Here is a 41109-nt window from a genome sequence, read left to right as displayed (position 1 = left end):
GCGCAGGATATCTCTCATAACATTCATTCATTTATGCGTCGGCTCCAGCATAATCCCTCTCGGGTTATTCGTTTTTTCCTCCATCCGCTTCTTTCCTATCTTTCGGCGGAGGAGTAATACCTTACGAGGGAGCAAAAGAAATGTTGTTGGTAGATGAAGTTGATAATAAAGAGTTTTTGACAGGATTGTTTAATGCTATGTATGAGGAATTGCCTACCCCTAAATCGAAAAAGAAGAAATAATAAAATAATAATTTGAGAGGAAGTGTTACTGATGGAAAAGTTTAAGCCGTTTATTATACCTGTGGCATTATTGGTTTTAATTGACCAGACGGTTAAAATAGTAATTTCAAAAGTATTTATGAAATGCGAATTTGATATAATAGCCAAAGTTTTAAGATTTAATCCAGAACTAAATACTCGTTTATCTTATGCTGGAAATTTCTTCGAATTATTATCAAGTCCGTTTGTTACCATTTTATTGAATGTGTTTGTTTTGTTCCTCTTTTTTTCAGGATATATGCTATATCAGGCAAAAAGAGCACATATAAGTTTTTGGGTAAAAATAATAATGATTTGTGGCATATCGGGATGTTTATGTAGCTTGATTGATAAGCTGTTTTGGGGTGGAAGTTTAGATTTTTTGCAGATACCTACCCTTTTTATTTTTGATTTGAAAGACTGCTATCTTACAGTTGCAGAAGTTATATTTATTGCTATTGGAATTTTGAATAGCAAAGAAATATCGGTTAAAGAGTATTTACATTTTTGTTGTAACAAATTTAGCTTGTAAACTTCTGGTTTATTATTTCTTATACATCGGGTCAACTTGCCCCGAACTTTTACAACTAAATACCCGCCGCCCACACAGCGGCACACCGAGCAGGAAATCTGAAAAGGTCTCCTGCTTTTTTTCTGCCCCAAATGAGGTGGTAAAACGCCACCCCATCCACCAATTACCGAAAGGAGGGACACGAAATGCCCTGTCCACACAACGAAATCACGATTGTTCAGCGCAGCCAGCGGCAGTCTGCGGTTGCCGCCGCTGCTTACCAAAGCGGCGAAAAGCTGTTCTGTGAATACGACCAGCAAGTGAAGCACTACCCGGAAAAGCGTGGTATCGTCCACAATGAAATCCTGCTCCCGGCAAATGCCCCACGGTCGTATGCAGACCGCAATACCCTATGGAATGCCGCCGAAGCGGTGGAAAAACAATGGAACTCCCAGCTTGCAAGGCGGTGGGTGCTTACCATCCCAAGAGAGATACCGCCCGACCAGTACGCTGTCCTTGTCCGGGAGTTCTGCCAGAAGCAGTTTGTTTCCAAAGGCATGATTGCTGATTTTGCCATCCATGACCCCCATCCGCCGGGACATAATCCCCACGCCCATGTCCTGCTCACTATGAGGGCAATGGACGAACATGGGAAATGGCTTCCCAAGAGCCGCAAGGTTTATGACCTTGATGAGAATGGGGAACGGATAAAGCTGCCATCCGGCAGATGGAAAAGCCACAAGGAGGATACGGTGGACTGGAACGACCAGAAGTATTGTGAAATCTGGCGGCATGAATGGGAGGTCATCCAGAACCGCTATCTGGAAGCCAATGACCGCCCGGAGCGTGTGGACTTGCGTTCCTATGCCAGACAGGGGCTTGATATTGTCCCTACTGTCCATGAGGGGGCTGCTGTCCGGCAGATGGAAAAGCGTGGTATCCAGACGAATATCGGCAACCTGAACCGGGAAATCAGAGCCGCCAACCGCCTGATGAAATCCATCCGGCAGCTTATCCAAAACCTCAAAGGCTGGATTACCGAGCTGGGAGAAAAACGGAAAGAGCTGCTTGCACAAAAAGCGGCGGAGGAAGCAACACTTCTTCCCAATCTGTTGATGAAGTATATGGAGATACGAAAGGAAGAACGGAAGGACTGGACAAGGGCTGGACAGAACCGGGGGACTTCACAGGACTTAAAGGCAGTCAGCGAAGCCCTGTCCTATCTCCGGCAAAAGGGGCTTTCCACTGTGGAGGACTTAGAAGCATTTCTGGAATCTTCCGGGAAATCAGCCGCAGATTACCGCAATCAGATGAAGCCAAAGGAAACCCGCAGCAAAGTGATTGACGGAATTCTCGCCAGCCGGATAGACTGCAAGGAATGTAAGCCTGTCTATGAGAAGTACCAGAAGATATTTTTTAAGAAAACAAAGGAGAAATTCAAACAGGAACACCCGGAGGTTGTCCGGTATGAGAAAGCCGCCGCCTATCTTGCCAAACATCCGGACGATAAGGATAAAACGAAAAATGAGCTGCAACAGGAGCAGGAAATGCTTCTTAGCGAAATCGCAGAGCTGAAAGTACCGCTGACCGAGGTACAGGAGGATTTGAGGAAACTGCGGGACATCCGCTACTGGGTACGGAAAGCAACACCCGGCACAGAAGAAAGCAAAGAGCCGCCCAAGAAACAGCCTATCAAAGAAGTCTTGCAGGATAAGGCTGACGAGAAAAAAGCACAAAGAACCGCCCCGGCACAGAAGAAACACAAACAACAGGATATGGAACTTTAACAGGCACTTGCCATTTTCAATCAGAGAATGTCAGGTGCTTTTCTTATTTTCAAGGAGGGATAGATTTGAATGTATTTGAAGCTGTGAAGCAGTCCGTCACAACAAGACAGGCTGCGGAGCATTATGGAATCCATGTAGGTCGGAACGGGATGGCTTGCTGCCCGTTCCATAACGATAAGACCCCAAGCATGAAGCTGGATCGGCGTTACCACTGCTTCGGCTGCGGTGCGGATGGAGATGTGATTGATTTTGCCGCTGCCCTGTATGGACTGGGAAAGAAAGAAGCCGCCGTACAACTGGCACAGGACTTCGGGCTTTCCTATGAGGACTGGAAGCCGCCGGGAAAGGCAAAAAAGCCCAAGCCCCGGCAGAAATCCCCGGAGGAACAGTTTCAGGAAGCAAAGAACCGCTGCTTCCGTATTCTTGCCGATTATCTCCACCTGCTCCGGGCATGGAGAAAGGATTATGTCCCGCACTCCCCGGAGGAAGCCTTACAGAAGCAAGACCATGTGGAATATCTGCTGGATGTGCTGCTGTTCGGGGAGACAGAGGAAAAAGCGGCTTTGATTACGGACTACGGAAAGGATGTGATACAGCTTGAACAGCGAATGGCAGAGCTTGCAGCCGCAGACGCAGCAAGAACTAAAAAACACCATGAACGCCATGCAGCCGCCCCAGAGCATTGAGGAAATCAAGGCGGGGCTGGAAACCACCGAGAAAGGCGGTGTCCGTCAGAGCATACGGAACTGCCTGACCGTATTCCAACGTGACCCGCTGCTTTCCGGGGCTATCGCATACAACATCCTGACTGACCGCAAGGACATCATAAAGCCCATCGGTTTTCACAGGGAAAGCACCGCCCTGAACGATACGGACATGAAGTATCTGCTTCTTTATCTGGAAGAAACCTACGGGCTTACCAATGAGAAAAAGATTGATAACGCCATCGGGATTGTGGCGAATGAAAACAAGTACCATCCCATTCGGGACTATCTCAATTCCCTTATGTGGGACGGTACAGAACGAATCCGTTTCTGCCTGCGGCACTTTCTGGGGGCTGACGCAGACGATTACACCTATGAAGCGTTGAAGCTATTCCTGCTGGGTGCAATCTCACGAGCCTTTCAGCCCGGATGCAAGTTTGAAATCATGCTCTGTCTGGTAGGCGGTCAGGGGGCTGGCAAGTCCACCTTCTTCCGTCTGCTGGCAGTCCGGGACGAGTGGTTCTCCGATGATTTGCGGAAGTTGGACGATGACAATGTGTACCGCAAGCTGCAAGGTCACTGGATTATCGAAATGTCGGAAATGATGGCAACCGCCAACGCCAAGAGCATTGAGGAAATCAAGTCATTTTTAAGCCGGCAGAAAGAGGTTTACAAGATACCCTATGAAACCCACCCGGCAGACCGCCCCCGTCAGTGCGTGTTTGGCGGCACTTCCAATGCCCTTGACTTCCTGCCCCTTGACCGTTCCGGCAACCGCCGCTTTATCCCGGTCATGGTGTACCCAGAGCAAGCCGAGGTTCACATTTTGGAGGATGAAGCCGCTTCCAGAGACTATATCGAGCAGATGTGGGCGGAAGCGATGGAGATTTACCGAAGCGGCAGGTTCAAGTTGGCTTTCAGCCCCGCCATGCAGCGGTATCTCAAAGAACACCAGCGGGATTTTATGCCGGAGGACACCAAAGCCGGGATGATACAGGCGTATCTTGATAAGTACACCGGGAGCATGGTCTGTTCCAAGCAGCTCTACAAGGAAGCCTTGAACCATGCCTTTGACGAGCCGAAGCAATGGGAAATCCGGGAAATCAACGAGATTATGAACCAGTGCATTGACCGCTGGCGGTACTTCCCGAACCCAAGAATGTTTTCCGAATATGGCAGACAAAAGGGCTGGGAGCGTGAAAACCCGGCAACGGACTCCGGCAACCCGTCTGAAAAAACGATGGACGGTTTTGTGGAGGTCACAGAACAGATGGAGCTTCCATTCTGAAAATGACAGCCCGTTGCATCCCCTGTTGCTATCCCGTTGCCGAGCCGGTTGCCGGGGAAAACCCCATAATTGCGGGCTTTTCTCCCTTATAACAACCAAAACAACAGAAAAATAAAAGAAAAGTATAAATAGTAACCATCGCCAGATTGAGATTGTTTGCAAGGTCTTTTGAAGCCCGTTGCCGGACTTCGTTGCCGACACCCTCTGTCTGGCTATTTTCATGTATGGAGGATAACTGCCTATGGCAAAAAACAAAACAGAGATTCATGTTACAACAGTGTTTGACGGGGAGCTGGACGCAACTGATGTGTTCGTCAGCCTGATTTCCCAGAAATACGGAAAGACAAATACGAAAGAATATCTTGCTAAAAAGAAAGATTTGAAGTATAATGAAGATGAGGTGCAAAAGAGCCAGATACCGTCTGGATTGTGTGGGTAAATGGCTATGATGAACGAAATGGAATACAGAACAATCGGTTCGGCACTTACCGGAGGGTATCGTGCAGCGGTCTATTGCAGGCTGTCAAAGGACGATGACCTGCAAGGCGAAAGTGCCAGTATCGCAAACCAGCGTGATATGCTGGAAAAATACTGCGAAAAGCAGGGATGGGAGGTTGTGGCAGTCTATCAGGACGATGGCTTCACAGGTCTTAACATGGAGCGTCCTGATTTACAGAGAATGTTGAGAGCCATTGAGCGCAGGCAAATCAACCTTGTCATCACGAAAGACCTCAGCCGACTGGGGCGTAACTATCTGCAAACCGGGCATTTGATTGAGGACTTTTTCCCAAGAAACGGTGTCCGCTATATCGCCATGAATGACGGTATCGACACCCTGCGGGATAACAACGACATTGCCCCGTTCAAGAATATCCTGAACGAGATGTACAGCAAGGATATTTCCAAGAAAGTCCATTCCTCTTATCTTCTGAAAGCGCAGAAAGGACAGTTTACCGGGTGTCTTGCCCCGTTTGGGTATCGGAAAGACCCGGAGGACAAAAACCATTTGCTCATTGACGAGGAAACCGCCCCGATTGTGCGGCTGATTTTCGGATATGCCCTGAACGGTCATGGTCCGAACTATATCCGCAGACGGCTGGAGGAAGAAAAAATCCCCTGCCCCACATGGTGGAATCGGGAACGGGGGCTTCGCAATACCCGCACCAAATGGGAAAAGAAAGACCCGGAAAACGGGCGGTATATGTGGGACTTCTCCGTTATCAAAGACCTTTTGATGAATCCCGTCTACACCGGGGCGATTGCTTCCCAGAAAAAAGACTACCGCTTCAAAATCGGCACGATTGGGGAAAAGAAGCCGGAGGACTGGATTGTGGTGGAGGGACAGCATGAACCGCTGATTGACCGCATGAGTTTTGACATTGTGCAGAACAAGCTGAAATCCCGCCAGCGTCCGGGGCAGACCAATGAAATCAGCCTGTTTGCCGGACTGCTAAAATGCGGCGAGTGTGGGAAGTCGCTGACGATACGCTACACAAACGCAAAACATCCCCAGCGGATATACTCCTGCAAGACCTACAATGCCTTTGGAAAGAACCACTGCACCCAGCACCGGATTGATTATGACACCCTTTACAGCCATGTGCTGCGGAAAATACGGGAATGTGCCAGAGCTGCCCTGATGGACGGGGAAGCGGTTGCCGACCGCCTGACCAATACCTGTGAAGCCGAGCAGCGGGAACAGCGGGAAGCAATGGAACGCTCCCTTACAAGGGACGAGGAACGGATTGAGGTTCTGGACAAAATGGTAATGCGGCTTTATGAGGATATGATTGCAGGGCGTATCAGTGAGCAGAACTTCAACACCATGCTGGAAAGGACACAGACCGAGCAGACGGAGCTTAAAACAAAAGTGTCCGAGGGCAGGAAGCGGCTGTCCGATGAAGTCCAGCTTGCCAATGACGCAAAACAATGGGTGGAAGCCATTCAGGAATACGCCAACATCACAGAGCTGGACGCAGCCACCCTCAACCGCTTAATCAAAGAAATCGTCGTGCATGAGCGCATTGACGAAAATAAAACAAGACACATTTCTATCGAAATTCATTTTAATCTCAAACCCATCCCGGAGGTGGAACAGGTCACTGCCTGACCTGTCCCGCCGGGACGGTTCTCTTAACAACACCATATAGATTTTTTGTACGCCGCCGCCCGCCATCGAGCAGAGTTTTTACACCTAATTGGGGATAAAACAGCTTATGGCGGGCGGCGGCGTTGCCCTTATCGGCATGACCCTTGTACCGCTGCTTTCCGGGCTGTTCGGTTAAGAAGCGCGGGTAAAGGCTTATGCAGAGCATACTTGACGCGATTAACGAATGGATAAAGGAAATCCTCATAGGAGCCATAAACGGTAATCTGTCAACTATGTTCGGGGACGTAAACGAAAAAGTCGGCACTATCGCCGCAGAGGTAGGGCAGACCCCGCAAGGGTGGAACGCAAATATATTCTCCATGATACAGACCCTTAGTGAGAATGTAATCGTACCCATTGCGGGGCTTGTCATTACCTACGTCCTATGCTATGAGCTTATCAGCATGGTAACGGAAAAGAACAATATGCACGACGTTGACACTTCCATGTTCTTCAAATGGGTGTTCAAGGCGTTTGTGGCAGTCTACCTTGTGACGCACACCTTTGACATCACTATGGCGGTGTTCGATATGGCGCAGCACGTTGTTTCCGGCGCGGCGGGGGTAATCGGCGGCAGCACAGAGATTGATGTTGCCGCCGCCCTTGCTTCCATGCAGAGCGGGCTTGACGCTATGGAAATCCCCGAACTGCTCTTACTTGTCATGGAAACAAGCCTTGTGAGCTTGTGCATGAAGATAATGTCCGTACTGATAACCGTTATCCTCTACGGGCGCATGATAGAAATTTACCTTTACTGTTCGGTATCGCCTATCCCGTTTGCAACTATGACTAACCGGGAATGGGGGCAGATAGGAAACAACTACCTAAAATCCCTGTTCGCTATCGGTTTTCAAGGCTTCCTCATTATGATATGCGTCGGCATTTACGCCGTACTGGTAAACAACATGATAATAGCGGACAATCTGCACAGCGCGATATTCTCCCTTGCAGCCTATACCGTTATCCTCTGTTTCTCCCTGTTCAAATCCGGCGCACTGGCGAAGTCGATATTCTCCGCGCATTAGCGGCGTGTCAAGGGCAGGGTGGAGATTTTCAGAGCGAAGCGGCGAAAATACGACCCGACCTTGATGCGGATAACCCCCATATAATACGGGCGGGCAAAGGGCATAGATTGACCTTTGCCTTGATTACCCTTATGGAAAATTACAGCAACACCAAACCCAGAGAAAGGAGGTTTTCACTTGGCGTATGTACCCGTACCCAAAGACTTATCCAAAGTCAAGACAAAAGTAGCTTTCAACCTTACCAAACGGCAGATTGTATGTTTTGCGGCGGCTCTCCTGTTCGGCTTGCCGTTTTTCTTTCTGCTCAAAGACAGCACAGGCACCAGCCTTGCGTCTATGGCTATGATTGCCGTCATGCTGCCCTGTTTCCTCTTTGCCATGTATGAGAAGCATGGACAGCCCCTTGAAGTGGTGGTGAAGAACATTATTCAGACGAAATTCATAGCCCCCAAAGAACGACCATACAGGACAGACAACTTTTATTCCGTCTTAGAACGGCAGAGAAAACTTGAAAAGGAGGTATCAGCGATTGCAAAAGGAAACACGAAGAAACAGCGCGGCGGGAAGCGCAAAGCCTAACCCGCCCCGCAAGCTCACCCGCGCCGAGAAAAAGCAGATTGCGGAAATCATCAGACAGGCAAAGGGCGACGGGAAAGCGCACACCGCGCAGCAGACAATCCCCTATATCCAGATGTACCCGGACGGTATCTGCAAGGTTACGGGACGCAAATACTCAAAGACCGTCGCCTTTGAAGATATTAACTATCAGCTTGCACAGGCAGACGACAAGACCGCCATTTTTGAAAACTGGTGCGACTTCCTCAACTACTTTGACGCTTCCGTTTCGGTGCAGCTCTCTTTCATCAATCAGGGGACGCAGCGGGGCGAAGCGGAAAAAGCGGTCAATATCCCGGTACAGGAGGACGCTTTCAATTCTATCCGCACAGAATACCGGGATATGCTGAAAAACCAGCTTGCAAAGGGCAACAACGGGCTTGTCAAAGCAAAATATATCACCTTTGCCATTGAAGCCGACAGTCTGGGCGCGGCGAAATCCCGCCTTGCCCGTATCGAAACGGACGTACTCAACAACTTTAAGCTCTTGGGCGTGTCTGCCCGCCCCATGACAGGCTATGAACGCCTTAAAATGCTGCATGGCATTTTCCACCCGGAGGGCGGGCAGTTTGCCTTTGATTTTTCATGGCTTGCCCCGTCCGGGCTTTCCACAAAGGACTTTATCGCCCCGTCCTCTTTCCGTTTTGGCGAGGGGCGTTATTTCCGCATGGGGCGCAAAATCGGCGCGGTTTCATTCCTTGAAATCCTTGCGCCGGAATTAAACGACCGTATCTTGTCGGACATTCTGGACTTGGAAACGGGCGTTATCGTCAATCTGCATATCCACAGTATCGACCAGACCGAAGCCATAAAGACAATCAAGCGGAAAATCACCGACCTTGACAAAATGAAAATCGAGGAACAGAAAAAAGCGGTACGCAGCGGCTACGACATGGATATAATCCCGTCCGACCTTGCCACGTTCGGCAGCGAAGCGAAGAACCTCTTACAGGACTTGCAGAGCCGGAATGAAAGAATGTTCCTCTTGACGTTCCTTGTGGTGAACATGGCGGACACGAAGCGGAAACTGGAAAATGACGTATTCGCGGCGGCGGGCATTGCACAGAAGAACAACTGCGCCTTAACCCGCCTTGACTACCAACAGGAAGCGGGGCTTATGTCCTCTGTACCGCTTGGGGAGAACCTTATCCCCATTCAAAGAGGGCTTACCACGTCAAGCACCGCTATCTTTATCCCCTTTATCACACAGGAGCTTTTCCAGACGGGCGCGGCTTTGTACTACGGCTTAAACGCCCTGTCTAACAACATGATACTCTGCGACCGCAAGCAGCTAAAGAACCCCAACGGCTTAATCTTGGGTACGCCGGGAAGCGGGAAATCCTTTGCCGCCAAACGGGAAATGACAAACGCTTTCCTCATTACAGACGACGACATTATTATCTGCGACCCAGAAGCAGAGTATTTTTCCCTTGTGCAGCGGCTTGACGGGCAAGTGATACGGTTATCGCCTACGGGCAAGGGCATTGACGGGAAGCCCCAGTATGTGAACCCTATGGATATTAACCTCAATTACAGCGAGGACGACAGCCCCCTTGCGCTGAAATCCGACTTTATCCTCTCCCTCTGCGAGCTTGTCATAGGCGGCAAGGAGGGCTTGCAGCCCGTCGATAAGACCGTCATTGACCGCGCTGTTAGGAACGTGTACCGCCTTTTCCTTGCAGACCCCGACCCGGAGAAAATGCCTATCTTGGGCGACCTCTACAACGAGCTTTTGAAGCAGCCGGAGCCGGAAGCGGCGCGTATTGCGGCGGCGTTGGAGCTGTATGTTTCCGGGAGCCTTAACGTATTCAACCACCGTACCAACGTGGAGCTGAACAACCGCCTTGTCTGCTTTGACATCAAGCAGCTTGGGAAGCAGCTCAAAAAGTTAGGTATGCTCATTGTGCAGGACCAGGTATGGAACCGCGTCACCGTCAACCGGGCAGAAAGGAAATCCACCCGGTATTTTATGGACGAATTTCATCTTCTCTTGAAAGAGGAACAGACCGCCGCCTATTCCGTTGAAATCTGGAAGCGTTTCAGAAAATGGGGCGGCATACCCACAGCCATTACGCAGAATGTCAAGGATTTGCTTGCTTCCCGCGAAGTGGAGAATATCTTTGAAAACTCTGATTTTGTCCTCATGCTCAATCAGGCGGCGGGCGACCGGGCTATCCTTGCAAAGCAGCTCAACATCTCCCCGCAGCAGATGAAATATGTCACCCACACCGAAGCGGGCGAGGGGCTTATCTTCTACGGGAACGTGGTGCTGCCCTTTGTAGACCGCTTCCCGAAAGACACCGAGCTTTACCGGGTAATGACGACGAAGCCGGAGGAAGTGGGCGAAGCATGATAAAAAACGAAAAAAATATAAAACCACTGACACATTTAAGCCTGTTTACCGGGATAGGCGGCATAGACATAGCCGCCGAAGCCGCAGGCTTCACAACCGTCTGCCAGTGCGAATGGGCGGATTACCCAACCGCAGTATTGGAAAAGCACTGGCCGGACGTTCCACGTTTCAGAGATATACACACTCTGACAAAGGAGGCTTTCTATGAACGGACAGGAAAAAAAGAACTCACGCTGCTCTCCGGCGGCTTCCCATGCCAGCCCTTTTCCAGTATCGGGCCAAAAAAGGGGTTTGAGGACACCCGTTACCTCTGGCCGGAAATGTGCCGCGTCATTAACGAACTCCGGCCCCATTATGTGCTTGGCGAAAATGTTGCTAACTTCATCAATATGGGGTTCCACAAAACGCTCATTGACCTGGCAAAAGCGGGATATGCTGTTTGGACATTCGTACTTCCTGCTTGTGCCGTCGGCGCATGGCATGAACGCAAGCGAACTTTTATCGTGGGGATTGATGTTTCCTACTCCCCTTGCCGCCGACACAGGCTCAAGGACAAGGACGGAACGGATAAGCATATCCCCAAACGGGGCGTTCCGCCGGAAGAAACGGGACGGGAGGTACTGGTCGGCGGGGCTTTCGGAAACAATCTATTTTCTGACGCCGGTAACAGACCCGTCCCTGCGCTTCAACCCGGAATGGGTGGAATGGCTGATGGGCTTCCCACAGGGGTGGACGGAAATATCCTCTGGTGCATAGAGCCTACGGATATTCCCCGGCTGTCCCCGAACACAAAGGACAGGTCAAAACGCCTAAAAACGCTTGGGAACGCCGTAGTGCCGGCACAGGTTTACCCAATCTTAAAATATATCGCGGACATGGAAACCGGGAAATGTTCGGAATGGTGCGTCTGGGAAAAGGAGGTGGCAGACCATGAAACAGTATAAATCCAGTGACAAGACCATGCTGAAAATGACCCGCGAGGGGGCTGTCGAGGTAAACGCCGCCACCGGGAAAAAGAAACGTATCAGCAAGCGGATAAGGGACGCGGACTTTGCAAAGACCGAAGCCCCGCAGCAGCCGGAACAGGCAGCGCAGCCCCTACCGGGCGGCGCAGCTCCCGCGCCCACAGCCGACGCGCCGCCGCTTCCCCATGCGCCGGGGGCAGAACGGGAACAGGACACCGCCGCAGCCGAGCGCGTCTTGGAGCGTATCGACGGGGCGCGTACCAGAAAGGCGAGTAAAAAAGCGGTGAGGAAAGCACAGGCAGAAGCCACAGCAAAAGAAAAATCTTCCCGCTTGCAGTTTACCGACGAGGAACGGGCAACGCCGGAGCTTGAAAGGTATATCCGAAAATCGGACAAAGCAGCCGACCGTCTGGATGCGGCAAAGGCGGCTATCCCCAAAGAAAAGAAACTTGTACGGGAGCGCACCTTTGATGAAGCCACCGGGAAAGGCAAGACCCGCCTACATTTTGAGGAACAGGAAAAGCCCATAGGAAAGAATAAGCCCCACAATAACCCACTATCCCGCCCCGCACAGGAAGCGGGTATTTTCGTCCACAACAAGATACATTCCGTTGAAAAGGACAATTCCGGCGTTGAGGGGGCGCACAAATCCGAAGAACTGGCAGAGCGCGGCGTAAAGTACGGGGCGCGGAAAGTCAAGGAGGGCTACCACAGCCACAAGCTGAAACCTTACCGGGCGGCGGCAAAGGCAGAGAAAGCGGCGTTCAAGGCGAATGTGGATTTCCAGTACCACAAAGCCCTGCATGACAATCCGCAGATTGCGGGCAATCCCCTTTCCCGCTTTATGCAGAAGCAGCAAATCAAGCGGCAGTATGCAAAGGCGGCAAGGAAAGGCGGCGTAAAAACGGCGCAGAAAGCCGCAGAGAACACCCGCAAGGCGGCAAAAAAGACCGCCGAGGAAACAAAAAAGGCAATCGCTTTTGTAGGGCGGCACCCGGCGGGCGTATGTATCGCCATTGCCGCGCTGCTCTTATTCATCATGGTATCGGCGGGGCTTTCCTCTTGCGGCTCCATGTTCTCCGGCTTGATGAACGGCATACTTGGGACTTCCTACACGTCGGAGGACAGCGACCTTGTGGCGACGGAAAATAATTATGCCGCAAAGGAAAACGAGCTTCAGCAGCAGATTGACAATATCGAAAGCACCCACCCCGGCTATGACGAATACCGCTATGACCTTGACAGTATCGGGCATAACCCCCATGAGTTAGCGTCCTACCTCACCGCCCTTTTACAGACCTACACCCCGCAGAGCGCACAGGCAGAGCTAAACCGCGTCTTTGCCATGCAGTACACCTTGACGCTGACGGAAGAAACGGAAATCCGCTACCGCACAGAAACAAGCACAGACCCGGAAACCGGGGAAACGACCACCGAGGAAGTACCCTACGAGTACCATATCCTCAACGTGAAGCTGACGAACAAGCCCATTTCCGAGATTGCGGAGGAACTTCTAACGCCACAGCAGCTTGAAATGTACCGCGTCTATCTGGAAACAAGCGGCAACAAACCGCTGATTTTCGGCGGCGGCTCCCCCGATATGGGCGCGTCCGAGGATTTAAGCGGCGTACAGCTTGTAAACGGCACACGCCCCGGCAACACCGCCGTTGTAGACCTTGCGAAGCGGCAAGTCGGCAACGTAGGCGGGCGACCCTTTTGGAGCTGGTACGGATTTAACAGCCGCGTGGAATGGTGCGCCTGTTTCGTTTCATGGTGCTACAATCAAGCCGGGAAAAGCGAGCCGCGCTTTGCCGGGTGCCAGTCACAGGGCGTACCCTGGTTCCAGTCACGCGGGCAATGGGGCGCGAGGGGCTATGAGAATATCGCCCCCGGCGACGCTATCTTTTTCGACTGGGACGGGGACGGGAGCGCAGACCATGTGGGGCTTGTTATCGGAACGGACGGGGAGCGCGTCTATACCGTCGAGGGCAATTCCGGCGACGCCTGCAAGATAAAGAGCTACCCCGTCAATTACTCCTGTATCAAAGGCTATGGGCTGATGAACTGGAATTAACATATTTTTGAGCAAAGAAAGGAGAAATTTATTGATGGCTATGAACAAAATTGAACGTATCGACAAAGAGATTGCAAAGACCCGCGAGAAAATCACCGAGTACCAGAACAGATTAAGGGGGCTTGAAGCGCAGAAAACCGAAGCGGAAAACCTGCAAATCGTACAGCTTGTGCGCTCCATGCGCCTTTCCCCGCATGAGCTTTCCGCTATGCTTTCCGGGGGCGGTATTCCGGGTATGGAAGCCGCGCCGGGCTACCCCGCAGAACCCGCAGACCATGACACCGAAGAAATGGAGGACACCGAGAATGAATAAGAAAATCCTTAGAACCTTGACCGCACTTTGCGCCGCCCTCATGCTGACGGGCGGCTTTTCCGTCACCGCCTTTGCACAGACCCCGGAGGGACAGGACGCTACTGACGACAGCGGCGTTGTCTACGAGGAACCCCAAAAGGAAGAACCCCTTACCCCGGACGGGAACGCGACCCTTGTAGACGATTTCGGCGGCAACAAGCAGCTTATCACCGTAACGACCAAAAACGGCAATTACTTTTATATCCTCATTGACCGGGACGACGAGGGCGAGGATACCGTACATTTCCTTAATCAAGTGGACGAAGCCGACCTTATGGCACTTATGGAGGACGGAAGCACCGAAGCAGCCCCGCCCGTCGTTTGCAGTTGCACCGATAAATGCGAAGCCGGAAAGGTAAATGTGAGCTGCCCCGTCTGCAAGGACAACATAACCGCTTGCAGCGGCAAGGAAGCGGAGCCGGAAACCGAGGAACCGACGGAGCCGCCCAAAGAAAAAGGCAATGCGGGCGGGCTTGTGCTTTTCCTTGTCGTGGCACTTCTTGGCGGCGGGGGCGCGTTCTATTATTTTAAGTTTATGAAGCCGAAGCAGAGCGTCAAGGGCGGCACCGACCTTGAAGATTTCGATTTTGACGACTACGACGAGGACGAGCCGGAGCCGGACGAGGGGGACGGGCTTTGTGATGAAGAACAGGAGGACGAGGAAGCATGACCCTGTTTACCGACAATCCCTTTGAAAAGATGATGATACAAAGACCGGGCGGGCGGCGTGACAATGCGCCGCCCGTTCCCCATTCCCCGGCTTGCGCTTCCTGTCCGTACAAAGGGCAGCTCCCTTGTGTGGGCTACTGTCTGAAACAGGTACAGGAGAAAAAGGCAAGCGAGCCGGAACGCTGAAAGGAAATGTGGAAAAATTCCTTTTTGTATGGTAGAATGTTTACCATATAGCAAAGGAGATGATGAAATGGGAAATAAATTAACAGACGCTTTAATTGCAACAGGAAAGGGAGCTGTATCATTATTCCCCGGAGGTGGTTTTTTAGCCGAATATATAAGTTTGGCACAAGGATATATTGCTGACAAGCGAATGAATGAGTGGAAGTTAAAAGTTGAGGAAGTATTAGAAAAAATACCACGTTCAATAGATGAATTAGCACAAGATGAGGCTTTCTATTCTTGTATTCAAGTTGCTACTATGGGAGCAATGAGAGCATATCAGAAAGAAAAGCAAGAACTTTTTGCTAATGCACTTTATTCTTCTGCAAATAACATAGACATATCAACGGATAAAAAACTTTTTTACTTGTCATTGCTTGACAGCTACACATTAAGCCATATCATGTTACTAAAATACTTTTCACAAAATAATTACAATGAGAATGACAATGTTATTAGGAGAGGTATGGTAACAACTCGTGTAATTGGCGGAACAGAACACCCTATAAAGGGAATTGTTGAGAAAATGCCCTGTTTTGCAGATGATACTATATTTGTAAAGCATATTACAGGACAACTTTGTTCAGACAGTTTAATAAGCATAATAGATTTTGACACACCCGTTTCAAAAGAACGTGCAAGAGCAAAAAGAACTACAAAATATGGAGATGAATTTTTAGTATTTATTCAAGACTATCAATAGACAATCCATTTAAAGAGTAGCCGAAAATGGCTACTCTTTTATTTTACCCCAAAGGAGGATTTTTATTTGATTTTAATTATCGCAGAAAAGCCGAGCGTGGCGCAGACTATCGCCGCCGCGCTTGGCGTTAAGGAAAAGAAAGACGGATATATCGAGGGCGGCGGCTACCTCATTTCATGGTGCGTCGGGCATTTGGTACAACTTGCGGAAGCTGCCGCCTACGGGGAGCAATATAAAAAATGGAGTTTTGAGAGCTTACCCATTCTGCCGGAGGAATGGCAGTACACCGTTGACCCGGACAAGGGGAAGCAATTCAAAACCCTAAAAGAGCTTATGCACCGCGCCGACGTTTCCGAAGTGGTAAATGCGTGTGACGCGGGGCGCGAGGGAGAATTGATTTTCCGCTTTGTCTACGAAGCGGCGGGCTGCAAGAAGCCCATGTGCCGCTTGTGGATTTCCTCAATGGAGGACGGGGCAATCAAGGCGGGCTTTGCTTCCCTCAAAGACGGGCGGGACTATGACGCGCTCTTTGCGTCTGCCCTCTGCCGCGCAAAGGCTGACTGGCTTATCGGCATTAACGCCACCCGGCTTTTCTCCTGCCTGTATGGAAAGACTTTGAACGTGGGGCGCGTCCAGACCCCGACCTTAAAAATGCTTACCGACCGGGACGCGGCTATCTCCCATTTCCAGAAAGAAAAATATTATCATGTGCGCCTTGATTTATCCGGCGCGGAAGCGGCAAGCGAAAGGATTTCAGACAAGGCAGAAGCCGCCGCGCTGAAAGGGGCTTGCGAAACACAAACGGCGGTATGCGTTTCCCTCACCAGAGAGAAGAAAACCGCAGCCCCGCCGAAGCTCTTTGACCTTACCTCTTTGCAGCGGGAAGCGAACCGCATTTTCGGCTACACCGCGAAGCAGACCCTTGACCTTGCACAAGCCCTTTATGAAAAAAGACTGCTTACCTATCCGAGGACGGACAGCAGCTTTCTTACTGACGACATGGGCGGCACCGCAGCGGACATTATCGCGCTGCTCTGCGAAAAGCTCCCCTTTATGGCGGGCGCGGACTTCACGCCGGAGGTTGCAAAGGTATTAGACAGTAAAAAAGTATCAGACCACCACGCAATCATTCCCACTATGGAGCTTGCAAAGGCTGACCCGGACGCGCTGCCGGAAAGCGAGAAGAATATCCTTACCCTTGCGGGGGCGCGTCTGCTTTTTGCCACCGCCGAGCCGCATATCTTTGAAGCGGTTACGGCGGTTTTCTCATGCGCCGGGACAGACTTCACCGCAAGGGGAAAGACCGTACTTGCGGAGGGTTGGAAAGAGCTTCAACGCAGATACCGGGCGACGCTGAAAGATAAGCCCGAAGCGGAGGACGGGGAAAATGCAGACGTGACGCTGCCGGAGCTTTCCGAGGGACAGGGCTTTCCTAACCCCGCCGCAAAAGTAACGGAGCATACCACAACGCCGCCGAAGCCCCACAGCGAAGCAAGCCTTTTGTCGGCTATGGAACGCGCCGGGAACGGGGACACCGACCCGGACGCGGAACGCCGGGGGCTTGGCACTCCCGCCACCCGCGCCGCCGTCATTGAAAAACTGGTAAAGGGCGGCTTTGCGGAGCGCAAGGGGAAGCAGCTTATCCCTACCAAAAACGGGAACAGCCTTATCTGTATTCTGCCGGATATGCTCACTTCCCCACAGCTTACCGCAGAATGGGAAAACAATCTGACGCAGATAGCAAAGGGAGCCGCAGACCCCGGCGAATTTCTGTCCGGCATTGAAGCTATGGCGCGGGAGCTTGTGCAGACACACGCTGCAGCACTGGACGGGAAAAAGGATTTGTTCCGGGAGGAAAAGCCCTCTGTCGGCAAATGTCCCCGGTGCGGTTCCCCTGTCTATGAGGGGAAGAAAAACTATTATTGCAGCAATAAGGAATGTATCTTTACCATGTGGAAGAATGACCGCTTTTTCGAGGAACGCAAGACCGCCTTTACCCCGAAGATTGCCGCCGCGCTCCTTAAATCCGGCAAGGCGAATGTGAAGAAGCTCTACTCCCCGAAAACAGGCAAGACCTACGACGGAACTATCGTTTTAGCCGATACTGGCGGGAAATACGTCAACTACCGTATCGAAGTGCAGAAGAACTAAAAACTTGAATAGCAAGCATAGGAAGCGGGTACCCACTTCCGTAAATCCCTGTCCTGCCGCTGACGCGCCGGACGGGGATTTTGCTTGTTGGGAAGTTTCCCAAACCCTCTAAAAAAATGAAAAAATTGTTGGCATAACGCACAGCCCACCGTAGTACGGGGCGAACCCCAAAAGCGCGGCGGTGCGCCGCCATTTCAGAAAGGAGCGAATGAATGGAAAAGAAAAAAGGTTACTCCATGTTTGAGCGTGACAAGTTAGACCCGGCTGACAGTATGCGGATAGAGCGAAATATTTATTTTGAGGAACAGACCGCTGACCTTTCCGGGCTTACCGCCCTGCCCTTAGAACAGTTACAGGCATTGCGGGAAGAATACGCGGCGGCTGAACAGGCAGCTTTTGAAGCCTTGCAAGAACAGGCGGCGGCATGGGACGAACAGGCGGGAAAGACCCTTGCCATTGACAAAGCCATTGAGTATGTGAGGACACCCGAAGCTACGCATACCGCGAACCAGTGGGAAGCTACGGACTACGGGAAGCACATCAGCAACCGCGTCTACCAAATGCGCTACCACATATCCGAGAATACCCGGTATGACAGGGAAAAAGAGAAATCCATTCCCTATTCGTGGACGCTTTCATGGAGTATTTACACCAACAGCCCCCACAATTACGGACAGGCAAAAATCGCCGGACAGGAAAGGAAAGTCTTTGCAGACAAGGCAGCTATGGAAAAATATCTGAATGGGCGTATCAAAGCCTATCAGCATTTATTCACCGAGGTATCGCCGCCTATCCCGCCAGAGTATGCAGAGCATTTCAAAGTAAACGGGCAGCTTTTACCGGGCTATGCTATCGAGGGCGAGGAACGGGCGCAGCCTACCGCTGAAAAAGCAGCCCCCACCACAGCAGAGCCGCCACAGGACACCGAACAGAGAAAGGAGCGTGAAACCATAAACGAGCAGTTTTCAATTCTTATCGACAGCCGCAGCCGCTTTGAAACAGGCAAACCGGGCGGCGTGTGGCTTCCCATGCCGACCACAACAGAGCAGCTTCATGCGGCTATGGAAAGCGTCGGCATTACCGCAGACAATCCGCAGGATTTTTTCATCAACGGGTATTCTTCTACGGAGGACTGCCCCTTTGACTTGCCGCTTTCCGTTATCCAAAGCGCAAGCATGGACGAGCTGAATTATTTTGGAAAACTTCTGGAAATGCAGAGTGACGGGGACAAGGATAAATTTGCGGCGGCGGTTACACATGGCGAGTATGCCGGAAGCATGAAAGACCTTATCAACCTTGCACAAAACCTTGACTGTTACTGGCTCTATCCCACTGTCCGCAGCGAAGAAGATTACGGTTATTATCTTATCGACGAACTGGACGAGCTGGAGCTTCCCGAAGAAGCAAAGAAATATTTCAAGTATGAAGAATACGGGCGGGACGCAGTTAGCAAGGATAAGGGGCAGTTTACCGAACAGGGCTATATCTATAACAATCAGAACACCTTTACCGAATGGTATCGGGGAACGGAAAACGAGATACCCAAAGAATACCGTGTTATGAGCTTCCCACAGCCGGAACGCGGCGGACAGGACAAGACCTTTATGGACGCAGCCGCCACAGAGCAGACCGCCCGAACCGCCGCAGAGCAGCCACAGGAGCCGCACCCGGTTATCCCTATCGTGCTGACAGCCGGGAAGCCCGCCGAGAAATTAAAAGAGATTACCGACCGTCTGGAACAGGGCATTACGGAACTCTTTGACAGCGAGCGTTACAAGGAATATCTGAAAGTCATGTCAAAATTCCATAATTACAGCTTCCGAAACACCGTCCTTATCGCCATGCAGAAGCCGGACGCTTCCCTTTTGGCGGGCTTTTCCGCTTGGAAGAACAACTTTGAGCGAAATGTGATGAGAGGGGAAAAGGGAATTAAAATCATTGCCCCGTCGCCCTATAAAATCAAACAGGAAATGCAGAAAATTGACCCGCACACACAGAAGCCCATAATCGGCAAGGACGGAAAGCCCGTCACCGAGGAAAAGGAAATCACCATACCCGCCTACAAGGTGGTATCAGTCTTTGACGTTTCCCAGACCGAGGGAAAGGAGCTGCCGGATATTGCCGTTGACGAGCTGACGGGCGACGTTGACCGCTACAAGGATTTTTTCGCAGCCCTTGAAAAGACTTCCCCCGTTCCTATCGCCTTTGAGAATATCGAGGGCGGCTCTCATGGCTACTACCACTTGGAGGACAAGCGCATTGCTATCAACGAGGGCATGAGCGAATTGCAGACCTTAAAGACCGCCATTCACGAAATCGCCCATGCGAAGCTGCACGACATTGACCTCAACGCGCCAAAGGACGAGCAGCCCCGCGTTGACCGCCGCACCCGCGAAGTCGAAGCGGAAAGCGTCGCCTATACCGTCTGCCAACATTACGGGCTTGACACGTCGGACTACTCTTTCGGCTACGTCGCCGGGTGGAGCAGCGGTCGGGAGCTTTCCGAGCTGAAAAGCTCCCTTGAAACGATACGCAGCGCAGCCGCCGAGATTATCAATTCCATAGATGGGAATTTAGCGGAGCTGCAAAAGGCACAGGACAAGGAGCAGACCGCCGGACAGGAGCAGCCCACCAGAGAGGAACAGGCAGCCCCGCCGGAGAAGCCGGAGCCGGAAGCAGCCGCACCGGGAAAATCCGGCGCACAGGAAAAAGCGGGCGCAGCCCCGAAAGAAGCCTTTACCCCGGAAACGATTTACAGAGTGCGCCGGAACCCTTACAGCGACAGCCGGGAAAACAGCTACCTCTTGCAAGCCTATGTGACACAGGAGAACGGGCGGGCGAAAATGGGCGACGTGCTTTATACGGGAACGCCGGAGAAATGCCGCAAGCTTATGGGGCAGCTCAAAAGCGGCGAGCTGACCGAGGGCGACGTAAAGCAGCTTTACGCAAAGGCACAGGAAACGGCGCAGACCGCCGGACAGGACAAAGACACCTTTTCCATTTACCAGATAAAAGGCGGGGACGAAACAAGGGATTTCCGCTTTGAGCCTTACGACCGCCTGCAGGCGGCGGGGAATGTGGTTGACAGGGCGAACTATGAGCTTGTCTATTCCGCGCCCCTTGCGCCGGAAACTTCCCTTGAAGATATTTATACCCGCTTCAATATCGACCACCCCAAAGATTTTAGGGGACACAGCCTTTCCGTTTCGGACGTGGTAGTGCTTCATCAGGACGGACAGGACGCGGCGCATTTCGTTGACAGCGTAGGCTTCCGGCAAGTGCCGGAGTTTTTACAGGAGCAGAAACAGCTTACCCCGGACGACTTGGAAACGGGCGAAACTGTCAAAACACCGAGAGGGACTTTCCATGTAACCGCCATGAGCCGGGAGCAGATAGAAGCCGCCGGATATGGCTTTCACCACCAGTCGGACGACGGAAAGTATCTGATTATGGGGAATGGGACGCGGGCGTTTGCCGTTGCCGCAGAACAGGCGCAGCGGGACAATCCCTTGAAAACCGCCGAGCAGACCACAGAGCAGAACGGGAACATGATTGACGGTATCATCAACAACACCCCCACCGTTGACGAACTGGAAGCAAAGGTAAAGGCGGGCGAGCAGATTTCCCTTGTTGACCTGGCTAACGCTGTCAAAGCCGACAAGGAGCGCGGCAAAGGGGCGAAGCCGGAAAAGAAGCCCTCTATCCGGGCGCAGCTTAGAGCCGACAAGGAAAAGGCGCAGAAGAAAAACGCAAAGCAGAAGTCACAGGACTTGGAAAGGAGCTGACCCATGCCGGAACAGAGTAAATTTGAAAACGTGGATTTGTTCGCTTCCCTTGAAGCGATTATGAAGCAGAACACAGGCTTTTACCAGAGCGACTTAGACATTGACAAAGAGATTATCGCAAAGGCGGCGGCAAGCCCCAACAGGGAGGACAAGACCCTTTTGTGGTTCTGCCGCCCGTCCGGGACGCACTGTTTCCGGGAGCGCGACGTTTTCCTCAAAGACACCGCGCCCCACAACACATGGCGTTTCTACATGGAGCAGACAAGCGACCGCGTCCTTGCCTATGCAATCGAGCTGACGGGAAAGGAGCGCGGGAAAATTAAGGGCAATCTGTACGAACTGGACTACGCTAAACATTATGAGCGCGTCAAGGAAAAGGAGCTGCCCGCCGATACGGTGAAGCTGATTTATGAGCGAGGGGAAAGGGAGATACCCGCCGGACGGTTCTTCAACGGCAACCCAGACCCGCAGCTTGGGAAGTTTGAACGCTTTGAAGCCGTACCCAACGACCCGGACGCGCTGCAAGCTCTTTTACAGGAAGAACGGCGCAGCCGGGAGCAGCTTTCGCCGGGGGACTTCAAGGCGCATATCGCAGCCTTGCGGGACGGGCTGATTGAAACGGAAGCGCGGCGCATTGTGCGGGAAATGAAGCGGCATTACGAGCCGAACAGCCCGAACAAGACCCATTTCATGGCAGAGCTTTCCCCGGCGTTCATGCGGCTTGCAGCCACAAAGGACACTGACCGCCTTTTCTCCATGCTGCCCTACAAGACCCTTTCCTTTTCCAAAATCGAGGGCAGACATGGGACGTATGCGCTGATTGACAAGGGGGAGAACCGGGACAGGGAGATAAGGAAGCCCCGCCCCTCTATCCGGGCGCAGCTTAAAGCGGACAAGGCAAAGACCGCCCCGAAAAAGGCGGCGGCGAAAACAAAAAATCACGATTTGGAGGTGTGAACATGACAAAACTGACCGTAGAGGAAACAAACCTTTTGAGCATTTACAAGACCGGGAGCCGACAGGGGCTTATCGTCGCCATGAACGCCGCGCTGCCCTTTATGGACGGGGAAATGCGGGACTTTGCAGCCCGTACCCTTGCCAAAGTGGAGCGCATGGGCGAAGCGGAGTTTGCGGTGCTTCCCATTTACGCCGCTGATGAAGTATGAACGGGGTTAAGCGGCTGACGCCGCCCCAGAGCCGGAAAGTCAACGCCCTTGTGCGCCGGACGTGCTGCAACTATGATAACGGGAACTGTATCTTACTGGACGACGGGGACGAGTGCGTTTGTCCGCAGCTCATTTCCTATTCGCTTCTCTGCAAGTGGTTCCGGGCTGCGGTGCTTCCCGCCGACAGGCTACTCTATGCGGAGCTTTACCAGACAGGGGACAAGAAGAAGTGTACCGAGTGCGGCGCGTTCTTTGCGTCAACCTCTAACAGTGTCAAATACTGCCCCGTCTGCCGGAAGCGTATCACCCGCAGACAAGCCGCCGAGCGCATGAGGAAAAGACGCGCCCCTGTTACGCAGTAGGTGCGGAAAATCCCTTGATTTACAGGGCTTTCCGGGCGTGAAAATCGGATAGGCGATACTTTATACCTTTACCCCCGAAAATGGCGTTCTACTGCGTAACATTCACGAAAGCAGCACCCATAAAAAGACAGGGCGCGGAAGTCATATACTGGCTTCCGCGCCCTGTTCTTTTTTTGCCTATCTGACATTTCCCTTTTCCATTTCTTCAAGCGGGAACTGCGGGAGGGCTTCTATCAGCTTCTTTGTGATGGACTGGCGCATATCTTCGTTGATTTCCTGTTTCGTGCTTCCGTCCGGCTGTCTGACCGCTACCGTCGATAGCCTGTCGATTTCGTCCTTGTAGCACTCCACGACTTTCTCCACCGCCCATTTTTCCCCGGCGACGGCGGCGCGTATGGTTTCATATTCCGGCATTTTCTGGTTTTCCATGCTCAACGCTCCTCTGCATTTTGATAGCCCTATCATAGCACAGCGGCGGGGATTTTGCTATCCTTATCCGCGCTCTGTTCCCTTTTCCCGTTCCGGCTGCCTGTCTGCCTGTAAAATGCTGTCAATGTTCTGCTTGATAATGTCATATTCCCGGACTTTCTTTTTCAGCTTCCCATAGTCGGCGTAAAGGGCTTCTTTCTGCGCTTGGAGGGCTTCATACTCCGATTGCAGCGCGGCAAGGTTCGGGAGCTTTGCAATGCCCGCCGCTTTCAGCGACCTTGCGGCGGCTTCATGTAGGATAATCGCCTGTTCCTGTCCGGCGCGGTATTTCTCCCTGTTCCTTGCCTTGCGGTATGCGTCATAGACGGGCTTTGTCTTTTGGTAGGTGGAAACATTCTTGATAAGCACCGCCATGTCCGCAAGCCGCTTTTCCGCGTTCTTCAATGCGTCTGCCGCCTGTCCGCTTTCCGCTGCCATTTCTGCAATCCGGCTGACTAAATCCGCGTACTGTTCAATCTTATGTTCCGTCAAGAAATTCATGGTCTTTGCCGCCTGTTTCAGATTGTGGATTTTCGCCCATTGTTCATAGCCCTTACTCTGCGCCGCCTTGATACTGTTCTCAATGTCGATAAGCAGCGAAACGCCGCGCTGTTCTCTGGGGGCTTTCGCCGCCTTTGCCCGTCTGCCCGCTATCCGTTCCCTTATGGCTTCCTCTGTATAGTCCGCGCCGAGGGTTTTTAGGCGGGTGAAGCGTTCCTGTCCAGGGGCGCGGCATGATACATATTTCCCCGGCTTTATCTCATAGCCCGCCGCCTGTAACCGCCGCAACAATTCCTCAAAACTGGAAACTTGAGGGATAAGCGCGTCAACGGCAATCTTTAGCTTGCCTTTCCAACTTGTACCCGTCTTTTCTGCTTGGTATTCCGCATAGCTCTTTCCCTTGCTGCCCTTGCCGGGGACGACGACGGACAAGCCATTTTCCCGGCACAGCTTGTCGCTCATGTTCCGTATGCCGTAATAGCTCCTTTTGTTGGAATTGTACTTGTGGTGGTCTACAAAATTCACCGCGCAAAAAATGATGTGGTTATGGACGTGTCCTTTGTCAATGTGCGTCGTCACAACATACTCATGCTGCCCCTTTGTTACCGCGTCGGCAAGCTGCTTTCCGATTTCATGGGCTTTCTGATAATCAACTTCCCCCGGCTCAAAGGACTGTATCAGATGAAAGGCTAAATTGTTCCCCTTTTGGAGTGCTTGGGACAATGTATATTCAAACTCAATATCTGCCGTTTCATAGGAGCAGCCGAAAGAGGACACAAGCATTTTTCCGTCCGTCTTGTCCGGGTTTTCGATATAGTCAAGGGCTTTGCTTAGAGTGCTTTTAATAGGCTTAATCTTTGTAACCGCCATATCTCCGCAAGCACCCCCTTTATTTCCTCTATATCCTCTTGGTATGCGTTTCCTGTCGCGTTTACGCGGCGTGCTATCTGGTTGACGTTGACACCGATTTTCTGTATCTCTGCGGTCATTGCCTTAATGTCGCTGTGGTCTATCTGAATGATATACCCGTCAATGGCAATCTTCCGCAGATATGCCGCCATGTTCCGGGTGGGTACGAGCTTCATTTTTTCCAGTATTAAATCCCGTTCCGCTTCCGTCACTCTGAATTTGATTTGCACCGTCCTTTTGCGTCCGTCCATGTGTTCGCTCCTTTCCTTTCCGTTCCGAGGGTTTGGGACACTTCCCAACAAGCCATTTTCAACCGACGCGCCGCAGCGCGGGAGGGGGAAAATACGGAAGTGGGTACCCGCTTCCTATGCTTGCTACGAATGTTTTTATCCTTTATGCCCTTATCCCCTACTACGGAGAAAAAGCTATTTTGCCAAACTTACGCAAAAGAAAAACGCTGCAATCCTCAAAAAAGATTACAACGCTTTCTAAATCCTGTTCAGTTTTAAGCCGGACATTCCTATTCGCCCTCTTTTTCGACTTCGGAAATCTCTTTTGCCGTTGCGGTCACAATCCGTATGCCTGTATCGCTCATACCGTCAAGGAGCGCGTCAAGCTGCCGCCGCTGCGTGTTCTTCTCCGGCGGCGTTTCCAAAAGGAACTGGTCTACGGATATATTGTAGCGGAGCATAAGCTCAAAGAAAATCTGTAAACTTGGGTGCTGCCCCTTGTTCTCAATGTTCGCAAGGTAGCGCGGCGAGATAAACATTTCGTCGCTTACTTTCTTGCGGCTCTCCTTGCGCCCTGTCCGCGCCGCCTTTATCGCTGCCCCAAAAGCCTTGAAGTCGTATTTCGGTACTGGTCTTTTTGCCATAGTTATTCACCCTATTACATTTTACTGTTCACCTTTTCCTTTGAATATGTCTACACTGTTCTATTAGTTAGCCAAAATAAATCATATTTTTCCGCCTTGCAATTAAATACCGGCTGAATGTATCTTGACAAGCAGACACAAAAAGAATATAATACATACCAAACGAATGAAATGAAAGGTGGTAGATACATGGCGCGTAATAAATATCCAGAAATAACCGTTGAGAAGATATTAGAAGTGTCACAGCGGTTATTCATGGAAAAGGGGTACGACAATACAACTATTCAAGATATTGTAAATGAACTTGGCGGATTGACGAAAGGAGCAATTTATCATCATTTCAAATCAAAAGAGGAAATTATCGACGCATTAGGGGGAAAACTCTTTTTTGACAACAATCCATTTGTTACCGTACAAAATCAGAAGAACCTAAATGGTTTAGAAAAAATGCGTGAAGTCATTAAGTTAAACCACGCAGATAATGATAGAACTGAACTTGGAAAACAGAGTATACCTCTTTTGAAAAATCCCCGCTTGTTGGCTGAACTGGCTGATACAAACAGGAAATTGATTGCCCCTCTTTGGTTGCAGCTTATTCAAGAGGGAATAGCGGACGGCTCTATCCAAACCGGGTATGCAAAAGAACTATCTGAACTTTTGCCATTACTTACAAATTTTTGGTTAATTCCCTCTGTCTATCCTGCAACCCCGGAAGAACTACTTTCAAAGTTTGCATTTATCAAATATTTGTTAGATAGTATGAACTTGCCGATTATTGATGATGAAATTTTCGGTATGGCACAAAATTACTTTGAACACTTAAACGTAGGCGAATAGATAAAATTGCCTTGCAAAAGGCAGTTTTATTTTCAAACCTTACATTCATTCGTAAGGTATTATTTTTAAGCGCATACATACCGTCTTAATGTATGAAAGGAGAATACTATGTCAAAATTAGACCAAAAAATCGAAAATGCTGCAAACAAAATTGAAGTTGTCGCAAATGAAGCATGGAAAAAGCGGTCATTCCGCATTGTATCTAAGTCTATATCTGCTACGGCAGAAATCGGACTGATGATAGGGGCTGCACATTTATCCGAAAAAGGCTATAAATCAGCCGCCACCTGCCTGTTTGGTTTAGGGGCAGTAGGGCTTGTCTGCGATTTACTTTTTAACAGAAAATAGGAGGACACCGCTATATGATACGATACTTAAAACAATACAAATTCTTGCTTTTCCTTACCGCATTATTTACTGCAATCAGTTCTCTATCTTATGTATTTATTGCTATCTTATTGCAACAAGTTATGGATATTGTAGATATGGGCGATATGGACGGCTTTATCAGAATACTACTCTTTTCTTTAGCCTACTTTGCACTTATGGGAGTATTCATGTACTTACAATCTTTGTTTAGCAAAAAATTTGTCTGTAAAATTATGAAAGCTGTCCGTTCTAAAACCTTTATAGGAATTGAACGGCACACGATTGAGGACTACTCTAAAAATAATACTGCTGATTATTTATCCGCAATTACGAATGATGTAAAAATGATTGAAGATAACTATTTGCTTCCCCTGTTACAAGTTATCCAGTATACGATTATTTTTATAGCTTCCCTTGCTGTAATGATTTACTTTGACATTATCGTTACAGTCTGCGTGATTATCGCAATCGCTATCATGCTTGTTGTACCCAGTCTATTCGGAGGACTACTCTCCAAACGACAGGATAAATATTCTGATATGCTATCCGATTTTACAAACCATGTAAAAGACCTGTTATCCGGTTTTGAGGTTATCAAGTCTTATCGAATGAAAAAATATGTCCTCTCACGATTTGAAATAAGTAACGAGGACACTATAAAAGCAAAATATTCTGTTGACAAGGCGATTGCGGCAAATGAAGCGGTTTCTATGGTGCTTGCGCTTCTTGTTCAAGTGGTTGTTGTTTTTCTTTCTGCATACTTCATTATCATTGATCGTATCAGTGCAGGAGCCTTGTTAGGCATGGTACAGGTAAGCAGTAACCTTGCAAATCCATTATTGATTATTTTTAGCAATATTCCCAAAATCAAGAGTATAAAACCAATTATACAGAAGCTAAATAACCTTTCAGATTACAAGGAACAGAACACAAATACAAAAAAATCACCCTCTTTCAAAAAAATGATTTATGTAGATGATTTGCATTTTTCCTATGATAAGGAAAACGAAGTCTTAAACGGTATTTCACTATCCATTGATAAAGGGAAAAAATATGCTTTTGTCGGCAAGAGTGGGTGTGGAAAGTCTACATTTATTAAGCTGATTGCCGGATATTACTCTGATTTCAAAGGTGATGTACTATATGACGCAGACAGTCTTTCCGTTTTGGATATTGATAAAATAACTGCGCTATCGTCGGTCATTCATCAGAATGTTTATATGTTTGATGAGAGCATTTTTGACAATATTTGCCTACACGAAGATTTCAGTAAAGAAGAATTGCAATCCGTATTGTCTGATAGTGGTTTATCACAGTTTATTGAGCAAGTACCAAACGGACTTAAATATCACGTTGGAGAAAATGGAGATAACCTTTCCGGCGGACAGAAACAAAGAATTGCCGTAGCAAGAGCTTTAATTCGTAAGAAGCCACTGTTGATTTTAGACGAGGGTACGTCTGCTATTGATATGCAAACTGCATATGATATTGAAAGTAGGCTATTGGCAATATCTGATTTAACGCTACTTACTGTCACTCATAATATGAGTAGCGATATTCTTACACTCTATGACGAAATTGTATTTATGGCAGACGGAAAAATAATTGAACATGGCACATTTGAAGAACTTATTACTAAACACGCTGCATTTTATGACTTCTACCAACTAAAGAAGTAGGTATCTTTAGAGGAAAGTTTTTTTGAACTGTACACAATCCTTAAATAATATTATCTGCTCCCTTAACGGGGAAAGAAAAAAACCGTTAGAGGAGCAGATGTTTTTGTATGCCTTTTTACGCAATATCTAATCTATCGGCGGTTTTGAAATATCAAATCCGCCGTTTCTTTTTTATCTTCTCAAGGAATGACGCGGTATCACTGTTGAAATCGGCGGCTAAAGGAGGTAGCCGCCATGAAGCAAAAAGCATATCGACAAAATCCGACAGTTATTGACTTATCAAAAAAAGCCCGCCCACCACCGGGGGAAACTACGCTTATATATATGAACTGTCTAATCATCTGGATACTGCTTACAATGCCTATGCGCCCGTCCGGGCTTTTCGGACGGGCGCATTTTGTACGTTCAAAAAATTTTTGAAGAAATTTCAAAAAATCTTCGGCGTTTTTGAAAAACGCCGTATTGCCCCGCGAAAAGGGGGGAAGCACCACCAACTTTCCAACGAGAAAGGAGGTGAGAATGTGGAACCTAATAGCAGGGAGTTTTACAAACAGTGTGCTTTTCAGAAGTTTTGTAATACGGTATTGCACAATGAAGCTTGCGACACCCATAGAGAACTTCGCAGACACAAGGCAAAGGAAGTGACCTTTTCCGACATGACCTTAGACGAAGCGCGGCAGCTTCATACGTTTGATGAATATTTCAAACGTGAAGCCGCCGAAACAGTCTTTGAGAAAGCCGGGAAGAAGATCACGCCAAAGCTGCTTCTTGAAGCAATCCGTACTTTGCCGGAAGAAAAGCGCAAAGCCATATTGCTGTATTACTTCGAGGGAATGAACGATACCGAGATTGCGGAGCTGTTCAACACGTCGAGAAGCACGATACAGTACAGGCGGACAAGCTCTTTTGAGAAATTAAGAAAATATCTGGAGGAAAATGCTGATGAATGGGACGAATGGTAACGAACCCGGCTACCCGGAAAAAGCCCTTGTTCCCTATCCTGTCATTTTGGCAGCGACAAAGGGCGACCCGGACGCTATGAAGATTGTCTTGCAGCATTTCAGCGGCTACATAGCCCGCCTCTCCATGCGGAAGCTGTACGACGAGCGTGGGAACGTCTATTTTGGCGTAGACCACGACATTCGGGAACGGCTGCAAGCAAAACTGATGATGGCTGTCCTCACCTTTAAGGCAGAGGAATAACCGCAACGGCGGCGGGACGCTTTCTCTCTCCCCCTTTTCCGTTCCGCTGCTGACGCGGACAGCACAGCCATTTTGAACCTTGAAAAAGAAAGCGGCGCAATGATAACGAGAGTTGCAGCATAGCTGCAACTCTTGCGCAGAACATAGGGCAAATCGGATACGTTCCTTTTGCGCCGAGCCATACGGCGGGTGCGCCATGACGCTATCCGGGTGAGGTTATCCCCGCCCGGACAGCCGAGCGACCAACACCGCGCCGGAAAGCAAGTGTAGCGGCTTGCGGGCGACGACACGCAGAATATACAATGATACTTCCTTACAGCCACAGTCCGAGCGTTAAGAGCGTCGCAGGCAATGGGTAGGGCTGCATGAGAACCATGCGGGGGTGCAATTCCCATGAGGTTATGCTAATGACCGTCCGATTAAAGCCTTTGTTTTCTTGAATAGTGGACTTGCTGCTATTCATAGACTGTATTATATGTTTGCGAAAGAAAGGGGGATTTTCTTTGACGCAAAACCAAACGCCCGTTACCACAACGGAGCATAAAATCGGAAAAGTTACTTACCTTGTATGTTCGTCCGCAAGTGAACACGCGACGGACACACTGGATAAAAAGATAAAGAAGCTCATTCGCAAAGACATGGAGCTGAACCCCGCAAACGCCCGAAAATAGGGCGTTTCTTCACATTTTATACATGACACAGGCAGCGGTATGTGGTATAATATAGACAGTACAAATACCATGCTTGTCTGTCGTCGGAAAGGAGGACAAAATGTTACAGACAGACAAGATTACCGCTTTATATTGCAGATTGAGCCAGGAAGATATGCAAGCCGGGGAAAGCGAAAGCATACAGAACCAAAAGCTGATTTTACAAAAGTATGCTGACGAACACCACTTTTTCAACACGCGCTTTTTCGTAGACGACGGATTTTCCGGCGTGAGCTTTGAGCGTGAGGGGCTTCAAGCCATGCTGCATGAAGTTGAAGCCGGGAACGTGGCGACCGTCATAACAAAAGACCTTTCTCGTCTGGGACGTAATTATCTGAAAACCGGGGAGCTGATAGAGATTGTCTTTCCCGAATATGAAGTGCGCTACATTGCCATTAACGACGGTGTAGACACCGCAAGGGAAGATAACGAGTTTACCCCTCTGCGGAACTGGTTCAACGAGTTTTACGCCCGCGACACTTCAAAGAAAATCCGGGCTGTCAAACAGGCAAAGGCGCAGAAAGGCGAGCGCGTCAACGGCGAAGCCCCTTACGGCTACCTTATCGACCCAGATAACCGCAATCATCTGATACCCGACCCGGAAACGGCGCACGTCGTAAAACAGATTTTTGCAATGTATGTACGGGGCGACCGTATGTGTGAAATCCAGAACTGGCTGCGGGACAATGAGATATTGACCGTCGGGGAACTGCGCTACCGCAGGACAGGAAGCAAACGCCACCCCCGCCCACAGCTCAACGCATGGTACAACTGGCCCGACAAGACGCTGTACGACATTCTGACAAGGAAAGAGTATTTAGGGCATACCATAACCGGGAAAACCTACAAGGTATCTTATAAGTCGAAAAAGACGAAAAAGAACCCGGAGGAAAAAAGGTATTTCTTCCCCAACACTCACGAACCTTTGATTGATGAAGAAACCTTTGAACTTGCACAGAAGCGGATTGCCACCCGGCACCGCCCGACAAAGGTTGATGAAATCGACCTGTTTTCCGGGCTGCTCTTTTGCGGGGACTGCGGCTACAAAATGTATGCAGTACGCGGAGCCGGGACGCTTGAACGGAAACACGCCTATACTTGCGGCAACTACCGCAACCGGGCAAGAAATGATATGCTCTGCACTACGCATTATATCCGCAAAAGCGTATTGAAAGAACTTGTCCTTGCAGACTTGCAGCGCGTAACGTCTTATGTGAAAGAGCACGAACAGGAGTTTATCGAAACCGCCAACGAGTGCAGCGCAAAGGCAGTACAAAAGACGCTGACGCAGCAGCGGAAAGAGCTTGACAAGGCACAGAACCGGATTAGCGAGCTGAATATCTTATTCCGCAAGCTCTACGAGGACAACGCTTTAGGGAAACTTTCAGATGAACAGTTTGCTTTTCTGACTTCCGGCTATGATGAAGAAAAAAAGACGTTGACCCGGAGGATTGCGGAACTGACACAGGAAATCGACAACGCTACCGAGCGCAGCGCAGACGTGAAAAGGTTTGTCGCACTGGTACGCAGATACACCACCATTACCGAACTGACCTACGAAAACGTCCATGAATTTATTGACCGTATTCTTATCCACGAACTGGATAAGGAAACGAACACCCGCAAAATCGAAATCTTTTATAGCTTTGTCGGCAGAGTTGATACAGGCGACAAGCCTACCGAAAGTATCTCCTATTTCAGACAGATAGGAGCCGACGTAAAGAGTTATGCTATCTAACATACATCAAAAAGAGGTAAGATAACACCCTCTGCAAAAAAGGTTACGTTATCTTACCTCAACAAAGTTCGTCCCGGTGCGTCCGTTGTCGCAGTAGAGACCGCAGAACTGCATATCTGGTTGGGCGGCGATGTAGCTTTCGATCAGCTCCTTTTGGGCCTCGATGGTGTCGGCCCCTGGCTTGCCGCTGTCCTCAACAGATAACCGGGCATAGCCGCCCACCTTGTATATTCGCTGCTGTGGAGCGGCCTGCTCTGCCGCCGGAGCCAGTGGGTTGACCTTGCGTTTCGTCCTTGCCATCAGACAGCCCTCCTCTCGGGGAGTGCCTGACGGACCAGATCACTTTGCGCCTGGAACTCATCCTGCCAGCGGTATACCAGCTCCACCCGGCGGTCGCGATAGATCATCACCCGCTCGATCAGCGACACCACCAGGCGGCGCTCAAGGCAAGAAATTTTTTGGTGCTTGCGGAACTGCTCTATCCAGCTGTGGTTGGGCAGCTCCATCTCCCGGCCCATCTCTTGCCGGAGGCGGTCGATCTGCACCTCGGCCTCGTCCCGCTGGCGCAGGTAGGTGGCTTTTAATTCCTGATATTCTTTTTCCTCAATGATGCCGTCATTCAGGCTCTCATACAGCGAGCGGAGCAGGGTGTGGCAGCGGTCGAGCTCCTTTTGCTTCATGTCCAGGCGGGCTTGGAGCTTGCGCATATTTGCCTGCTGGAGCTTTGCCACGTCGGTCAGCTCCAACAGTGCGGACAGGTCGATGACCTCTCGGATGTGCTGCCGCAGGGATTCCAGCACTATTTTTTCCAGGGCCTCCGTGCGCAGGCTGTGGGAATGGCAGGTTTTCTCATTCTTATGGGCGGCGCAAACATAGTAGGCGTACCGTTTGCCGCCCGCCGACACGATTTTCCGCACCATCGCCCCGCCGCACTCGCCGCAGTACGCCATGCCGGAAAAGAGCTCCACTGGCTGTCCGGCCTTCGCCGTGCGGGTGTCCAGAGTCAGGATGCGTTGGGTTATCTCAAAGTCAAATGGGTCAATGATGGCCTCGTGACAGTTCTCCACCACAGCCCAATCTACGCGGGGCTTATGCACCAAACGCTTGACTTTATAGCTGGGAGTGGTGACCTTGCCCTGCTCCAAAACGCCGGTATAGACCGGGTTCTTGAGGATTCGCAGCACCATCCCGGCGCTCCACACCGAGCGTTCTTTCACGCGGAAAGCCGTGGTGTAGCGCATACCATGGGACAGCTTATAGTCCATGGGGGTAGGGATTCCGCTGACAGTTAGCCGGGAGGCAATATCAATGGCACTTACGCCCTCCAGTTTCCAGTCAAAGATGTCCCGCACCACATCGGCGGCAAATTCGTCAATCATCAGCTTGTGATGGTCAGCGGGGTCCTTTTTGTAGCCGAAAACGGCAAAGGAGCCGATGAAATCTCCGCGCTGGCGTTTGATTTCAAGCTGGCTCCGAATTTTGACTGACGTATCCCGGCAATATGCCTCATTGATAAGATTCTTGAAGGGGACAAGCAGCTCATCGGATTCCACATGGCTATTCATGCTGTCGAAATGGTCGTTGATAGCAATGAACCGAACACCGAGAAACGGAAACAGGTGCTCAATGTACTCCCCGGTTTCCAGATAGTTTCTGCCGAGCCGGGAGAGGTCCTTGACCACAATGCAGTTGTATTTTCCAGCCTTGGCCTCGGCAATCATCTCCTGAAAGGCCGGCCGCTGAAAATTCGAGCCTGTGAATCCGTCATCCACCTTCATGCCACATTCCCGCAGTTCCGGGTTGCGTGACAAATAGTCCCGGATCAAATCTTTCTGACCCGTGACGCTGTTGCTTTCTTCCTTGTCGCCGTCCTCTTTGGACAAGCGAACATAGCCGCAGGCGTTCCACACCTGGGCAGTCATTTCTTCCATGATACTCTCTCCTAACTGTTCAGTGTAAATCAAGAAAACACTTCACAGCCATCGGAGAGCGCTGATTTTGTCCTGGGGACAGCTTACCACAGACTTTCGATGACGTCAAGTGTTTTTTCAAAGGCGCTTAGCATTTGGAGCGCAGGTAGGAGAGCAGGCAGTCCTCCAAGGTTTTGTCAGTATTGGCAAAGCTGACCTTTACCACATATTTGCCGTGGCGGTAGCAGTAGGGATTGCCGATCTGCTCTATGTAGCTTTTCAGCCGCTCCGCTTTTGGCTGGTTGGTATCAATTGTCACATCTTCGATATCCCGCAGAGTGGCGGGGTTTACGGTGCGGATGTCGATGTTTTGCATATCTCCAAAATTGGCGTGAATAGATTCCATAAAACTCCCTCCTGTGATGAAATCTATGTAAGGGCGGTTTGTCTCTATTCGGAAAATTATTCCTCATAGCTTCAACGATAAAGCGTGCGTCCGGCTGCTGCCGTTGTAAATCTTCCAGACCTCAAAGACGTATTTCTGCGGCACAGGGAGCGCATCCCCGGCGGCATTCGCGCTGCGAGTGATGTGCATGGGGTCAAATTTGCGGCAGCGGCTGGCCAGGCGCTTGGGATCGTACTCGTCGTGGTACATACCCACAAAGCCGGTCACACCCTGGATGCTTTCTGTACGCAACGAGTCTTTGTGCCCCTTCCAGGCAGAAGCAATCACAGCCAGCGCTTCCGCGTAAATCTCTCCGCCAAGGCTCTGGAACTGCCTGTACGCGGCGGAGACACAGCCGATCCGGTTCTTTCCTCTGGTCTGGTTAAAGGAAAGCCGCAGGCCCGCGCTCTCGGTGGCCTTTACAAAAGCAGTGGCGGTCTCTTCCCCGGCGAACACCAGGGCCCGGATTTTCGCGCCAGGGTAAACCTTTGACGCAAAGCCGGTCTGCTGGGCGAACAGGAGCGCCTCTTCCTTTTCATTCAGGCCCGTGTAAACCTTACAGAGGATTGGCAGGTCCCCGCCGCCGTTCAGCAGCTTCCTCGCGGCCACGGTATGCTGGCCGTCGAACACGAAATACCCGCCGTCCCTCGCGCTTACTTTCGGCTCGTTGGCGACCCGCTCGTCAAAGTTCGCGGCGATCTGCCGGACACGGCCATTGTTCAGGCTCCGCTGGTACAGGTCGCGGGGGATCAGCAGCTCAGAGCTGTCGATGTACATCTCACGATATAATTTTTCTTGCGTCACGGTCCCATTCATATCGTTTCCCTCCTTCAATCTGTAAAATGTAGTTCTTCAAATCCTGTAAAGTGGCCGTCACCTGGTTCCGGTAGATTTCATCGGAGATAAGCTGGGGCCACTGGTCAAAGGTATCGTCAAAGTCCTGCAGGACCCTGGTGATCTTCCACTCAAACTGCTTTACCGCCTTTTGCGGCGTCATGCCGGGTTTCTCCTTCGCCATATCCTCTGAGATTTTCTTTATCAGGGCAGAGGATTCTTTATCGGCCTTTACCGTTCCGGGACAGAAAATTTTGTCCATAATGGACCTGCGTTCTTCCGGCTCCGCTTTGGCGATCATCTGCATTTCTCGCTGGGTCGGTTTGACTTTCCCGGAGAGGACCTCCTGACGGAAACCGGGGGACACCTCCTCGGCGGCGGTGGCCCCCTGGGAAAATTGCCCCGCTCTTTTCACATAGCTCTCGCTGGTGCCTGTTTCCGCAGCGATCCTTTTCCGCGTTTTTCCCGATTCGGGTGTGTGGTCATTTTGGCCACATACCAGCTTGATGTGTTGATTACCTTGAAAACCTTCGCTTGCACCGTGGGCCATCTTCTCGGCCTCATACCGGTCGCCGATGAGCATTTTCTTTTGGATCGAGGTCAGGTTTCTGCGGCCAAGCTGATTACGGCATATCCAGCTGAGGGCCTCATAGCGGTTCTCAAAGACCTTTTCGTGTACAGTAAAGGGAATATGGGGATTCTCCCGCACAATCTTGTATCGGTTATGGCCATCCACGATAATGCCATTCCACACAATGAGAGGCATGAGGACCGCACCCTCGGAAAGAATATTGTCCTCCAGCTGCCGGTATTCATCCTCCGTCAACGGAGGTATTTTGCTCTCGAACTCTGGGTCAATCTGTAATAGCTGGGATGTGCTTGTCACGGCGCTCCCACCTCCAAAGGCAGATTGTCCTCATCTCCCAGGTAAAAGCCCGCCCGCAGCGCGGCATCAATCATCTCCATCTGTCTATCGCTCAATCTCCCAGCCCGCTCTCTCAGGCGGCGCTTGTCAATGGGGTGAGAGGTTTCAAGCTGAAACATCACATTGCCGGGCAGACCGCCGATATCGCTCAGCTCCACATGGGTGGGCTGGGAGGACTCCCCAACGGCATAGCTTGCTTCCACGGCAACAACGGTTGGCGTATCGTAAAGCCCCTGGTCGGTCAGAAGGACAAGGACGGGCTGCATAGTTGCCAGTCTGCACCTGGACATGCCGCTCACATCGGTGTAGTAGATTTCGCCGCGATAAAACTCTTGGTATTTCTGTTCCATTGCGTACACTCCTTCGCGTTCATATCTGTGCAACGGCCCGTCGTACCGGCCGTTGAATATAGCCTGTTCGCGATTCCAATTTGCCCCTGGCCCCCCGGAATCGGGGAAATCATCAGGCGGCGGTTTGCGAATCCGCTCCATAAGCGCTTGGCTTCCCCGCCTTCTTTGTGGCCGGGCCGCGAGTTACGGAAGTATCATTATCCCCCTATGCTGTCATCGCCCGAGCGGGAGCAGCCTGCCCTTTGCAGGAGGATGTATCGCTCACCCTTTCGGGATCATGGCGCTCCAACCTGTTTGGCTCTGCATTTTTGTACATATGGGAATGTGCCTGATGAAATGCGTATTCTGTTCTCAAGGTTCCCATCAGAAAAGCTATATCTTCTGATAGGTAAATTCTAGCAGATATCCCGAGATTTTCAGACGTCCTTGTCGGGGTAGTTTTGCCGCATTTACTACCCCTCTTTCGGGGAGTTACTGTGTTAAGGCCATTTGTTTAAGCGTATCCGCAATCTTTAGAAGTTGAGACCGCATCTCAACATTCAGCAATTTGCCGGAAATAATATAGTCAAGGCTCACATGGAAAAAGGTCGAAATTTCCTCTAATGCTTCGATGGAACCACCGCGTTCCCCTGACTCGAGTTTTTGCAGGTAACGCAAGCTAATATGTAACTGTTCGGCCAGCCCCACCTGTGTCAGCCCTCTTTCCTTGCGAAGTCCCTGGATTCTCTTTCCTGTTTCAATAGCATCGTAATTCATGATTCTCCTTTCCCGAACACAGCATGGAAGGTCTTTTATCACCATACAAGGCAAAATCAGGCAAGCAAAAAGCGCCGTACACATCGGAACAGTTATGGAATAGTAAGCCCGTTACTATTACCACAACCGCTCCAACCTTGTACGGCGCTTGGCAGTCTCCACCAGCTTATACCGGTTTCTCTCCGCTTGCTCGATTAGAAGTTGTAGGGTTTATATTCTTAGTTATCTGTGCTGGCGATGGTAATGAAAACCATCGTACTTCTTTTGGCGTTTGGCTTGTCGGAAATACCCAAGATTGACAGGATATTCCTCTTTGCATTTCCTGCAATGGACCATCTTGTGGCCGGTAACATCTGAAAACACCCGTTCCACAAGAAAACCACAGTAGGGACAGCGGATATCCCGCAGGGAAAGTCCCTCTGTTTCCGAACGGGAGAGCCGGAGCTTGTGGACGGTTTCCGGGCTTACCTGGGTCTGACAGGCTGATTTCATAGTACCGCCACCTCACTTCCAAGCCCAATTTCATGGGCGATGTACTCAGAAATGTCATGTCGCTCCAAAAGGTCCAGCTCTTTCAGCCGGATGCAAAAAGCGGTGTAGGAAACTCCCATCACACCCGCCATTTTCTGGACCAGCAGTTTGTCCTCCAGGCGCAGAAGATTGTTTCCGTAAATGGCGATCCGCTCAGAGACATCAAACCTTTTCAGCACTTCATGTACCATGAATCTTGGCATAAGCAGCGCTGCCGCAAGCCTGTCCACTCTGTTCTCCCGGAAACTCAGCAGTTCCTTTAGCTCCTGGGAACTGTAAGCGCGCTCACTATCGTATTCCCGATGGAAGGACGCCATTGTGACCGTCCTGTCCATGATGTAGTGTCCGGCCTCATGGGCAACGGTGAATCTTTTGCGGCCCTCCTCGCCCCGTTTTTGCAGGCACTTTTCCAACACAACGGTCCCCTTCGGAAAGACCTCTCGAATTGGGCGGTGCCGGTCCATGATCCGGAGCGGCGTGATGCCGTCTGAGATAAAGCCGATCTTACTGAAATCATCCTCCGCGAAGCTGCGGTATTTCAGAGGAAGGCCCAGGTAGCCGGTGAGGAAACCCTCTATGTCTACCCGGAGCGGAATATCCCGCTGCTGTCCGAGATACTGGCGCATCAACCCTTCTGCCAGTTCCTCAATTTCCATGTCAGAAAAAAATGAACTCACAAGAAACACCTCCTGGGGGGCTGGCCCTGCTTGCACGCACAACCGGTCCCTGTGTATAATAATAACCGCACGAGCTGTTTTGTACGCTCTGCGAAATTCCTTCCGTCATAAATCTGCCTCCATCATAGCGCCTTGATGATGTGCCTGGCCACTCCCTGGACACGCAAGCTGCTTACATAAATATCCTTGTAATCTGTATTCTCCGGATGCAGATAGTAACACCTGTTCCGATCATCATAGCAAAGACGTTTCAACGTATTGAGCCGGTCATCCGTCAGGGCCACAACGATATCTCCCACATGGGCAACGTCTGTTTTTTCAATCACAACCAGATCGCCGGAGTTGATCTGAGCGTCTGTCATGGAATCGCCGGAGGCCCGCAGGACATAGAAATCACCGTTGCCGAACACGGAAACCGGAAGGGGAATGTATTCCTCCACCATAGCCTCCCGCTCGTCCGGTTCACCGCAGGGGATCGAACCTACCAGCGCCGCATGGTTGACCTCCGGCGTCAGCTTACGGATGTTCTCCGAAGAAATCTCTCCGTTCTCATAGGAGATCATGCCGCGCTTCGCCATTTCCACCAGGTAATAGTACACCGTAGACCTGCCAATGCCCATAGCCTCGGCTAGGACCTTATTGGATGGCGTTTTGCCATGTTCCTGGTAATAGCTTTCCGCAAAAGCCTTGATCTTCTTCATCAGTTCAGGATTCTTGCTTCGCATCATTATCCCCCCCTATCGTGAGCTTCTGCTCACGATAGGGCAATTATAGCATATGCTGGAAGGGAAGTCAATGGGGCAAAAAGTTAGTGCGGCGAAATCACCGCACTATCCGCGAATTTTTTTTATTTCCCCGTTTAGCGCGTCATGTCACCTGGTCGGAGCCTGGTGCGAGAGATGAACGCAGCATCTCTTGATATTGCTCCTTAACCGCAGCTGGTCCAACAATCTGGACCTCTCCGGCAAATTGGAATACCCACGCAAAAAACGTCTGGCTTACAGAAACCTGCGCCCTCACCGTAAAATGCCCGCTGTCCGCCGCCTCTGTGTCCGCATCTTCACCAAAGCGGTCCACGATGGAATCCATCACGCTGTTTTCGCAAAGCAGCTCCACGGTTTCCAGACTGCCCTCATACATACTGAAAACATTGACTGCATAATCAACCGGGTCGAAACCTTCCGGCTTTGGATGGGCTGGCTCATCCAGAACCTCCGGAACACCCATACGGTCCACGCGGAATGTTGTGATCTTTTCAAAGAACTCATAGTACCCCAGGACATAGTATTTATCCTCATTGTAGAGCATGGCGTAAGGGGAGAGGACAAATGGCTCCCCTCCGTGCCGGGGGACCCGCTCCCGATGCACGTCATATCGAAAATACTGGAACGCGATTTTCCGCTCCCATTGATGGCCCGAAAGATGGCGTCGATCACATAATAGACGTTTTCATTTTCCGGCTTGATTCTGCCGACTGTGTACAGGTGCCGGTTCAATTCCGATCCATGATCTGCGCTGGCCATAGAAATGATTTTTTTCACCAGTTCATCGCTCTTTCTCGCGGTGATGAACTTGGAAGCCTCCACTGCATCGACCAGTAGCTTCAGCTCCGGGAGTTGGAACTTGCGGTCAGCAAAATAGTAGCGGTTGGGACGGCCTTCCAGTATAATGATCTCTATCCCGCAGGCGTTTAATGTGTCCACATCGTCACGGATGGTTTCCCGGTCGATAACCGCCCCAAGTCTACTGAAATAGTCGATGATTTCAAAGGTCGAAATGGGATGGTCCTCATCTGTTTGCGTTTGAAAAAGCCGTATCAAGCGAACAATCCGCTCTTTGTTGGTCATATTGCGCTCCTTCCAGGCTGAAACCACCTTTTCCGTATCGATCAAAACAAGTAGTGCGAGTTTATCTAAATAATACCAGAAAAGGTTCCGGGGTGCAATACAGAGTGAACCCAAATAGGAACATGACTGCCATCCTTATATAGAAGCATTTATGCTATTTCTTATGCCGGATATCGTTATGACTTCATTAGTACAAACCATTTACCGCAATCTTCATATAGAAATGTTTCCTTTCCCTTGACCACCACGGCATAGCGGTTGGCTATCTCAAAGGTCGAAGTTGTCTTAGAACCTGTTTAGTATCTAGCCAACCATCCGGTCCAGTGATAAAATAGAGGGGATGAGGGGGGAAGACAGGTGAGGAAAAGCTATCCAAGTGACATCAGTCGGAAACAATTTGAA

General features: G+C 50.4%; 43 protein-coding genes and 3 pseudogenes. 30 read left to right on the top strand and 16 right to left on the bottom strand.

Annotated elements, in window-relative coordinates; all coding sequences use genetic code 11:
- Positions 1-116: 116 nt before the first annotated feature.
- The 22 genes and pseudogenes from U8U68_RS17240 to U8U68_RS17135 form a co-directional block, all read left to right on the top strand.
- Positions 117-242, top strand: a pseudogene (locus tag U8U68_RS17240) (TfoX/Sxy family protein); the annotation flags it as partial.
- Positions 243-273: 31 nt separating this feature from the next.
- Positions 274-792, top strand: a complete 519-nt coding sequence (locus U8U68_RS17235) for a signal peptidase II (RefSeq protein ID WP_322203018.1) — start codon at positions 274-276, stop codon at positions 790-792.
- Between the two features lie 185 nt (positions 793-977).
- A complete protein-coding gene (gene mobQ / locus U8U68_RS17230) occupies positions 978-2558 on the top strand; it encodes a MobQ family relaxase (RefSeq protein ID WP_322203016.1) in 1581 nt (526 codons plus the stop codon).
- A gap of 65 nt (positions 2559-2623) precedes the next feature.
- Positions 2624-3244 carry a CHC2 zinc finger domain-containing protein gene (locus U8U68_RS17225; protein ID WP_322203014.1) on the top strand — a complete coding sequence of 207 codons (621 nt, stop codon included), beginning with the start codon at positions 2624-2626 and terminating at the stop codon, positions 3242-3244.
- Positions 3213-4550: a virulence-associated E family protein gene (locus U8U68_RS17220; RefSeq protein ID WP_322203023.1), complete on the top strand. Its 1338-nt coding sequence runs from the start codon at positions 3213-3215 to the stop codon at positions 4548-4550. The genes U8U68_RS17225 and U8U68_RS17220 overlap by 32 nt, the downstream gene beginning before the upstream one ends.
- Positions 4551-4791: 241 nt before the next feature.
- Positions 4792-4989, top strand: coding sequence for a hypothetical protein (locus U8U68_RS17215; RefSeq protein ID WP_004612761.1), 198 nt, complete (start codon positions 4792-4794; stop codon positions 4987-4989).
- Positions 4990-6660, top strand: a complete 1671-nt coding sequence (locus U8U68_RS17210) for a recombinase family protein (protein WP_322202995.1) — start codon at positions 4990-4992, stop codon at positions 6658-6660. It abuts the gene before it with no gap.
- A gap of 91 nt (positions 6661-6751) precedes the next feature.
- Positions 6752-6835: pseudogene (locus U8U68_RS17205) on the top strand (Maff2 family mobile element protein); the annotation flags it as partial.
- Between the two features lie 19 nt (positions 6836-6854).
- Complete coding sequence (locus tag U8U68_RS17200) at positions 6855-7724, top strand: VirB6/TrbL-like conjugal transfer protein, CD1112 family (RefSeq protein WP_002584320.1); 870 nt, start codon at positions 6855-6857, stop codon at positions 7722-7724.
- Positions 7725-7901: 177 nt separating this feature from the next.
- Positions 7902-8303 (top strand): PrgI family protein, encoded by a 402-nt coding sequence (locus tag U8U68_RS17195; RefSeq protein ID WP_322202990.1) that lies wholly within the window; start codon positions 7902-7904, stop codon positions 8301-8303.
- The gene (locus U8U68_RS17190; protein WP_322202988.1) at positions 8254-10692 is read left to right on the top strand and encodes a VirB4-like conjugal transfer ATPase, CD1110 family; all 2439 of its coding nucleotides are present in this window, start codon (positions 8254-8256) and stop codon (positions 10690-10692) included. The genes U8U68_RS17195 and U8U68_RS17190 overlap by 50 nt, the downstream gene beginning before the upstream one ends.
- Complete coding sequence (gene dcm, locus U8U68_RS17185; protein ID WP_154277754.1) at positions 10689-11636, top strand: DNA (cytosine-5-)-methyltransferase; 948 nt, start codon at positions 10689-10691, stop codon at positions 11634-11636. Before U8U68_RS17190 ends, dcm begins: the two co-directional genes overlap by 4 nt.
- Before the next feature lie 25 nt (positions 11637-11661).
- A complete protein-coding gene (locus U8U68_RS17180; protein WP_322203020.1) occupies positions 11662-13731 on the top strand; it encodes a C40 family peptidase in 2070 nt (689 codons plus the stop codon).
- 34 nt (positions 13732-13765) lie between these two features.
- Positions 13766-14044: a DUF4315 family protein gene (locus tag U8U68_RS17175; protein WP_002569175.1), complete on the top strand. Its 279-nt coding sequence runs from the start codon at positions 13766-13768 to the stop codon at positions 14042-14044.
- On the top strand, positions 14037-14753 hold the full coding sequence (locus U8U68_RS17170; protein ID WP_135990371.1) for a DUF4366 domain-containing protein: 717 nt from the start codon (positions 14037-14039) through the stop codon (positions 14751-14753). The genes U8U68_RS17175 and U8U68_RS17170 overlap by 8 nt, the downstream gene beginning before the upstream one ends.
- Positions 14750-14938, top strand: coding sequence for a hypothetical protein (locus tag U8U68_RS17165; RefSeq protein WP_004607959.1), 189 nt, complete (start codon positions 14750-14752; stop codon positions 14936-14938). The genes U8U68_RS17170 and U8U68_RS17165 overlap by 4 nt, the downstream gene beginning before the upstream one ends.
- Before the next feature lie 67 nt (positions 14939-15005).
- Positions 15006-15680, top strand: a complete 675-nt coding sequence (locus U8U68_RS17160) for a hypothetical protein (protein WP_135990372.1) — start codon at positions 15006-15008, stop codon at positions 15678-15680.
- A 66-nt stretch (positions 15681-15746) separates the two neighbouring features.
- A complete protein-coding gene (locus U8U68_RS17155) occupies positions 15747-17831 on the top strand; it encodes a DNA topoisomerase 3 (RefSeq protein ID WP_322202981.1) in 2085 nt (694 codons plus the stop codon).
- 212 nt (positions 17832-18043) lie between these two features.
- Positions 18044-21616, top strand: coding sequence for a YodL domain-containing protein (locus U8U68_RS17150; RefSeq protein ID WP_322202979.1), 3573 nt, complete (start codon positions 18044-18046; stop codon positions 21614-21616).
- Positions 21617-21619: 3 nt separating this feature from the next.
- Entirely contained in the window at positions 21620-22573 is a 954-nt protein-coding gene (locus U8U68_RS17145) for a hypothetical protein (RefSeq protein ID WP_322202977.1), read from the top strand.
- 2 nt (positions 22574-22575) lie between these two features.
- Positions 22576-22782, top strand: coding sequence for a transposon-transfer assisting family protein (locus tag U8U68_RS17140; RefSeq protein ID WP_257333956.1), 207 nt, complete (start codon positions 22576-22578; stop codon positions 22780-22782).
- The gene (locus U8U68_RS17135; RefSeq protein WP_120438416.1) at positions 22779-23144 is read left to right on the top strand and encodes a cysteine-rich VLP domain-containing protein; all 366 of its coding nucleotides are present in this window, start codon (positions 22779-22781) and stop codon (positions 23142-23144) included. Before U8U68_RS17140 ends, U8U68_RS17135 begins: the two co-directional genes overlap by 4 nt.
- Before the next feature lie 177 nt (positions 23145-23321).
- On the opposite strand, the gene U8U68_RS17130 is transcribed toward U8U68_RS17135, so the two are convergent.
- The 4 genes from U8U68_RS17130 to U8U68_RS17115 all read right to left on the bottom strand — a co-directional run bounded on the left by U8U68_RS17130 (position 23322) and on the right by U8U68_RS17115 (position 25896).
- Positions 23322-23573: a helix-turn-helix domain-containing protein gene (locus tag U8U68_RS17130; RefSeq protein WP_002585088.1), complete on the bottom strand. Its 252-nt coding sequence runs from the start codon at positions 23571-23573 to the stop codon at positions 23322-23324.
- A 63-nt stretch (positions 23574-23636) separates the two neighbouring features.
- Complete coding sequence (locus U8U68_RS17125; RefSeq protein ID WP_322202972.1) at positions 23637-24983, bottom strand: relaxase/mobilization nuclease domain-containing protein; 1347 nt, start codon at positions 24981-24983, stop codon at positions 23637-23639.
- The gene (locus U8U68_RS17120) at positions 24944-25273 is read right to left on the bottom strand and encodes a plasmid mobilization protein (protein ID WP_004081247.1); all 330 of its coding nucleotides are present in this window, start codon (positions 25271-25273) and stop codon (positions 24944-24946) included. Before U8U68_RS17120 ends, U8U68_RS17125 begins: the two co-directional genes overlap by 40 nt.
- Positions 25274-25542: 269 nt before the next feature.
- The gene (locus tag U8U68_RS17115) at positions 25543-25896 is read right to left on the bottom strand and encodes a helix-turn-helix transcriptional regulator (RefSeq protein WP_008978029.1); all 354 of its coding nucleotides are present in this window, start codon (positions 25894-25896) and stop codon (positions 25543-25545) included.
- Positions 25897-26085: 189 nt separating this feature from the next.
- On the opposite strand from U8U68_RS17115, the gene U8U68_RS17110 reads away from it, so the two are divergent.
- From U8U68_RS17110 to U8U68_RS17075, 8 genes are all read left to right on the top strand, one after another.
- On the top strand, positions 26086-26733 hold the full coding sequence (locus U8U68_RS17110; RefSeq protein WP_120428509.1) for a TetR/AcrR family transcriptional regulator: 648 nt from the start codon (positions 26086-26088) through the stop codon (positions 26731-26733).
- 108 nt (positions 26734-26841) lie between these two features.
- A complete protein-coding gene (locus U8U68_RS17105; protein ID WP_120428510.1) occupies positions 26842-27081 on the top strand; it encodes a hypothetical protein in 240 nt (79 codons plus the stop codon).
- 14 nt (positions 27082-27095) lie between these two features.
- Entirely contained in the window at positions 27096-28781 is a 1686-nt protein-coding gene (locus U8U68_RS17100; protein ID WP_322202965.1) for an ABC transporter ATP-binding protein, read from the top strand.
- Between the two features lie 234 nt (positions 28782-29015).
- Positions 29016-29201, top strand: a complete 186-nt coding sequence (locus U8U68_RS17095) for a hypothetical protein (protein WP_009243795.1) — start codon at positions 29016-29018, stop codon at positions 29199-29201.
- 101 nt (positions 29202-29302) lie between these two features.
- A complete protein-coding gene (locus tag U8U68_RS17090) occupies positions 29303-29743 on the top strand; it encodes an RNA polymerase sigma factor (RefSeq protein ID WP_002569188.1) in 441 nt (146 codons plus the stop codon).
- Positions 29724-29984, top strand: a complete 261-nt coding sequence (locus U8U68_RS17085) for a helix-turn-helix domain-containing protein (protein WP_002590583.1) — start codon at positions 29724-29726, stop codon at positions 29982-29984. The genes U8U68_RS17090 and U8U68_RS17085 overlap by 20 nt, the downstream gene beginning before the upstream one ends.
- 443 nt (positions 29985-30427) lie before the next feature.
- The gene (locus U8U68_RS17080) at positions 30428-30655 is read left to right on the top strand and encodes a TnpW family protein (RefSeq protein ID WP_022741221.1); all 228 of its coding nucleotides are present in this window, start codon (positions 30428-30430) and stop codon (positions 30653-30655) included.
- Positions 30656-30755: 100 nt separating this feature from the next.
- Positions 30756-32432 (top strand): DUF4368 domain-containing protein, encoded by a 1677-nt coding sequence (locus U8U68_RS17075; protein WP_160228697.1) that lies wholly within the window; start codon positions 30756-30758, stop codon positions 32430-32432.
- 48 nt (positions 32433-32480) lie between these two features.
- Here U8U68_RS17075 and U8U68_RS17070 read toward each other — a convergent pair whose 3' ends face one another.
- The 12 genes and pseudogenes from U8U68_RS17070 to U8U68_RS22805 form a co-directional block, all read right to left on the bottom strand.
- Positions 32481-32732, bottom strand: coding sequence for a recombinase TnpX (locus tag U8U68_RS17070; RefSeq protein WP_322202950.1), 252 nt, complete (start codon positions 32730-32732; stop codon positions 32481-32483).
- Entirely contained in the window at positions 32732-34363 is a 1632-nt protein-coding gene (locus U8U68_RS17065) for a recombinase family protein (protein ID WP_322202948.1), read from the bottom strand. Before U8U68_RS17065 ends, U8U68_RS17070 begins: the two co-directional genes overlap by 1 nt.
- A 127-nt stretch (positions 34364-34490) precedes the next feature.
- A complete protein-coding gene (locus tag U8U68_RS17060; protein WP_322202946.1) occupies positions 34491-34748 on the bottom strand; it encodes a DUF6870 family protein in 258 nt (85 codons plus the stop codon).
- 63 nt (positions 34749-34811) lie between these two features.
- The gene (locus U8U68_RS17055; protein WP_322202944.1) at positions 34812-35603 is read right to left on the bottom strand and encodes a DUF6551 family protein; all 792 of its coding nucleotides are present in this window, start codon (positions 35601-35603) and stop codon (positions 34812-34814) included.
- The gene (locus U8U68_RS17050) at positions 35566-36507 is read right to left on the bottom strand and encodes a ParB N-terminal domain-containing protein (protein ID WP_322202942.1); all 942 of its coding nucleotides are present in this window, start codon (positions 36505-36507) and stop codon (positions 35566-35568) included. The genes U8U68_RS17055 and U8U68_RS17050 overlap by 38 nt, the downstream gene beginning before the upstream one ends.
- Complete coding sequence (locus U8U68_RS17045; protein WP_322202940.1) at positions 36504-36896, bottom strand: type II toxin-antitoxin system PemK/MazF family toxin; 393 nt, start codon at positions 36894-36896, stop codon at positions 36504-36506. The genes U8U68_RS17050 and U8U68_RS17045 overlap by 4 nt, the downstream gene beginning before the upstream one ends.
- Positions 36897-37367: 471 nt before the next feature.
- Entirely contained in the window at positions 37368-37652 is a 285-nt protein-coding gene (locus U8U68_RS17040) for a helix-turn-helix domain-containing protein (protein ID WP_322202938.1), read from the bottom strand.
- 222 nt (positions 37653-37874) lie between these two features.
- Positions 37875-38144, bottom strand: a complete 270-nt coding sequence (locus tag U8U68_RS17035; RefSeq protein ID WP_322202936.1) for a hypothetical protein — start codon at positions 38142-38144, stop codon at positions 37875-37877.
- Positions 38141-38860, bottom strand: coding sequence for an ImmA/IrrE family metallo-endopeptidase (locus U8U68_RS17030; RefSeq protein WP_322202934.1), 720 nt, complete (start codon positions 38858-38860; stop codon positions 38141-38143). Before U8U68_RS17030 ends, U8U68_RS17035 begins: the two co-directional genes overlap by 4 nt.
- Positions 38861-38982: 122 nt before the next feature.
- On the bottom strand, positions 38983-39588 hold the full coding sequence (locus U8U68_RS17025; protein WP_322202932.1) for a LexA family protein: 606 nt from the start codon (positions 39586-39588) through the stop codon (positions 38983-38985).
- A gap of 139 nt (positions 39589-39727) precedes the next feature.
- A complete protein-coding gene (locus U8U68_RS22810) occupies positions 39728-40000 on the bottom strand; it encodes a WYL domain-containing protein (RefSeq protein ID WP_496196386.1) in 273 nt (90 codons plus the stop codon).
- A 141-nt stretch (positions 40001-40141) separates the two neighbouring features.
- A pseudogene (locus U8U68_RS22805) lies at positions 40142-40228 on the bottom strand (hypothetical protein); the annotation flags it as partial.
- Positions 40229-41109: the final 881 nt, after the last annotated feature.

The sequence above is a fragment of the Acutalibacter intestini genome (assembly GCF_034334985.1).
Lineage (GTDB): Bacteria > Bacillota > Clostridia > Oscillospirales > Acutalibacteraceae > Acutalibacter > Acutalibacter intestini.
Note: the sequence above shows the minus strand (reverse complement) of the source record. Positions and strands in the feature narration are given on the sequence as shown.

What these genes read in the sequence shown, in the direction of transcription:
- U8U68_RS17235 (WP_322203018.1), top strand. Translation starts at nt 274, where the DNA reads ATGGAAAAGTTTAAGCCGTTTATTATACCTGTGGCATTATTGGTTTTA.
- mobQ (WP_322203016.1), top strand. Translation starts at nt 978, where the DNA reads ATGCCCTGTCCACACAACGAAATCACGATTGTTCAGCGCAGCCAGCGG.
- U8U68_RS17220 (WP_322203023.1), top strand. Translation starts at nt 3,213, where the DNA reads ATGAACGCCATGCAGCCGCCCCAGAGCATTGAGGAAATCAAGGCGGGG.
- U8U68_RS17215 (WP_004612761.1), top strand. Translation starts at nt 4,792, where the DNA reads ATGGCAAAAAACAAAACAGAGATTCATGTTACAACAGTGTTTGACGGG.
- U8U68_RS17210 (WP_322202995.1), top strand. Translation starts at nt 4,990, where the DNA reads ATGGCTATGATGAACGAAATGGAATACAGAACAATCGGTTCGGCACTT.
- U8U68_RS17200 (WP_002584320.1), top strand. Translation starts at nt 6,855, where the DNA reads ATGCAGAGCATACTTGACGCGATTAACGAATGGATAAAGGAAATCCTC.
- dcm (WP_154277754.1), top strand. Translation starts at nt 10,689, where the DNA reads ATGATAAAAAACGAAAAAAATATAAAACCACTGACACATTTAAGCCTG.
- U8U68_RS17180 (WP_322203020.1), top strand. Translation starts at nt 11,662, where the DNA reads ATGACCCGCGAGGGGGCTGTCGAGGTAAACGCCGCCACCGGGAAAAAG.
- U8U68_RS17175 (WP_002569175.1), top strand. Translation starts at nt 13,766, where the DNA reads ATGGCTATGAACAAAATTGAACGTATCGACAAAGAGATTGCAAAGACC.
- U8U68_RS17170 (WP_135990371.1), top strand. Translation starts at nt 14,037, where the DNA reads ATGAATAAGAAAATCCTTAGAACCTTGACCGCACTTTGCGCCGCCCTC.
- U8U68_RS17165 (WP_004607959.1), top strand. Translation starts at nt 14,750, where the DNA reads ATGACCCTGTTTACCGACAATCCCTTTGAAAAGATGATGATACAAAGA.
- U8U68_RS17160 (WP_135990372.1), top strand. Translation starts at nt 15,006, where the DNA reads ATGGGAAATAAATTAACAGACGCTTTAATTGCAACAGGAAAGGGAGCT.
- U8U68_RS17150 (WP_322202979.1), top strand. Translation starts at nt 18,044, where the DNA reads ATGGAAAAGAAAAAAGGTTACTCCATGTTTGAGCGTGACAAGTTAGAC.
- U8U68_RS17145 (WP_322202977.1), top strand. Translation starts at nt 21,620, where the DNA reads ATGCCGGAACAGAGTAAATTTGAAAACGTGGATTTGTTCGCTTCCCTT.
- U8U68_RS17140 (WP_257333956.1), top strand. Translation starts at nt 22,576, where the DNA reads ATGACAAAACTGACCGTAGAGGAAACAAACCTTTTGAGCATTTACAAG.
- U8U68_RS17135 (WP_120438416.1), top strand. Translation starts at nt 22,779, where the DNA reads ATGAACGGGGTTAAGCGGCTGACGCCGCCCCAGAGCCGGAAAGTCAAC.
- U8U68_RS17130 (WP_002585088.1), bottom strand. Translation starts at nt 23,573, where the DNA reads ATGGAAAACCAGAAAATGCCGGAATATGAAACCATACGCGCCGCCGTC.
- U8U68_RS17125 (WP_322202972.1), bottom strand. Translation starts at nt 24,983, where the DNA reads ATGGCGGTTACAAAGATTAAGCCTATTAAAAGCACTCTAAGCAAAGCC.
- U8U68_RS17120 (WP_004081247.1), bottom strand. Translation starts at nt 25,273, where the DNA reads ATGGACGGACGCAAAAGGACGGTGCAAATCAAATTCAGAGTGACGGAA.
- U8U68_RS17115 (WP_008978029.1), bottom strand. Translation starts at nt 25,896, where the DNA reads ATGGCAAAAAGACCAGTACCGAAATACGACTTCAAGGCTTTTGGGGCA.
- U8U68_RS17110 (WP_120428509.1), top strand. Translation starts at nt 26,086, where the DNA reads ATGGCGCGTAATAAATATCCAGAAATAACCGTTGAGAAGATATTAGAA.
- U8U68_RS17105 (WP_120428510.1), top strand. Translation starts at nt 26,842, where the DNA reads ATGTCAAAATTAGACCAAAAAATCGAAAATGCTGCAAACAAAATTGAA.
- U8U68_RS17100 (WP_322202965.1), top strand. Translation starts at nt 27,096, where the DNA reads ATGATACGATACTTAAAACAATACAAATTCTTGCTTTTCCTTACCGCA.
- U8U68_RS17095 (WP_009243795.1), top strand. Translation starts at nt 29,016, where the DNA reads ATGAAGCAAAAAGCATATCGACAAAATCCGACAGTTATTGACTTATCA.
- U8U68_RS17085 (WP_002590583.1), top strand. Translation starts at nt 29,724, where the DNA reads ATGAATGGGACGAATGGTAACGAACCCGGCTACCCGGAAAAAGCCCTT.
- U8U68_RS17075 (WP_160228697.1), top strand. Translation starts at nt 30,756, where the DNA reads ATGTTACAGACAGACAAGATTACCGCTTTATATTGCAGATTGAGCCAG.
- U8U68_RS17070 (WP_322202950.1), bottom strand. Translation starts at nt 32,732, where the DNA reads ATGGCAAGGACGAAACGCAAGGTCAACCCACTGGCTCCGGCGGCAGAG.
- U8U68_RS17065 (WP_322202948.1), bottom strand. Translation starts at nt 34,363, where the DNA reads ATGGAAGAAATGACTGCCCAGGTGTGGAACGCCTGCGGCTATGTTCGC.
- U8U68_RS17060 (WP_322202946.1), bottom strand. Translation starts at nt 34,748, where the DNA reads ATGGAATCTATTCACGCCAATTTTGGAGATATGCAAAACATCGACATC.
- U8U68_RS17055 (WP_322202944.1), bottom strand. Translation starts at nt 35,603, where the DNA reads ATGAATGGGACCGTGACGCAAGAAAAATTATATCGTGAGATGTACATC.
- U8U68_RS17045 (WP_322202940.1), bottom strand. Translation starts at nt 36,896, where the DNA reads ATGGAACAGAAATACCAAGAGTTTTATCGCGGCGAAATCTACTACACC.
- U8U68_RS17040 (WP_322202938.1), bottom strand. Translation starts at nt 37,652, where the DNA reads ATGAATTACGATGCTATTGAAACAGGAAAGAGAATCCAGGGACTTCGC.
- U8U68_RS17035 (WP_322202936.1), bottom strand. Translation starts at nt 38,144, where the DNA reads ATGAAATCAGCCTGTCAGACCCAGGTAAGCCCGGAAACCGTCCACAAG.
- U8U68_RS17025 (WP_322202932.1), bottom strand. Translation starts at nt 39,588, where the DNA reads ATGATGCGAAGCAAGAATCCTGAACTGATGAAGAAGATCAAGGCTTTT.
- U8U68_RS22810 (WP_496196386.1), bottom strand. Translation starts at nt 40,000, where the DNA reads ATGTATGAGGGCAGTCTGGAAACCGTGGAGCTGCTTTGCGAAAACAGC.